This window comes from Streptomyces sp. NPDC090119 (assembly GCF_044747085.1).
Taxonomy (GTDB): Bacteria; Actinomycetota; Actinomycetes; order Streptomycetales; family Streptomycetaceae; genus Streptomyces.
Genome location: NZ_JBIVDK010000001.1, coordinates 1,016,463 through 1,072,590, shown reverse-complemented (window position 1 = coordinate 1,072,590; position 56,128 = coordinate 1,016,463). Strand labels below are relative to the sequence as shown.

At 71.4% G+C, this 56,128-nt stretch carries 52 protein-coding genes (2 of these 52 only partly in view); 18 read left to right on the top strand and 34 right to left on the bottom strand.

Going from position 1 to position 56,128, the window contains the following annotated elements; translation table 11 throughout:
• The 5 genes from ACIPPM_RS04935 to ACIPPM_RS04915 all read right to left on the bottom strand — a co-directional run.
• A protein-coding gene (locus ACIPPM_RS04935) for a wax ester/triacylglycerol synthase family O-acyltransferase (RefSeq protein ID WP_401443034.1) crosses the window boundary here: on the bottom strand, positions 1-1,167 show its 5' portion. 165 nt of this gene lie to the left of the window's left edge; only the first 1,167 of its 1,332 coding nucleotides appear in the window; its start codon is at positions 1,165-1,167; its stop codon lies beyond the left edge, outside the window.
• A 148-nt stretch (positions 1,168-1,315) separates the two neighbouring features.
• Positions 1,316-3,634, bottom strand: coding sequence for a GH92 family glycosyl hydrolase (locus tag ACIPPM_RS04930; RefSeq protein WP_401443031.1), 2,319 nt, complete (start codon positions 3,632-3,634; stop codon positions 1,316-1,318).
• Between the two features lie 123 nt (positions 3,635-3,757).
• Positions 3,758-4,978, bottom strand: a complete 1,221-nt coding sequence (gene glgC / locus ACIPPM_RS04925; RefSeq protein ID WP_401443028.1) for a glucose-1-phosphate adenylyltransferase — start codon at positions 4,976-4,978, stop codon at positions 3,758-3,760.
• Between the two features lie 52 nt (positions 4,979-5,030).
• Positions 5,031-6,182, bottom strand: coding sequence for a glycogen synthase (glgA, locus tag ACIPPM_RS04920; protein ID WP_401443026.1), 1,152 nt, complete (start codon positions 6,180-6,182; stop codon positions 5,031-5,033).
• Between the two features lie 40 nt (positions 6,183-6,222).
• Positions 6,223-6,960, bottom strand: a complete 738-nt coding sequence (locus ACIPPM_RS04915) for a (2Fe-2S)-binding protein (protein WP_401443024.1) — start codon at positions 6,958-6,960, stop codon at positions 6,223-6,225.
• 203 nt (positions 6,961-7,163) lie between these two features.
• Here ACIPPM_RS04915 and ACIPPM_RS04910 point away from each other — a divergent pair, with 203 nt between their 5' ends.
• A complete protein-coding gene (locus ACIPPM_RS04910) occupies positions 7,164-8,243 on the top strand; it encodes a DMT family transporter (protein ID WP_401443022.1) in 1,080 nt (359 codons plus the stop codon).
• Positions 8,244-8,256: 13 nt separating this feature from the next.
• Here the strand turns inward: ACIPPM_RS04910 and ACIPPM_RS04905 are convergent, their stop codons facing one another.
• The gene (locus ACIPPM_RS04905; protein ID WP_401443019.1) at positions 8,257-9,450 is read right to left on the bottom strand and encodes a transglycosylase family protein; all 1,194 of its coding nucleotides are present in this window, start codon (positions 9,448-9,450) and stop codon (positions 8,257-8,259) included.
• Positions 9,451-9,734: 284 nt separating this feature from the next.
• Here ACIPPM_RS04905 and gndA point away from each other — a divergent pair, with 284 nt between their 5' ends.
• A complete protein-coding gene (gene gndA, locus ACIPPM_RS04900; protein WP_401443017.1) occupies positions 9,735-11,174 on the top strand; it encodes an NADP-dependent phosphogluconate dehydrogenase in 1,440 nt (479 codons plus the stop codon).
• Positions 11,175-11,302: 128 nt separating this feature from the next.
• On the opposite strand, the gene ACIPPM_RS04895 is transcribed toward gndA, so the two are convergent.
• The 5 genes from ACIPPM_RS04895 to ACIPPM_RS04875 all read right to left on the bottom strand — a co-directional run bounded on the left by ACIPPM_RS04895 (position 11,303) and on the right by ACIPPM_RS04875 (position 16,445).
• The gene (locus tag ACIPPM_RS04895) at positions 11,303-11,494 is read right to left on the bottom strand and encodes a hypothetical protein (protein WP_401443015.1); all 192 of its coding nucleotides are present in this window, start codon (positions 11,492-11,494) and stop codon (positions 11,303-11,305) included.
• A gap of 945 nt (positions 11,495-12,439) precedes the next feature.
• On the bottom strand, positions 12,440-12,775 hold the full coding sequence (locus ACIPPM_RS04890; RefSeq protein WP_401443013.1) for a GNAT family N-acetyltransferase: 336 nt from the start codon (positions 12,773-12,775) through the stop codon (positions 12,440-12,442).
• A 31-nt stretch (positions 12,776-12,806) separates the two neighbouring features.
• Positions 12,807-13,226: an aspartate 1-decarboxylase gene (gene panD / locus ACIPPM_RS04885; RefSeq protein ID WP_401443011.1), complete on the bottom strand. Its 420-nt coding sequence runs from the start codon at positions 13,224-13,226 to the stop codon at positions 12,807-12,809.
• A 113-nt stretch (positions 13,227-13,339) separates the two neighbouring features.
• Entirely contained in the window at positions 13,340-15,496 is a 2,157-nt protein-coding gene (locus ACIPPM_RS04880; RefSeq protein ID WP_401443009.1) for a serine/threonine protein kinase, read from the bottom strand.
• A 550-nt stretch (positions 15,497-16,046) separates the two neighbouring features.
• Positions 16,047-16,445, bottom strand: a complete 399-nt coding sequence (locus ACIPPM_RS04875) for a hypothetical protein (protein ID WP_401443007.1) — start codon at positions 16,443-16,445, stop codon at positions 16,047-16,049.
• A gap of 207 nt (positions 16,446-16,652) precedes the next feature.
• Between ACIPPM_RS04875 and ACIPPM_RS04870 the strand changes: the two genes are divergently transcribed.
• Positions 16,653-17,030, top strand: a complete 378-nt coding sequence (locus ACIPPM_RS04870) for a hypothetical protein (RefSeq protein ID WP_401443005.1) — start codon at positions 16,653-16,655, stop codon at positions 17,028-17,030.
• Between the two features lie 29 nt (positions 17,031-17,059).
• On the opposite strand, the gene ACIPPM_RS04865 is transcribed toward ACIPPM_RS04870, so the two are convergent.
• The gene (locus tag ACIPPM_RS04865; protein ID WP_401443003.1) at positions 17,060-19,369 is read right to left on the bottom strand and encodes a DUF2786 domain-containing protein; all 2,310 of its coding nucleotides are present in this window, start codon (positions 19,367-19,369) and stop codon (positions 17,060-17,062) included.
• A 173-nt stretch (positions 19,370-19,542) separates the two neighbouring features.
• On the opposite strand from ACIPPM_RS04865, the gene ACIPPM_RS04860 reads away from it, so the two are divergent.
• Together ACIPPM_RS04860 and ACIPPM_RS04855 are read left to right on the top strand one after the other, a co-directional pair.
• Entirely contained in the window at positions 19,543-21,303 is a 1,761-nt protein-coding gene (locus ACIPPM_RS04860; RefSeq protein ID WP_401444195.1) for a DUF4357 domain-containing protein, read from the top strand.
• Entirely contained in the window at positions 21,300-22,502 is a 1,203-nt protein-coding gene (locus ACIPPM_RS04855; RefSeq protein WP_401443000.1) for an McrC family protein, read from the top strand. Before ACIPPM_RS04860 ends, ACIPPM_RS04855 begins: the two co-directional genes overlap by 4 nt.
• Before the next feature lie 245 nt (positions 22,503-22,747).
• Here the strand turns inward: ACIPPM_RS04855 and ACIPPM_RS04850 are convergent, their stop codons facing one another.
• Complete coding sequence (locus ACIPPM_RS04850; RefSeq protein ID WP_401442998.1) at positions 22,748-23,596, bottom strand: alpha/beta fold hydrolase; 849 nt, start codon at positions 23,594-23,596, stop codon at positions 22,748-22,750.
• A 214-nt stretch (positions 23,597-23,810) separates the two neighbouring features.
• Between ACIPPM_RS04850 and ACIPPM_RS04845 the strand changes: the two genes are divergently transcribed.
• A complete protein-coding gene (locus tag ACIPPM_RS04845; RefSeq protein ID WP_401442995.1) occupies positions 23,811-25,001 on the top strand; it encodes an FAD-dependent monooxygenase in 1,191 nt (396 codons plus the stop codon).
• Between the two features lies 1 nt (position 25,002).
• On the opposite strand, the gene ACIPPM_RS04840 is transcribed toward ACIPPM_RS04845, so the two are convergent.
• The 6 genes from ACIPPM_RS04840 to ACIPPM_RS04815 form a co-directional block, all read right to left on the bottom strand.
• On the bottom strand, positions 25,003-25,833 hold the full coding sequence (locus tag ACIPPM_RS04840; protein WP_401442993.1) for a sterol desaturase family protein: 831 nt from the start codon (positions 25,831-25,833) through the stop codon (positions 25,003-25,005).
• A gap of 1 nt (position 25,834) precedes the next feature.
• Positions 25,835-26,548: a FadR/GntR family transcriptional regulator gene (locus ACIPPM_RS04835; protein ID WP_401442990.1), complete on the bottom strand. Its 714-nt coding sequence runs from the start codon at positions 26,546-26,548 to the stop codon at positions 25,835-25,837.
• Positions 26,549-26,628: 80 nt separating this feature from the next.
• Entirely contained in the window at positions 26,629-27,780 is a 1,152-nt protein-coding gene (gene dgoD / locus ACIPPM_RS04830) for a galactonate dehydratase (RefSeq protein ID WP_401442987.1), read from the bottom strand.
• Between the two features lie 38 nt (positions 27,781-27,818).
• Complete coding sequence (locus ACIPPM_RS04825) at positions 27,819-28,430, bottom strand: bifunctional 4-hydroxy-2-oxoglutarate aldolase/2-dehydro-3-deoxy-phosphogluconate aldolase (RefSeq protein ID WP_401442985.1); 612 nt, start codon at positions 28,428-28,430, stop codon at positions 27,819-27,821.
• Positions 28,418-29,164, bottom strand: coding sequence for an IclR family transcriptional regulator (locus tag ACIPPM_RS04820; protein WP_401442982.1), 747 nt, complete (start codon positions 29,162-29,164; stop codon positions 28,418-28,420). The genes ACIPPM_RS04825 and ACIPPM_RS04820 overlap by 13 nt, the downstream gene beginning before the upstream one ends.
• 3 nt (positions 29,165-29,167) lie before the next feature.
• Complete coding sequence (locus ACIPPM_RS04815) at positions 29,168-30,076, bottom strand: sugar kinase (RefSeq protein WP_401442979.1); 909 nt, start codon at positions 30,074-30,076, stop codon at positions 29,168-29,170.
• 125 nt (positions 30,077-30,201) lie between these two features.
• On the opposite strand from ACIPPM_RS04815, the gene ACIPPM_RS04810 reads away from it, so the two are divergent.
• Positions 30,202-31,551: an MFS transporter gene (locus ACIPPM_RS04810; protein ID WP_401442976.1), complete on the top strand. Its 1,350-nt coding sequence runs from the start codon at positions 30,202-30,204 to the stop codon at positions 31,549-31,551.
• Here ACIPPM_RS04810 and ACIPPM_RS04805 read toward each other — a convergent pair.
• Entirely contained in the window at positions 31,535-31,900 is a 366-nt protein-coding gene (locus ACIPPM_RS04805) for an STAS domain-containing protein (RefSeq protein WP_401442973.1), read from the bottom strand. The two genes, ACIPPM_RS04810 and ACIPPM_RS04805, sit on opposite strands and share 17 nt — an antisense overlap.
• Positions 31,901-32,162: 262 nt before the next feature.
• Between ACIPPM_RS04805 and ACIPPM_RS04800 the strand changes: the two genes are divergently transcribed.
• A complete protein-coding gene (locus ACIPPM_RS04800; protein WP_401442971.1) occupies positions 32,163-33,545 on the top strand; it encodes a sugar porter family MFS transporter in 1,383 nt (460 codons plus the stop codon).
• A 60-nt stretch (positions 33,546-33,605) separates the two neighbouring features.
• Positions 33,606-34,607: a helix-turn-helix transcriptional regulator gene (locus ACIPPM_RS04795; protein WP_401442968.1), complete on the top strand. Its 1,002-nt coding sequence runs from the start codon at positions 33,606-33,608 to the stop codon at positions 34,605-34,607.
• Here the strand turns inward: ACIPPM_RS04795 and ACIPPM_RS04790 are convergent.
• From ACIPPM_RS04790 to ACIPPM_RS04760, 7 genes are all read right to left on the bottom strand, one after another.
• Positions 34,598-35,536, bottom strand: coding sequence for an SDR family oxidoreductase (locus tag ACIPPM_RS04790; RefSeq protein WP_401442965.1), 939 nt, complete (start codon positions 35,534-35,536; stop codon positions 34,598-34,600). The genes ACIPPM_RS04795 and ACIPPM_RS04790 overlap by 10 nt on opposite strands.
• 60 nt (positions 35,537-35,596) lie before the next feature.
• Positions 35,597-36,439: an SDR family oxidoreductase gene (locus ACIPPM_RS04785; RefSeq protein WP_401442963.1), complete on the bottom strand. Its 843-nt coding sequence runs from the start codon at positions 36,437-36,439 to the stop codon at positions 35,597-35,599.
• Positions 36,440-36,469: 30 nt separating this feature from the next.
• A complete protein-coding gene (locus tag ACIPPM_RS04780; RefSeq protein ID WP_401442961.1) occupies positions 36,470-37,366 on the bottom strand; it encodes a sucrase ferredoxin in 897 nt (298 codons plus the stop codon).
• A gap of 7 nt (positions 37,367-37,373) precedes the next feature.
• A complete protein-coding gene (locus tag ACIPPM_RS04775; protein ID WP_401442958.1) occupies positions 37,374-38,579 on the bottom strand; it encodes a cupin domain-containing protein in 1,206 nt (401 codons plus the stop codon).
• Entirely contained in the window at positions 38,576-38,938 is a 363-nt protein-coding gene (locus ACIPPM_RS04770; protein ID WP_393591147.1) for a BatC protein, read from the bottom strand. The genes ACIPPM_RS04775 and ACIPPM_RS04770 overlap by 4 nt, the downstream gene beginning before the upstream one ends.
• Positions 38,939-39,103: 165 nt before the next feature.
• Positions 39,104-39,691, bottom strand: a complete 588-nt coding sequence (locus tag ACIPPM_RS04765; protein WP_401442956.1) for a lytic transglycosylase domain-containing protein — start codon at positions 39,689-39,691, stop codon at positions 39,104-39,106.
• Positions 39,692-39,788: 97 nt separating this feature from the next.
• Positions 39,789-40,604, bottom strand: coding sequence for an SAM-dependent methyltransferase (locus ACIPPM_RS04760; RefSeq protein ID WP_401442954.1), 816 nt, complete (start codon positions 40,602-40,604; stop codon positions 39,789-39,791).
• Between the two features lie 26 nt (positions 40,605-40,630).
• Here ACIPPM_RS04760 and ACIPPM_RS04755 point away from each other — a divergent pair, with 26 nt between their 5' ends.
• A complete protein-coding gene (locus tag ACIPPM_RS04755) occupies positions 40,631-42,082 on the top strand; it encodes a PP2C family protein-serine/threonine phosphatase (protein ID WP_401442952.1) in 1,452 nt (483 codons plus the stop codon).
• Between the two features lie 23 nt (positions 42,083-42,105).
• Here the strand turns inward: ACIPPM_RS04755 and ACIPPM_RS04750 are convergent, their stop codons facing one another.
• Complete coding sequence (locus ACIPPM_RS04750; protein WP_401442950.1) at positions 42,106-42,546, bottom strand: ATP-binding protein; 441 nt, start codon at positions 42,544-42,546, stop codon at positions 42,106-42,108.
• Between the two features lie 162 nt (positions 42,547-42,708).
• Here ACIPPM_RS04750 and ACIPPM_RS04745 point away from each other — a divergent pair, with 162 nt between their 5' ends.
• The 3 genes from ACIPPM_RS04745 to ACIPPM_RS04735 are packed head-to-tail and all read left to right on the top strand — an operon-like array spanning position 42,709 to position 44,683.
• Positions 42,709-43,587 (top strand): helix-turn-helix domain-containing protein, encoded by an 879-nt coding sequence (locus tag ACIPPM_RS04745; protein WP_401442947.1) that lies wholly within the window; start codon positions 42,709-42,711, stop codon positions 43,585-43,587.
• The gene (locus ACIPPM_RS04740; protein ID WP_393912260.1) at positions 43,584-43,841 is read left to right on the top strand and encodes a DUF397 domain-containing protein; all 258 of its coding nucleotides are present in this window, start codon (positions 43,584-43,586) and stop codon (positions 43,839-43,841) included. Before ACIPPM_RS04745 ends, ACIPPM_RS04740 begins: the two co-directional genes overlap by 4 nt.
• A 35-nt stretch (positions 43,842-43,876) precedes the next feature.
• A complete protein-coding gene (locus ACIPPM_RS04735) occupies positions 43,877-44,683 on the top strand; it encodes an SAM-dependent methyltransferase (protein WP_401442944.1) in 807 nt (268 codons plus the stop codon).
• 78 nt (positions 44,684-44,761) lie between these two features.
• On the opposite strand, the gene proP is transcribed toward ACIPPM_RS04735, so the two are convergent.
• On the bottom strand, positions 44,762-46,258 hold the full coding sequence (proP, locus tag ACIPPM_RS04730; protein WP_401442941.1) for a glycine betaine/L-proline transporter ProP: 1,497 nt from the start codon (positions 46,256-46,258) through the stop codon (positions 44,762-44,764).
• A gap of 187 nt (positions 46,259-46,445) precedes the next feature.
• On the opposite strand from proP, the gene ACIPPM_RS04725 reads away from it, so the two are divergent.
• On the top strand, positions 46,446-47,954 hold the full coding sequence (locus tag ACIPPM_RS04725; protein WP_401442939.1) for an MFS transporter: 1,509 nt from the start codon (positions 46,446-46,448) through the stop codon (positions 47,952-47,954).
• A 13-nt stretch (positions 47,955-47,967) separates the two neighbouring features.
• Here the strand turns inward: ACIPPM_RS04725 and ACIPPM_RS04720 are convergent, their stop codons facing one another.
• From ACIPPM_RS04720 to ACIPPM_RS04710, 3 genes are all read right to left on the bottom strand, one after another.
• Complete coding sequence (locus ACIPPM_RS04720; protein ID WP_401442937.1) at positions 47,968-49,098, bottom strand: amidinotransferase; 1,131 nt, start codon at positions 49,096-49,098, stop codon at positions 47,968-47,970.
• A 117-nt stretch (positions 49,099-49,215) separates the two neighbouring features.
• Positions 49,216-50,307: an aromatic acid exporter family protein gene (locus ACIPPM_RS04715; RefSeq protein ID WP_401442934.1), complete on the bottom strand. Its 1,092-nt coding sequence runs from the start codon at positions 50,305-50,307 to the stop codon at positions 49,216-49,218.
• Positions 50,308-50,455: 148 nt separating this feature from the next.
• A complete protein-coding gene (locus tag ACIPPM_RS04710; protein ID WP_401442931.1) occupies positions 50,456-51,751 on the bottom strand; it encodes a PP2C family protein-serine/threonine phosphatase in 1,296 nt (431 codons plus the stop codon).
• Between the two features lie 114 nt (positions 51,752-51,865).
• On the opposite strand from ACIPPM_RS04710, the gene ACIPPM_RS04705 reads away from it, so the two are divergent.
• Positions 51,866-53,053: an epoxide hydrolase family protein gene (locus tag ACIPPM_RS04705; RefSeq protein WP_401442929.1), complete on the top strand. Its 1,188-nt coding sequence runs from the start codon at positions 51,866-51,868 to the stop codon at positions 53,051-53,053.
• Positions 53,054-53,115: 62 nt separating this feature from the next.
• On the opposite strand, the gene ACIPPM_RS04700 is transcribed toward ACIPPM_RS04705, so the two are convergent.
• The gene (locus ACIPPM_RS04700; RefSeq protein WP_401442926.1) at positions 53,116-54,159 is read right to left on the bottom strand and encodes an SRPBCC family protein; all 1,044 of its coding nucleotides are present in this window, start codon (positions 54,157-54,159) and stop codon (positions 53,116-53,118) included.
• Positions 54,160-54,162: 3 nt separating this feature from the next.
• The gene (locus ACIPPM_RS04695) at positions 54,163-54,978 is read right to left on the bottom strand and encodes a histone protein (protein WP_401442924.1); all 816 of its coding nucleotides are present in this window, start codon (positions 54,976-54,978) and stop codon (positions 54,163-54,165) included.
• A 270-nt stretch (positions 54,979-55,248) separates the two neighbouring features.
• Here ACIPPM_RS04695 and ACIPPM_RS04690 point away from each other — a divergent pair, with 270 nt between their 5' ends.
• The 3 genes in view from ACIPPM_RS04690 to ACIPPM_RS04680 are tightly spaced (at most 24 nt apart) and all read left to right on the top strand, a layout consistent with a single transcriptional unit that may run on beyond the window.
• Entirely contained in the window at positions 55,249-55,602 is a 354-nt protein-coding gene (locus ACIPPM_RS04690; RefSeq protein ID WP_401442921.1) for a gas vesicle protein, read from the top strand.
• Positions 55,603-55,626: 24 nt separating this feature from the next.
• A complete protein-coding gene (locus tag ACIPPM_RS04685; RefSeq protein WP_401442918.1) occupies positions 55,627-56,106 on the top strand; it encodes a gas vesicle structural protein GvpA in 480 nt (159 codons plus the stop codon).
• 3 nt (positions 56,107-56,109) lie between these two features.
• A protein-coding gene (locus ACIPPM_RS04680; protein ID WP_389005740.1) for a GvpL/GvpF family gas vesicle protein crosses the window boundary here: on the top strand, positions 56,110-56,128 show its beginning. 695 nt of this gene lie beyond the right edge of the window; 19 of the gene's 714 nt are visible here — the first part of the coding sequence; it begins with the start codon at positions 56,110-56,112; its stop codon lies beyond the right edge, outside the window.

The following is a 56,128-nucleotide window of genomic DNA, read 5'->3' as shown; positions in this document are numbered from 1 at the left end:
GAGCGGGAAGACCTCGGCCAGCTCGTGGCCGCCGAGCTTCAGGCCGATGCCGGGCAGCGGGACGCTGGTGACGAGGATGTCGAACCAGAGCCGCGCCGCCTGCCCGACCAGCGGGCCGCCGAGCCGGTGTCCGAGCGCCGGGACGTGGTCCGCGAGCAGGGCGACGGCACCCGCGCCTCGGTCGGCACCGGCGTCCTTGTTGCGGACCATCGCGGTGCGCACCGCCTCCAGCCGGGCCAGCGGGTCCGGGTCGGCGACCGGAAGCCGCATCAGGTACCCGGAGAGCCGGTTGCCCTGCGGCTGGGCGGTGCGCGGACGGCGCCGGGAGACGGGGATGAGGGCGCGCGGGGCGACACCCTCGCAGCCGTCGCCGCGCTCGTCCAGCCAGCGGCGCAGGGCGCCCGCGACGACCGCGATCAGTACGTCGTTGACGGTGCCGCCGACGCTCTTCCTGACCCGGTGCACGTCGTCGATGTCGAGCACGGCCCCGGCGGTGCGGCGGGTGCCGCTGGGGGCGGAGGTCAGGGCCGGGGCGGGGCTCATGCCGAGGGTGGAGCGGGTCAGCGAGGCGCCGATGTCCAGGGCCCGGCCCAGGTCGGAGACGGCACCCCGGACCAGGTCGGGGACGCGGCCGGGCAGCGCGCGCGCCTCGGAGAGCAGGCCGGGCCGCTGCTCGGCGGGGCGCGGGGCACGGTCGGGCAGGTCGACGGGGTCGAGCAGGGAGGCGGCGAGCTTCAGGGCGCGCAGGCCGTCGGCGAGGGCGTGGTGGAACTTGAACAGGACGGCGAAGGACACACCGTCCGCGCCGGGCAGTACGTGCGCCTCCCACGGCGGCCGCCCGCGCCGCAGCGGGCGCTGCATGAGCCGTCCCGCCATGCCGTGGAAGTCGTCGGTGGGGGCGTGCAGCCGTACGTGGTCCAGCGGGTCGAAGTCCGGTACGGGCTCGCGCGTGGCGCTGCCGAAGGCGAGGGGCCGCCAGACGTCGCGGATGCGCATGCGCAGGCCGGGGACGGCGGCGGCGCGGGAGGCGAGCAGGTCGGCCGCGTGCGCGGCGGCGGTCGGTGACTGGGTGGCGAAGACGCCGAGCGCGCCGAGGTGCATGGGGTGCCGGGCGGACTCCATGTTCCAGAAGGCGAGGTCGAGAGGGGCGAGCAGATCGGAAGTCAAGGGCGTGCCTCGCGTCGTCGACTTGGTGGGCTTTCCCCCGAGTCAATCCCCGAACCCCGATTACGGTCAAGTGCGATCGGGTTACGCTCAGTTAACAGCAGATAAAGTCCCGCCCTCGGAGAAGGGCGGGACTCGGCAGACCCTCAGGTCATCTGAGTGCCGGGGGTGCCGCCTGGGGCCCGGTGCCCCACTCGGACGGGCGCGGGCCGACCGTGAACGCGAGTGTCCTCAGCGAGCGCAGGGCGCGGGTCGTCAGGTAGGTGCGGTCGTGCGCGGCGCGGTCGGTGCGGACGCCCTGGATGTAGCGGTCGGCGGCCGAGGTGCCGGGGGCCGTGACGGTGAGGGCGCCGGTGGGCCAGTAGCGGCGGTCCAGGGCGAGGTCGACCCGGTCGAAGACGGGGGTGGACAGGCCCCAGGTGTCGTAGCCGGGCTGGACCGGGAAGACGCCGATGGACGACAGCACGTTCCAGGCGGACATGGTGCCCAGGTCGTCGTTGCCGGTCATCCCGGTCGGGGTGTCGGTGAACAGGGTCAGCGCCGCGTGCACCACGTCGGTGGTCTTCCAGGGCTGCCCGGTGGACAGATAGGTGTACGGCGCGATCAGGTCGGGCTCGTTCTGCGGGTTGTACTTGTCGGCGTCGTAGTAGTCGTACGCGTTGCCGTGCACCCACACCTGGCGGGCGGTCGCCTCGGGGTCGGCGAGCAGCCTGTCGTAGGCGAAGAAGGAGTCCAGGCGCCGTTCGGCCGCCTGCTTGCCGCCGATCAGGCCGATCATGCCGGGGAGGTCCTGCGGCACCAGCCACTGGTACTGCCAGGAGGTGCCCTCGTGGAAGCCCACGCTCCGCGCCGGGTCGGCCGGTCCGGTGAAGGCGCCGGAGGCGTCGCGGGCGCGGAAGAAGCCGGTCGCGGGGTCGAAGACGTTGCGGTAGTTCCGGGACCGGGCGGCGTAGCGGTCGGCGTCGGCCCGGTGGCCGAGGGCGCGGGCCATCTGGGCGAGCATGGCGTCGGAGAGGGCGTACTCCAGGGTGACGGAGCCGCCGAAGTGGTAGTCGGAGTCACCGTTCTTGGCGTAGGGGCGGCCCTTGACGTAGGGGGCGAAGCCGTGGGCCAGGTACTCGGCGTTGGATTCCCGGCCGACGCCCGGATTGGCGGTGGGCGGCACGCCGTCGGCGTTCTTCCTCAGGGCCTGGTAGGCGCGGTCCTCGAAGCCCTTGAGCAGGCCGAGGTGGAAGGCGGTGGTGAGGAAGGGGGTCACCGGGTCGCCGGTCATGATGTTGGTCTCGGCCGGGCCGTAGCCCCACTTCGGCAGCCAGCCGCCGTCCTCGTCGATCCGCACCACCGAGCGGGCCATGTCGCGGGCCTCGCGCGGGGCGAGCAGGGCGAGCAGCTGGGCCTGGGTGCGGTAGGTGTCCCACAGGGACCAGTTCTGGTAGTAGGTGAAGCCGCGCGCGTGGTGCGGTTTCTGGTCCCAGCCCAGGTAGCGGCCGTCGGCGTCGCCGCCGATGTTGGGCGCGAGGAACGAGCGGTACAGCGAGGAGTAGAAGGTGCGGCGCAGCGCCGGGTCGCCGCCCTGTGCCCGGACGGTGGAGAGCCGCTTCTCCCACGCCTCGCGGGCCCGCCGACGCACGGTGTCGAAGGATGTCCCGCCCTCGGCGCGCAGGTTGGCGGCGGCGCCGCGCGCGTCGACGTACGACAACGCGGTGGTCGCCTCGACCGTACGGTCCCCGGTGGTGTCGAACCGGACGTACGCCCCGCCCGTCCCGCTCCGCGCCCCCGCCGTGACCGCGCCGGAGTCCCAGGCGCCGTACGCGGTGAAGGGGCGGCTGAACCGGGTGACGGTGTACACGGAGTACGGGCCGGTGTCCCGGCAGAAGCCGTGGCCGGAGATCTTGGTGCGTACGGTGCGGTCGTCGAGGATCTCGACCTCGGCGCCGCCCGGCTTGTGCAGCGACTGGGCGGCGTTGAGCAGGACGTTGGCCTGCTTGGTGGCCGGGAAGGTGTAGCGCTGGACGCCGGTGCGGGCGGTGGCGGTGAGTTCGGCGCGGATGCCGGTGCCGAGGCCGACGCGGTAGTAGCCGGGGCTCGCCTCCTCGTCGTCGTGGGAGAACGCGGCGGCGTAGCGGGCGTTGTCGGTGGCGGTGACCTCGCCGGTGGTGGGCAGCACGGGCAGGTCGCCGCCGATGCGGCAGCCGACGCCGGAGACGTGGACCAGGGAGAAGCCGCGGATGTGGTCCTGGGTGTGGTCGTAGCCCGTCCGGTGCCCGGTGTCCGGGGAGAGCTGGACCATGCCGAACGGCACGGCGGCGCCGGGAAAGGTGTTGCCCTCGTTCTGGGTCCCGATGAACGGGTTGACCAGATCGGTGAGGTGGCCGTCGGACGGTTCGGCGGCGTGGGCGGGGGTGGCGGCCAGCGCGGACGCTGCCATCACCCCCGCCAGCCACAGCCGGGTGCGCCGGGTCCCTCTCATGTCGGATGACCTCCGCTGGTTCGACGTCGTTGCCTGCATCGTGCGGGGCGAACGGCGTGAACTCGGGCATCCGGGACGGTTCGAGGGCGGCGCGTCGCGGTGTCGGGGTCTCCTGGCGGTGGGTCAGGTGACGAGCTGGCCCTTGCCCAGGGCGATCACTCCGCCCTGGGAGACGGTGTACAGCTCGGCGTCGCGGTCGGGGTTGACGCCGATGGTCGCGCCGGGCGGGACCTCCACGTTCTTGTCCAGCACCGCGCCGCGCACCACCGCGCCCCGGCCGACCCGGACGTTGTCGTGCAGCACCGAGCCCTGGACCACCGCGCCGGGGTCGACGCGCACCCCGGGCGAGAGCACGGACCGGCTGACCTGGCCGCGGACCAGGCAGCCCGCGCTGATGATGGACTCGCTGGCGATGCCGCCCGCGCTGAACCGGGCCGGGGAGAGCTGGTTGGAGTGCGTGTAGATGGGCCACTGCCGGTTGTACAGGTTGAACGCGGGCCGCTCGGCGATCAGGTCCATGTGGGACTCGTAGTAGGCGTCCAGGGTGCCGACGTCCCGCCAGTAGCCCTGGTCTCGGGTGGTCTCGCCGGGGACGTGGTTGTCCTGGAAGTCGTACAGCTGGGCCTCGCCGCGGCCGGTGAGCTGGGGCAGGATCGAGCCGCCCATGTCGTGCGCCGACTGCTCGTCCTCGGCGTCCCGTTGGAGGGCCTCGATGAGGACCTTGGTGGTGAAGACGTAGTTGCCCATGGAGGCGAACACGCTGGCCGGGTCGTCGGGCAGGCCGGGCGGGTCGGTGGGCTTCTCCAGGAAGCGCTGGACCGTGCGGCCGTCCGAGCCCGGAGTGATCACGCCGAACGACGAGGACTCCGCGCGCGGCACCCGGATTCCGGCGACGGTGACGCCCGCGCCGCCCTCGATGTGGCGGCTCAGCATCTGCCGGGGGTCCATGCGGTAGACGTGGTCGGCGCCGAACACCGCGACGTACTCGGGCTGTTCGTCGTGGACCAGGTTCAGCGACTGGAGGATGGCGTCGGCGCTGCCCAGGTACCAGCGCGGGCCGAGGCGCTGCTGGGCGGGGACGGGGGTGACGTAGTTGCCGAGCAGGCTGGACATCCGCCAGGTGGTGGTGACGTGCCGGTCCAGCGAATGCGACTTGTACTGGGTGAGCACGCAGATCCGCAGCACGTCGGCGTTGACCAGGTTGGACAGGACGAAGTCGACCAGCCGGTAGGTGCCGCCGAAGGTGACCGCGGGTTTGGCCCGGTCCGTGGTGAGCGGCATCAGCCGCTTGCCCTCACCGCCGGCCAGCACGATCCCGAGAACCGAAGGACCTCCTCGGCGCATGGCGCCTCCCCTCCCCTTGGTTGAATCCACGAATGCCCTGGCATCCGCCGGATCAATCCTGCTTACGGATCTCCTCGTACAGTCCCGCGGTGCGCCGGGCCACCGCGTCCCAGCCGAACTCCCCCACCGCGCGGGCCCGTCCGGCCTCCCCCATCCGCCGCGCGGCGACCGGGTCGGCGAGGACGGTGTCCAGGGCGCGGGCGAGGTTCCCCTCGAAGTCGGCGTCCGCGTCGACGAGCAGTCCGGTGCGGCCGTGGTCGACGACCTCCGGGATGCCGCCGACGCGGGAGGCGACGACCGGGGTGCCGCAGGCCATCGCCTCCAGGTTGACGATGCCGAGCGGCTCGTAGACCGAGGGGCAGACGAACACAGCAGCGTGGGTGAGGAGTTGGACCACCTCGGCGCGCGGCAGCATCTGCGGAATCCAGAACACCCCGGCCCGGACCGCGCTGAGTTCCTGGTAGTGATCCCGGAACTCCCGGTCGATCTCCGGGGTGTCGGGGGCGCCCGCGCACAGCACGACCTGGGTGTCCGGGTCGATCTCCCGTACCGCGCGCAGCAGTTGGGGGACACCTTTCTGCCGGGTGATGCGGCCGACGAAGAGGACGTACGGCCGCTCGGGGTCGATGCCGTGCCTGCGCAGGGCGTCGGTGCCGGGGTCGGGGCGGTACAGGCGGGTGTCGATGCCGTTGTGGACGACGTGCACCCGGTCCGCGTCCAGCGCGGGGTAGCAGGCGAGGATGTCGTCGCGCATGGCGCCGGACACGGCGATCACGGCGTCCGCAGACTCGATGGCGGTGCGCTCGGCCCAGCTCGACAGGGCGTAGCCGCCGCCCAGTTGCTCGGCCTTCCAGGGGCGCAGCGGCTCCAGCGAGTGCGCGGTGGTGACGTGCGGGATGCCGTACAGCAGCTTGGCGAGGTGGCCCGCGAGGCCCGCGTACCAGGTGTGGGAGTGGACGAGGTCGCTGCCCTGGAGGGCGGCGGCCATGGAGAGGTCCACGGAGAAGGTGCGCAGGGCGTCGTTGGAGCCGTCGAGCACGGGCCATGGGCGGTGCCGTACGACGCCGACGCCCCGGCCCTCGCCCCAGCAGTGCACCTCCAGGTCCACGAGTTCGGCCAACTCACGGGCCAGGAACTCCACATGGACGCCCGCACCGCCGTACACGTCCGGAGGGTACTCACGCGTCAGCAGTCCCACTCGCACCCGGTGACTCCCAGCGTTTCGGCGGCAGTTCCCTTCATGGTCACCCAGAAGCGGCGCGCGGGGAAGAGCCCGGCGGGCGGGTGAAGCAACAGTCCCCGCAGACGCCTCCGCCGGGGACCCGGTAGTAGAGGCAGCAGCTGCGGCGGCGGAAGCGGGTGCCCGAGCGGACGCCGGTGTCGCGCAACAGGGGGTGTGCGAAGAGGGAGTCGGTGAGGGTCATGGCTTGGTGGACCACGTCGGCACGGGAGTTGGCGCGGGCCCACTGGTCCAGCTGCCGTGCTGCTCCGGCGAGTGCGGAGGCGGCGTTGCCCCACAGCAGTCCGGGCGCGACCCCGTATCGGCGGGTCAGGGCTTCCCCTAGGGGCTCCAGGTGGGCGTGCAGCACGGTGTCCGCGAGGGTGTGCGCGTCGCCGGGCAGCGACCGCACCTCGGTCAGCCACAGGTCGTCGGGGGCGGTGGCGGCGGGGTCCCAGCGCAGTAGGCGGGGGTCGAGGTCGGGCAGCCGGCCGTACAACGCGGCGGAGGCGAGCGCGGCCGACCAGAGCCGGGCGGCGAGCCCTTGCTGGGCCAGGGAGGCGCAGACCCGGTGTTCACGGACGCGCAGCCGGTCCGCGACGACACCGACCCGCTCCGCGAGGGCGTCGGGCTGAACACCCGTCAGCTGTCCCGCGTATGTCTGGTCGAGAGGAGAGGCCGTCGGGCCCGCGGGGCGGCCGGTGCGCAGGACGAAGAAGCCGCCGAGCGGGCGCAACGCGGTCAGGCCGGGATCGAGTTCCACGGTCAGCACTTCTACCAGTCCCCGAGGGTGCGGTCGCCGAGTCACCCGCCTTGGGGATGATCGGGGCGCCCTCGTACTCCATCGGCAGTAGGACGCATCGGGTGCTCAGGGACGACGATCTGGCGGCCGCGAGCGGGCAGAGTATCCGGCATGGAAGCCGACCGTGCCCCGAGCCGGGCCCGCCTGCCGCGAGGTGGCCACCGATGAGCGCCCTCGCGTTGTCCGTGCTGCTGTCCTTCGTGTCCGCCGTCGCGTACGCGGGTGGTGCCGTCGTGCAGGAGCGTGTCGCGGTGTCCTGTTCCGGTGAGCGGTTCGCGGCGACGCGCAGGCCGGGCTGGTGGGCGGCGCTGGGGCTGAACGGCCTCGGCGGGGTGCTGCACGTCGTGGCGCTGGCCTTCGGTCCGCTGAGCCTGGTCCAGCCGCTGGGCGCGCTGACCATCGTCTTCGCGCTGCCGATGGCGGCGCTGTTCGTCGGCCGGAAGGCCGGGGCGACGGCCTGGCGTGGGGCCGTCATGGCCACGGCCGGTCTCGCGGGCCTGCTCTCGCTGGTCGGCGCGTCCGGCGCGGGCTCCCTGGGCCCGGCGCAGCGTACGGGGCTGGCCGTGGTGACGGGCGGGGCGATCGTCGCGCTGATGGTGGCGGCGCGGGCCGCGCACCGGCATCCGGCGGTCCGCAGTGTGCTGCTGGCGACCGGCGCGGGGGTGGCGTTCGGCATGTCCTCGGTGTTCACCAAGACGGTCGCCGTCGATTGGAGCACGGGTGTCGCCCTCACCGCGCTGCCGTCGCTCGGGGTGATCGGCGTCCTGTCGGCGGCCGGGGTGTTCCTGTCCCAGTCGGCCTACCGGGACGGCGGGCTCGCCGCGCCGCTGGCCACGCTGACCGTGGTCAACCCGGTGCTGGCCGCCGTCGTCGGCATCGCCGTGTTCGGCGAGACCTTCCGCCATGGCACCACGGGCACGGTCCTGGCGCTGGGCTGCGCGGTGGTGACGGTCGGCGGGCTGATCCTGCTGACGACGGAGCGGCTGGGCGGCGCGGCGGAGGCGGAGGCGACTCCGGTAGACGGCGTGCGGGGCCCGGTGCCGGTCGCGCAGACCCCCGCAAGCGCCGTGACCCCTGCCGCGCGGCGGGAGCCGAGGTGGCCCGCGGACCCCGACGCGCCCGTGGTCGCGGTGCTCACTCCCGTGGCCGGTGAGGACGCCGGGCCGAGGCCGGGTGACGATGACGGGGAGATCCCCGCCAGCGCTCGCCCCCTGCCTCGGCCCGACGTCCCGTTGTGCGCCTGACTGGGCCTGACGGTCAGAGCTGGGCGCCGTGTGCCCGGAGGTAGGCGACCGGGTCGAGGTCGCTGCCGAAGCCGGGGCCGGTGCGCATCTCGAAGTGCAGGTGGGGACCGGTGACGTTGCCGGTCGAGCCGGAGCGGCCGATGCGCTGGCCGACGCTCACGCTCTGCCCGGACCGCACGGAGATCGCGGAGAGGTGCGCGTACTGCGAGTAGCGGCCGTCATGGTGCCGGACGACGACCTGGTAGCCGTAGGAACCGCCCCAGCCCGCCGAGACCACGACGCCGCCCGCGACGGAGTGGACCGAGGTGCCGGTGGGCACCAGGAAGTCGACGCCGGTGTGATAGCCCTTCGACCAATGCGATCCGGCGGTGCGGTAGCCGGTGCCGATGGAGGCGTGCACGGGGGCCACGACGGTGTTGCCGGAGTGGCTCGAAGACGTCTTGTGCTCGGTGGCCGCCTTGCGCTGCGGCTTCGGCGCGGCCTTCTTCGGCTCCGCCTTCGGGTGCGTCCGGTGCCTGGGGGCGGCCGTGGCGGGCGCCTTGGCGGCGCCGTGCAGGCTGAGCCGCTGGCCCGGCACGATCAGGTTCGGGTCGGCGCCGATGACGGTGCGGTTGTCCTCGTAGAGGCCGCGCCAGCCCTCCCGGACCCGGTGTTCACCGGCGATGCCGGACAGCGTGTCGCCGCTGACCACGGTGTACATCTGGGCGTGGCCCGCGCGGGACTGCGGGGTGGTCTGCGGCCGTACGTCCTGGGCGGCGACGGGTCTCGCGTGGCTCGGGGCCGACCTGGCCGGATGGCTCGGCGCGCTCTCGACGTGGGGCGCGTTCCCGCCCCGGGCGAGCCCGGCGCGCGGGCCGCAGGCGGGCCAGGCGCCGGGGCCCTGCCCGTCGAGGACCTTCTCGGCGACGGTGATCTGCTGCGCCCGGGTGGCCTGGTCGGCGCGGGGCGCGTACCGGGTGCCGCCGTACGCCTCCCAGGTGGAGCGGGTGAACTGGAGACCGCCGAAGTAGCCGTTGCCGGTGTTGATGCTCCAGTTGCCGCTGGACTCGCAGGCCGCGACCTTGTTCCAGGTGGAGGCGTCCGCCGCGTCCGCGGCGCCCGCCGCGACCAGCGGCATGGCGAGTCCGGCGCCTCCCGCCGTGACGGTGAGTGAGGCGCGGTTGATCCTGCTCGGCTGGTACCGGCGATGCCGGCCGCGTACGGCCATGGTCCGAAATCCCCTCGACATGCGTCAGGAGGGGCAAAAGTAAGCGCCGGGAACAGGCCAGGACAAGAGCGGAATCCGGCCTGCCATCGGTTCAAGTGGCCAGGAACCGGCATCGGTTGAGGTCGGAGGTTTTCGGGACCCGGCGAACTGAGCCGGGAGCGGTCCCCCGTCCGTACTGATGCCTGGCGAGCCGGATGTGCGCTCGCCGGGGCGGCACGACAGGATGGGCCGCGAGGCCCGGACCGACGGAGCCGCAGCAACGACGCAGCTAGGGAGCAGGCGGTATGAGCACACACGCGCAGATCGGCGTCACGGGCCTGGCGGTCATGGGCCGCAATCTCGCCCGGAACTTCGCGCGCAACGGCTACACGGTCGCCGTCCACAACCGCACGGCGTCGAAGACCCGCGAGCTGGTCGAGGAGTTCGGCGGCGAGGGCGACTTCGTCCCGGCCGAGACCGCCAAGGAGTTCGTGGAGGCGCTGGAGCGGCCGCGCCGACTGGTGATCATGGTGAAGGCCGGGGAGCCGACGGACGCGGTGATCGAGGAGTTCGCGCCGCTGCTGGAGCCCGGCGACATGATCATCGACGGGGGCAACGCGCACTTCGCGGACACCCGGCGCCGGGAGCGGGAGCTGCGCGAGCAGGGCATCCACTTCGTCGGCACCGGCATCTCGGGCGGCGAGGAGGGCGCGCTGCACGGGCCGAGCATCATGCCGGGCGGCTCGGTGGAGTCGTACGACTCGCTGGGCCCGATGCTGGAGAAGATCTCCGCCAAGGCGGACGACGGCGCCCCCTGCGTGACGCACGTGGGTCCCGACGGCGCCGGGCACTTCGTGAAGATGGTCCACAACGGCATCGAGTACGCCGACATGCAACTCATCGGCGAGGCCTACCAGTTGCTGCGTGATGTCGCCGGGTACTCGCCCGCCGAGATCGCGGACATCTTCCGCACCTGGAACCAGGGCCGCCTCGACTCCTACCTGATCGAGATCACCGCCGAGGTGCTGTCCCACGTGGACGCGGAGACCGGCGAGCCGTTCGTGGACGTGGTGGTCGACCAGGCGGAGCAGAAGGGCACCGGGCGCTGGACGGTGCAGATCGCGCTCGACCTGGGCGTGCCCGTCTCCGCCATCGCCGAGGCCGTCTTCGCCCGCTCCGTCTCCGGCCACGCGGACCTGCGCGACGCCTCCCGGCACCTCGCGGGGCCGAAGCCGACGCCGATGAGCAAGGAGGAGGCGGCGGCCTTCGCCGACCAGGTCGAGCAGGCGCTGTACGCCTCCAAGATCGTCTCCTACACCCAGGGCTTCCACCAGATCGCCGCCGGAAGCGCGGAGTACGACTGGGACATCGACCTCGGCAAGGTCGCGGCGATCTGGCGCGGCGGCTGCATCATCCGCGCCGCCTTCCTCGACCGCATCACCCAGGCCTACGAGGCCCGGCCCGACCTCCCCAGCCTCCTGGCCGACCAGGGCTTCGCCGACGAGATCGCCGCCGCCCAGGACGACTGGCGCGGTGTCATCACCACCGCCGTCACCCAGGGCGTCCCCACCCCCGCCTTCGCCGCCACCCTCGCCTACTACGACTCCCTGCGCGCCCCCCGCCTCCCCGCCGCCCTCACCCAGGGCCAGCGCGACTACTTCGGCGCCCACACCTACCACCGCACCGACCGCGACGGCACCTTCCACACCCTCTGGGGCGGCGACCGCACCGAGACCGGCGCCTGACGACGACACCCCCCGGGTGCGGCCCGCCGCACGGACCACACCCACCGAACAGCACGAAGGCTCGGGACGGACAACTCCGTCCCGAGCCTTCTTCGCGCCGAACAGGTCAGCGGTGTGCGAGTCGGGGTTCACCTGCCGCCCGACTTGATCCATGACCACCTGACGGTGCAGACCACGACGGGTGCGACAAGCATGGCCAGCAGCCACAGGCCCACGCTCGCCGGAGAGTAGATGTAGTAGCGCCAATGCTCCGGCAGGGGCGACGGCGCAAGCAGGAGCGCGATCAGCGCGGCCCATGTGATCAGCACTGCTGCTGCCATGCGTGCTGCGACCATCTCTATCGGCCCCCTCGATGGCGCTCGACTCTTCGGATCGGACAGTAAGGCGGCTGGGATGATCTCGCTGTGGCTGGTGTGACGCCCTGGACAGCCCCGTCCACCAGGCTGAGCCCACGCGCCTTCGGGAGGCCGGTGACGTTGCTGCGGCGCGAGGGTGCGCACGCGGTCCGCTGCAATCTGGACTACCCGGTCCTGGTTCACGAGGGCGGCTTCCGTTGGCTCGTCTTTGTCAGCGGCTCTGATAGCCCCCGGGGGGAATCCTCGGGGCGATCAGAGCATACGTGGACGTCCGTCCACACAGAGAGCGGCGGCTGAGCTGGTCGTACGCTCCGGTGACGGTGCTCCCGGAGGTGCCGCGGGAACAGCGGCGCCCAGGCCGCCGGTGACGTTGGCTGCCCGGCCCGCGTGGTCGTAGTCGGTCGTGGTCGGGCGGGGGTTCACCGGCGTATGGACAACGAAGGGTCGTTCCACAGCGGAACGAGGTCGAGGCGTGAGGAAGCCTCCGACGGCTCGGGGCAAGCGCCCTCTGACTGACTGACGCACATGTGGGCGCGACTCCGTGGAGGGAGTCGCGCCCACACGGGCACTCGGCCGGAACTCGCCCCTCAGTGGGTCAGCGGGGGACCCGGTTCCGGGCTGGGGACGGGCTCCGGGCCCGGCGGGATGGGCGACGGGGCGGGACCCGGAGGTACCGGACCCGGACCGGGCGGCGTCGGCTCGGGGGCCGGGGGTGTCGGCTCGGGGCCGGGCTGGGGCGGCGGTACCGGCGTCGGGTACGGGTCCGGCGGGGTGGGTCCGGGGCCAGGGCCGGGTGCCGGGGGTACGGGGTCGGGGTTCGGCTGGGTCATGACTGCCTCCGTGCGGTCGCCGTACTTCGTGGTGACCACCTTCCGGGTACCCGTCGGGCCCCGCCCCACTCCCCCGCGATCAGCGACCGGCGCGCAGCCGCTCCTTCGCGGCGGCGACCAGCGCGGGATCGGCGGCGGGCGCCTCGGCGGGATGCCGCTCGGCCCAGGAGACGACGTACGGACACAACGGCGCGACCGCCACGCCCTCCCGCCCGGCGAGCGCGTACAGCTCACGGGCGAGCGACCCCGCGATGCCCTTGCCTTCGTGAGCGGGCTCCACAATGGTGTGAACGGGGACCAGGGCGCGCGCGGGCGACTCCAGCACGAAGTACTCGATGTGCCCGACGACTTCACCTCCGGCGACGGCCTCCAGACGGCCGGCCGCCCGGTCGTCACGGATCTCGACATCACTCATGGGCATACACGCTCCTGGTCGTCGTCCATGGTCAGGCCGACACGGCCTGCGGGCTGCGCCGCTGGTCGGAACCGGGTACGGGCTCGGACGGGTCGGCGCCGAGGGACACGATGCGATTGTCCGCGTCGACATGCACGACCCGGGGCTTCAGCTCCCGCGCCTCGGCGTCGGAGACCTGGGCGTAGCTGATGAGGATCACCAGGTCACCGGGGTGCACGAGGTGCGCGGCGGCCCCGTTGATCCCGATCACCCCGGACCCCCGCTCCCCCTCGATGACGTACGTCTCCAGCCGGGCCCCGTTGGTGATGTCCACGATGTGCACCAGCTCACCGGGCAGCAGATCGGCGGCGTCGAGCAGATCGGCGTCGATGGTCACCGATCCCACGTAGTGCAGGTCGGCCTGGGTGACGGTGGCTCGGTGGATCTTGGACTTGAACATGGTGCGCAGCATGGAGGAACTCCCGATCGGTCTGCTCCCTGCCCGCGTGTCGCAGGTCAAGGGCCGTGTCCGCAGGGTACAACGACGTGAATGGACGGTCAGCGATCTCGGTCTTTCGCCAGGCGTCAGAGGGTCCGGTCCGGCAGGCGCGGATTGCTGACTTCTCCGGGGACGTCGCACCAGGGGCGCAGCTCCTTGTAGGCCTTCGCCTCGTCGTACGCAGGGTAGGAACCGTAACCACCGTAGGCTTCGACGAGGGCGACACACGCGGCCTCCGTCTTGGTGTGCACCGTCCCCGGATCAAGTTGTTCGGCGCCGTCCACCGCGGCATCGCGGCAATTGGCCAGGGCCCCGTGGTCGTCCGTCTGTTCACCCCCGGCGGCGGCCGCGTCGAGGGCCACGACGGCGTCGGCGCAGTCCCGCGGCATCTCCGTGGCCTCGAAGCCAATGCCCTCGATCAGTTCGTCCACCGCCGCCTCGGCGGCCTTGTCGTGCTTCCCGTAGGCGTACAACAGGTACTTGCTGTACGGCAGCCACCACACGCGGTGGCTGCTCTTGCGGGAGCCGTCGTAGTCGGGCAGCACATCCGTGTCGAATGTCCAGCTCATGGCCTTCTTGCCGCCGACATTCTTCAGAGGACCGTCCTTCACGGAAATCACCGACTCGTCCGTGACGGTGTCACTGTCCTCACTCTCGACGGACCACATGGAGCCGGATTCCGTCTGGCCCTCCTTGATCTGATCCAGCGTCAGGCCCGGAGAATACATGAGACGCACGCCGGTCTCGGAGTCCCCGCGCAGGGCGAAGCTGGCGCTGGTGACGGCGGTGGCTCCTGAAGGGTCGACGTTCTCGTCGTCCGGTCGGATGAACTCCAGTTCCGAGTCGGCGGAGAGCGTGACCCGCAGGCCCCCGAAGAGGGCCACCGGTTCCGGCTCCTGTTCGGCGGTCTTCTCGGCACTCGGAGACTCGGACACGGAGGGTGATGCGACGATCGGCTGTTGGCTCGCCGCTGTCCGCTTCGGCTCAGCCGTCGGGCCCGCTGCGGGATGCCGGGCAGCGTCTCCGGTCCCGCTGTTGCCGGCCGCCACGGCACCAGCCACGATGCCCAGCACCGCGGCGGCGGCCGCCGCGTAGAGGACGTTCCGGCGGCGCCGCGTACGGAGCCGGGGAGCTGTGACCCCCGAGGCGGCGGGGGGCGGTGCAGGAACCTGCGAAGAGGAAGGAACTGGGGGAACATCCCGTCGTGCGTTCTGCGCGGTCGCCGATGACGCCGACGCTCCGGGCGCCTGCCGGAGAGGGGGGTTTGGGGGTACCGGCGGGGCGGCGGTCTCCTCATCGTCCCCGAAGTCCTTGCCCACGGATTCCTCGTCGGAGGAGGGCCCGGCGGGCAGAGGGACGTTCCAGCGCATGCGATCCAGCGGCACGGTGACGGCGGAGTCGGCCCGTTCGAGGGACCGCGTGTAAGCCATGGTCGGGAAGACTGCGGTCCCCGTCGGTCCGTACACGGCAGCCGCCCGTTCGGCGATCTCTGCGGCGCTCGGTCGCTGGGCGGGGTCCTTGTGCAGGGCCTCACGGACGAGGGGCAGCAGAGCGTCGGGCACGCCCTGGAACGAGGGCGTGGCACTGATGATGCGGTGGTTGATACCGGTGGGGACACCGAAGGGGTGGGCCGCCGCCGCGGCGTAGGCGACGAGCAGCCCCCAGCAGAAGATGTCGCAGGCCGGAAGGGTAGTGCCGTCGGTGAGCTGCTCCGGAGCCATCCAGCCGGGGGTGCCGGTCGTCACCGATGTCGCTGTAATGGCGGTGGCGTCCAGGTGATGGGCGATACCGAAGTCCACGACGTGGGGCCCGTCGGCCGCCAGGAGGACATTCGTCGGCTTCAGGTCGCGGTGGGTTATCCCCGCTCCGTGGATGCAGGCCAGCGCGTGGGCGACGGCCGCCGCGAAGGTCAGCAGGTTGTCCTCTCGCAGAGGCCCGGTGTCCCGGACGTGCTGGTGCAAGGTGTTGCCCTGCACGTAGGCGGTGGCCAGCCAGGGCAGCGGGGCATCGGGGTCGGCGTCGATCAGCGGTACGACGTAAGGGCCGGTGACCCGGCGGAGCGTGATGGTCTCCCGGTGGAAGCGGGCCCGGTGTGCGGGGTCGTCGGCGAAGCCCTGGTGGAGGACCTTGACAGCGAGCGGACGTCCGCTGTCGGGGTCGATCGCGTAGTAGACCGTGCCCATGCCGCCGGTTCCGAGGTGCCGTATCGGCCAGTAGGGGCCGATACGTTCGGGCAGGCTCACCGGCACAGGGCACTCCTCGGTGCCGGGCACGGCCGTACGGCCGACACCGTCCGTCCGCAGAGATCACATCGCGGACCGTGCTGACGGGTCATGCATCCCCCTGGTGTTCTGCGCCTTCACGTACCGATCGGGACGGTGCGACGCGGCCGACTTCAGGCGTCGGCAAGCTTGTGACCGACCGGAGACTCGCCTTTGCGCGCAGTCGACGGCCGTGCGATGAAGCCCCCCTCATCAGCGGAGACACTCTAGTACCGGATCTTCGACCGGCGGCAGAGGGGTACTGGCGCCCCTCGCACAACAGTCCGTCGCACCCCGTCGACTCCCGACCGGCTCGCGCGCGCAGGCGGCCTTCGTCGGTGGCAAGGAGTTCACCGATAGCAAGGACGACCCCGAAGGCTCACTGAGGGCTTGACCTCGACCAGACGTGCGGGACGGGATCTGGTCGACCCACGACGAGATCCCGGAATTTTTGACCCTTCGGCTTACTGGCCGAGTTGGGCACCTCGGCCTGCTCCTCAAAGGCGGGACCCTGCCGCCCGGGACGATCGCGTCACAGACCGGCCCTCTCCAGCAGGACCTTCAACGCGCCCGGCTTGACCTTCTGCACGGACCGGACCTGGCCGAGCTCCAACTCGTCCCGGCTCACCGGATCGCCGTACAACAAGTCCGTGGGCTCGGGCAGCAGAGTCACATCGACCCGGTAGGCGAAGTCGGGATCGCCGGGGTCCTCGTGCGGCTCGTTGTCGACCTCGGCCACCGCCGCGACCGCCGCCTCCGGTTGGCTGAAGAAGAACCACAGGCGGTCGCCCGGGTACATGCGGTTGCGTCGGCTCAGCCAGAGTTCGAGTTCGGGATGCTCGTGAGCGAGGTGGCGCACGGTCTCCTTGTCCGAGAGCTCTCCGTCAAAGGTGTCCTTGTTCGGATTGAGGGTGTAGATCCAATCCTGCACGATCTCTCCCGCCGCCGTCGTGCCCGCTACGTAGGAACGATCTCGCCCTGCTGAGCATGGTGCCAGCCTCCCTGCCGCACACACAGGAAGTCGACCGACCTGGCCACATCCCGGAAACCGTCATGTGCGCACGGTGGCGGCGCCGACTGCTTTCCACACGCCCCCACCCCCGCCGCGGCACTCCGTGCGCTGGACCGCACCCACTCCATGCCCACGCTCTGGGAGGCCGTCGTCCGCCGTCTCGGTGCCGAGGCTGTCGGTCCCTACGGCGGCCACGCCGTACCCGGCGGAAGCGGCATCACCGTCCACGGAGACCTGGGAAACGTCTCGGCCTTCCGCTCCGACCTCCTGCTCAGGTGCCCCGGTCGCAACGGAACGCCTTCCACGCTTCTGCCGGTGGACGCCAAATACAAGCGCTACGAGCGCCATGGTGTGAGCGCGGCCGACGTCCACCAGTTGCTCGCCCGGCGGACTCTGCAAGTACGCGGGCTCCATGGCATGTTGGGCGTCATCCATGTCCTCGGTATCGGTACCTGCGTCACGCCCGCACAAGCGACAGCGTGGGTCGGCTCGGTGCTGCGCTGACCGCTGGACGCTGCGCGGTCAGCAACAGTTCAGCAGGGAAGCTTCGCAGCCTGGTCCTCCTCTTCGAAGGCCGCGCCGCCGATGTCGGCGTCCCGCCCGTCGGCGACCCCTTGCCAATAGCCGGTGCCTTTGAACTTCGTCGGGCGGGCCTTGTCCAGTGTCGGGTACTTGCCCGCGAGGCGCGCCTCGACCACCGCCGTCCGGTCGGCGAGGACCAGAGCAACACTGCGGCCGCTCGCCCCGCCCCCACCTGCTTCGGTTCCCTCCTCCGTGGTGACCTTCGCGGCCTGCTGGGCGGCACCGATCCGTGCGGTCACCTCACGGATGAACCCGAGCATCCAGGAACGCTTGTAGGCACGGGCGTCCTCTCGCTCCGGGCGGTGCAGGCAGTCCGCCCGGTCCGCGCCGTCCAGCATCTGCAGGCGCAGGCTCGCGAACAGCACCTCGGTGGCCTGCAGGTCGGTCTCGAAACCGAAGAGGTGGACACGGTGACGATTGTCCTTGCCACCGGGATATACGGAACGGCAGCGCATCTCGTGGCCGATCCTGGCGAGCAGCCGGCGCCCCTCCTTGACGTACGGCGGGTAGAGATCGACGATCCGGTCCACCGGCCGCTCCGGCTCGGCCACGTCGTCGAGCATGGCCTGCTCGATGCCGTACTTGGCCATCAGTTCGGTGGCCTTGTCGAGGTACGCGTGCGCCTCCACCTCGGTGGCGCCTGAGTTCTCCGCCTTCCGCAGCAGCCCCCTGACCTTGCCGAGCAGTGCCTCCGGCAGTCCGTCACGCGCGGACCGAGCAGCGGGCGCGGACGTACCGGAATCGGTCGCGACGCGGTCGTCAGAGCGGGTCCTGGCGTCCTCCGCATCGCTCTCGTCCTCGGGGCCGTCCTCGCCCTCGCGGGCGATCAAGTCCGCCAGGTCCTCCGGGTCCGGGACAAGCTCCGACAGCACCTCGAGCGCCCAGCGTCGCCAGGCGACGGTATCGTCCTCACGGACTCGCGCCCGGACCGAGCGGAGCCGCTGAAAACGCCCGTCGGCGCCTGCCACGATGAACTCAAGTCGTGCGTATCCGAGTTGGGCTACCGCCAGCAGACCGCACAGGTCGAAGGCGCTGTCGGAGGTGTAGTCGATCTCGATGCCTGGCTCGGGATACCATTCCTCGTTCTCGTCGCTCCGGCCCCCGAAGAGGTCGGACAGCAGGCTCCGGGTCGCCGCGCCGGTCCGGACCCGGAGGATAGACCTCGACGGCTTCCCGGAGTAGGCCAGCGCTGCTGCCCTCTCCTCCCGGGACATGACGATGCGGTACCAGACGGGGACCGTGCCGAGCATGCCGTGCCAGGTCGTCTCACCCAGCTCATGGTGTTCCCGCACCTGCCGTTCGACGTCCGCGCTCAGTCGCTCGTCCTGCCAGGCCTCCGCGCCCGGCTGCTCCTGCGCGTCGAGGAACGCGTCCAGGTAGTCGACGGCGGAACGCCGCGCACCGTGCCTGCTGTCGTCGAACAGGGCACGCTCACAAGCAGAGAGGGCGTCGATGACCGGCCGGAGCACGAGCGACATGTATCTCTTGCCCGCTTCGGACAGCTCCGCGAGGAATGCCCGGGTGGGCTCCGAACCTGCGGCGTGATGCCTGCGGCACCACGCTTCGAGCTGTTCGACGCGGGCCTCCTGTTCGACCAGCCATGCCAGGTGCCGCGCGCCCTGGAGATGCTCCTCCCGCACCAGCACCGCGTCCTGGACCGCGGCGGCCGTGCCCGGCTCGTCCAACACGGCCTGCGCCAGCAGTCTCAGCGGCTCAGGCTCGCCTGCGATGAACTCCGTGGGTGTGACAAGTTGCCTGCCGTGTCGACGTGGTGCCCACTCCGGACGATCGACGGCGCCCATCCCCGGGATGTCCGCCGACCAGCGCACCCGCCACTCCGCGAGGTCATGTGCCAGGTCGTCAGTGGCCTGCTGCGACCACCTCCACCGCCACAGCAGCATCTTCTCCCAGCCCTCGGTGTTCCAGGACCACAGGGCCGGTTCGCCGCTCACCGCGAGCCGGGACCGGAGTTCTCGTACCGCCCCCTCCAAATCATGAAGGTGTCCCCGGGGGATCAGCCGCTCCAGCCACCCGGCGGTCCCGGCCACGGACTGGGCCCGCGCCTCGTCCGCAGCCACCCGGGCGACCGTCACCGCCGCGACCAGTGTCAGGTCTCCGAGGTCAGTGGGAAGCAGCTTGTACAGCCGGGGTCCGGCGGTCTCCAGCACGGCGGCCAGGTCCCCGGCCCTGATCTCCAGCCAGTCCGCCCGCCCCTGCCGGAACTCCTTCTCCGCCGGCCCGTCCGTACCGCTCACTGCCATGTGATCCCCTCCCGGATGCGAAAGGACATTCTAGGAAAGCCGGGTGGTGGAAACGGGGGGGCGGGCTGTCAGTGGGGGCCAGTACGCTGCAGGCAAGATCGAACCAGTGGGCGTGAGGGGGGATTTCCGTGGCTGACGACCCGGAGTTCCGGCTGAGGTTGCCGAACGGCAGGATGGTGGCCCGGGGACGGCTGCTGACGGAGAGGGGCGCGAAGGGAAGCCGGAAGTTCGTCGTGCTGGCGGGATCTCCGGTCCGGGCCAACACCGTGCCCTCGTTCGCGACGCGGAAGCCGCCGTCGTACTACACGCGCCAGCAACTGATCGACACAGGGGTGATCCGCAGATCTGACCGTTGGCCCGGATGCCTGGAGACCATGTCGGACATCGAGTGCACCTCGCCGTCGTCCGCCGCCGAAATCCTCATGGGATGCAGTGTCAACGGCTGGGGAGTATGGAAGACCCCCGATGGCGTGTCGCTCATCGATTGGCTCGGACAATCACCGGCCGTACCCAACAGGCCATGGCTGGTGCGCGGTTCGAACGTCACCGGCCTCGACCTGGTCCAGCGCCTCTGGCTCCCGGAGGGACTCGTCACCCTCGCCGCCACCCGCCTGCGCCAAGGCGTCCGGCAAGGCATCGGCAAGGACGAGCTGCGCACCCTGATCCAGGAGGACTACGAGTCCACGGCCACCTACAGCCGACAGCAGACACTGGTCGAGGACCTGCACGCCTTCCTTTCCCGGATGAAGCCGGGCGACACCGTCTGTACCATCTCCGGCGGGCATTTGTACGTCGGTGAAGTCACCGGCGAGCCGGAGCAGCATCAGTCCGAGGACCGGCGGTCCAACCTGCGTCGACCGGTGGAGTGGCAGCCGAGCGGGCACCCGTACGACGAACTTCCCGAGGAGCTACAGCAGAAGCTGTCCAGCCAGCACGATGTCGTCGACCTCACCTCCGTCCAAGCCCACATCGAGGGTCTCGGCCTGACCGACCAGGAGTTGGTCGAGGAGGCGGAGGCGATAGAGCGTGACCCGAGCATGGAGATCCCGGCGCTCACCGCCCGCCGAGAGCTGGAGCTGCCCGAGCCGACGGACACTCTGGCTGCGGAACTCCTCGTCCACGACACCGAGTGGCTGCGTGAAGTTCGCGATCTGCTCTGGGACGAACGGCAGCTGGTGCTGTACGGGCCGCCCGGCACCGGTAAGACTTACCTGGCGCTGAAGCTCGCCGAGTTCTTCGGTGGCGGACCCGAGCAGGTGAAGCTCGTGCAGTTTCACCCCTCATACGCGTACGAGGACTTCTTCGAGGGCTTCCGGCCTCAGGAGGACCCACAGACCAGAGAGGTCGCGTTCAGGCTCACCGCGGGCCCGTTGCGCGAACTCGCCGACCTCGCCTCCCGCGAGGGAAACCGGCACATCCCGCACTTCCTGATCATCGACGAGATCAATCGTGCCAATTTGGCCAAGGTCTTCGGCGAGTTGTACTTCCTGCTGGAGTACCGCAACAAGTCGGTTCGGCTGACCTACTCCGGCGACGACTTCGCGCTGCCGCCGAACCTGTTCGTCATCGGCACGATGAACACCGCCGACCGGTCCATCGCCCTCGTGGACGCGGCGATGCGGCGTCGCTTCGCCTTCGTCGAACTGTCACCGCGTACGGAGCCGACACGCGGCCTGCTGCGCCGCTGGCTGGCCAAGGAGGGCAAGGACACGGAGGCCGCCGATCTGCTTGATGCGCTCAATTCCCGTATCGACGAACCCGATTTCCGGATCGGGCCGTCCTACCTGATGAAGAAGGGCGTGTACAAGGAGGACGGCTTGCAGCGGACCTGGCGGACCAAGATCCTTCCGCTGCTCGAGGAACACCACTACGGGGAGGGTATCGACATCGAGAAGCGGTACGGCCTGGCAGCACTGACAGAGTCCCTCGGGTGACGTCCACCGTCGCACTGGTCGAGCATGCGCCGGCCGTGAGCATCACCCTGCCGGAAGCCCTCGGCCGGGCACTGGCAGCCGGGGACATCGTGGACGCGGCCCCGGATCCGTACACCCCGGGTCGGTGGTCGCTGCGGGCGCGCAGCAAGGTGGGGGCGGTGTCCGTCACCGTGCCCGGAGTTGCCGAACCGGTCACTGTGCGGATCACCTCCAAGGTTCCCGTCGCCCGCCTCTTCTTCCTGATCGGCTACAGCCTCGACCCGAAAAAGGGCCAGCGGGACGGAATGGTCGATGTGGCGGAGCATCCGGAGTTGCTTCCGGCACTCGCCCACTCCGTGGAACGGCAGGTCGATCGGGCCCTGCGGCAAGGTCTGCTGCAGGGGTACCGGGAGACGGAGGAGTCGGCCCTCGTCGTCCGCGGTCGCGTTCGGGAGGCCGAACAGATCCGGCGGCGCTTCGGCGCGACCCTGCCCGTGGAAGTGGCGTACGACGAGTTCACCACCGACGTCGCGGAGAACCGCATCCTGCGCACCGCGGTCGAGCGTCTCCTGCGCCTGCCCGGCGTCCCCCGCGATGTCCGTCGAAGGCTCCTTCACCAGCGCGCCCGCCTCGCCGATGTCACCGCGATCGTGCGCGGTCGATGTGTCCCGGACTGGCACCCCACCCGTCTCAACTCCCGCTACCACCAAGCCCTGCACCTCGCCCGGCTCGTGCTGGACGGCTCCTCCGTCGAGCACGCCCCGGGTGGCCTCCGTATCGACGGATTCCTCTTCGACATGAACAAGCTCTTCGAGGACTTCGTGACGGTGGCCCTGCGGGACGCGTTCCGAGGCACCGGTCACACGGCCCGGCTTCAGGACCCGCACCACCTCGACCTGGCAGCCTCGATCCGCATGAGGCCCGACTTCGTGCTGTACGGCGCGGACGGGTCGCCGTGTGGCGTGGTGGACGCCAAGTACAAGGCGGAGAAGCGGCACGGTTTCCCGGACGCCGACCTCTATCAGATGCTCGCCTACTGCACGGCCCTCGGTCTGCCGGAAGGACATCTGGTGTACGCGAAGGGCAACGCCCCGCACGCCGCTCACCAGGTACGTCACGCGGGCATCGTCATCCATCAGCATGCCCTCGACCTCGACCAGGAACCGGCTGGGCTGCTCGCGGACATCGAGAAGGTCGCCGACCGGCTGGTGAACACCTAGCGCGTATGAAGGTCTCCGTCGCCGTGGTCAGGGTCTCCCGGTCGACGCGCTCACAGGTCGGCGGCCGAGGCGATGCCTCCCGGACAGCGGCACGCCGTGCCGCTCTTCCGCCCGTAGTGCGGCCGGCCGCTCCCCGAGGGAGCCGTTCTGCCCACCCAGCGGATCGGCCGCGTTCGTGGCGTCCGTCATGTCGACCTGCACGCACCGGTGCCTCGCGGCACCGGCCTTCGGTCGGCGCCGTGGAGTCAGGTGGTGGCCTTTCCCGTGAGCAGGAACGATCTGATGTGCTCGGCGAGGCGTTCCGGCTGGTCCTCGGGGATGAGGGTGTAGCTGTCGGCGATCTCCACCAGTTCGCTCTTGGGCAGCAGCTCGGCGAGCCTGCGCCCGTGGTCGACCGGCATTACCTTGTCCTCGGCGGCCCAGACCACCAGCGCGGGCCGGTCGAAGTCCCGCAGCTTCTCGGCCCAGTTGAGGAGTTCCTCCTTGGGCGGGACTCCCAGTACGTACTTGCGCAGGTCCCGGCGGATCTCCGCCGAGCCCCACAGAGGCGCGAACCAGGCGTCCATCACCTCGTGCGGGACGGGTCGCTTGGTCATCCAGCCCCAGGTCATGGGCAGCCGCCGCATCGGCTTCGCCTTGAGCAGCCTGAAGGCGAGGTTGATGCCTCCCGGCATCTTCGCCGACATGTACAGGTTCGCACCCGGCACACCTGGCGGGAAGTTGTCGAACGCCTCGCAGGACGTGATCACGAGTCGGCCGATCCGCTGGTCCAGGCCCAGCGCCACCAGGGCCTGCGCCCCTCCCCAGTCGCTCATCACCAAGGTGACGTCGGTGAGATCCAGGGCGTCCAGGAACTCCGCGACGAGCCGGGCCACGCCGGGGATCGACAGATCGGCGTCCGGCCGCATGGGAGTGCGGTGCCCCCCGAGGGGCAGTGTCGGGATCACACAGCGGAAGTCCGCGCTCAGGGACGACACCACGTTGCGCCACAGGGAACCGTCCATCGCGACGCCGTGCAGCAGGACCACCACCGGGCCAGTGCCGCCGGTGTCCTGGTACTCCACCGTCCCCGCCGCAAGGCGCACTTCCGCCATTCTCATCTCCTCGGTCCTCGTGCGAAATGGAGAGGTCGGGAGCGGATCAGCGGCAAGCGGCCACGCTATGCGACCGGCCTTCGGCACACCGCCCCCGCCAGGGTGAGCCGCGAGCCAGCAAAACACCTTCCCGGCCTATTTCAACAGCAGGAAATTCGCCGAAAATGATCAATTACCCGCATCCGGCCGCCCTCCTCGCGCCGAAGTGGTGTCCGTGAGCAACCACATCACGAGCACCCCGCACGCCGTCGTCTCCGGTGCCAGCATCGCCGGGCTTTCCACCGCCTACTGGCTGCGCCGCACCGGCTGGGACGTCACCGTGCTCGAACGGGCGCCGGGCTTCCGCGACGGCGGGCAGAACGTCGATGTCCGGGGTGTCGCGCGTGAGGTGCTGGGCCGGATGGGGCTCTTCGACGTGGTGAAGGGGCTCAATACCACCGAGACCGGCACCGTCCTGGTGGACGGGCGAGGTGAGGTGACCGCCGAACTGCCCGCCGGGCCGGACGGCGCCACCGCCGAACTCGAGATCCTGCGCGGCGACTTCGCCCGCGCCATCCTCGATCACCTGCCTCCGGGCGTCGAGATCGTCTACGGCGACCCGATCACCGACACCATCGAGGAGGACGAGTCGATCACCCTGACCACGGCATCCGGCCGGGTCCTCCGCGCCGACCTGCTCGTCGTCGCCGAGGGCGTGCGCTCGGCCACGCGGGACCGGCTGTTCGACGGGCTGGTGGACCGCCGTGCGCTCGGGGTCAACATGGTGTTCGGGACCATCCCGCGCACCGCCGGTGACGACGACCGCTGGCGCTGGTACAGCACGGTCGGCGGCCGACAGGTCCACCTACGGCCCGACAACCACGGCACCACCCGCGCCATCCTGTCCTACCCCCGCGACGAGGACCTCGCCTCGCTCGACCGCGACCAGGCGCTGGCGCGGGTCCGCGCCCGGTACGCCGACGCGGGCTGGGAGACGGCGCGTGTCCTGGACGGGTTCGACGCCTCCGAGGACGTGTACGTCGACCATCTCACCCAGATCCGCATGCCCACCTGGCACCGTGGCCGGGTCTGCCTCGCGGGCGACGCCGCCTGGTGCGTCACCCCGATGGGAGGCGGCGGCGCCTCGCTCGCGCTGACCAGCGGCTATGTCCTCGCCGCCTGCTTGTCGTCCCACGCATCCACCGAGTCCGCCCTCACCGCGTACGAGCGGTGGATGCGGCCCCTCGTGGACGACGTGCAGAAACTCCCGCCCGGAGTCGTACGGGCCGCCTACCCCCGGACCCGGCTCGGGCTGGCCCTGCGCACGCTGGTCGTCAGGTCCCTGACCTCGCCGCTCCTCGCACCGGTCGCCGCGCGGCTCACCCGTGTCGCCGACACGGACCGGCCGCTGCCGCCGATCGTCTGAGTCAGCGCGGCGCCGGCGCCCAGCCGGGCGGGCCCAGCAGGTAGCCGGCGCGGTCCCGCCAGGTGCGGGCCGTGCGGACGTCGCGCCAGGTGGCCGCGTACTCGTGGAAGGCGACGCGGAGCGGGTTGTGGGTCTCGATGTTCTTCGTCAGGCCGTAGACCACCCGCTCCCCCTCGGCCTCGAAGGAGCCGAACAGGCGATCCCAGACGATGAGGATGCCGCCGTAATTGCGGTCCAGGTAGACGTAGTTGGAGCCGTGGTGCGCGCGGTGGTGGGACGGGGTGTTGAACACCCACTCCACCGGGCGCCACAGCTTGTCCACCCGTTCGGTGTGCAGGAAGAACTGGTAGACCAGGCTGACCGACTGCTGGAGCAGGATCATCCACGGCGGTACGCCGAGCAGCGCCAGCGGCAGCCAGAACGGCAGCGTCGTCATCGGCGTCCAGCTCTGCCGCAGCGCGGTCGACAGGTTGAAGCGCAGGCTGGAGTGGTGGACCACATGGCTCGCCCACAGCACCCGCACCCGGTGATGGGCGCGGTGGAAGACGTAGTACGCCAGGTCGTCGGCGAAGAACAGCAGCAGCCAGGTCCACGGGGAGGACGGCGAGAGGTGCCAGGGGGCGACGGTGAAGGCGGCGGCGAACACCACGATCGTCACCGCCTTCCACGGCAGCCCGATGACCTGGCTGCCCGCTCCCATGGACATGCTGGTGACGGTGTCGCGCAGTTCGTAGCCGCGCTCGTCGTCGTCGGGGAGGAAACGGAACGACAGCGCCTCCACGACGACGAGGAGCACGAACGCGGGTATCGCGTAGACCACGGCCGGGATCATGTCAGTTCACCGCTTCCGGGGCTTCGGTGGGAACACTGCGGGAGAGCAGTTCACGGGCGAGGTGTTCGGCGGCGTGGGCCTCGCGGGCGGCGATCAGCGTGCCGAGCCGCACATGGGCCTCCACGTCCAGGAGTTCGTCGGCGCGCAGGGCGTCGGGTGCCTCGGCGACCGGGAGCGCCCCGGTGACCAGGCTGTTGAAGGCCAGCAGGTAGGCGATGTTCCCGGAGCCCTCCACGATCAGCCGCCACCAGGCGACGTCCGCCTCGCCCAACTCCGCGAGATCCGGGCCCTGTACGGCGTACCGGCCCGCGCTCTCCATGATTCTCGACGCGGCCTGGTCGGAGCAGCGCAGCGCGCACAGCCGGGCCGCGTCGGCCCCGACGCAGACTCGCATCTCCAGTGCGTCGCGGGTGAGTTCGGCGATGGTGGGGCCGGTGTCGGCCGCGGCGAGCCCCAGGGCGAGGTCGAGCCCAGCGGTGCGCCGCCAGTCCAGGACGAGGGTGCGGCCACCGTGGCTGACCTCGACCAGCCGGGCCTGCTGGAGTCGCTTCACGGCCTCGCGGACCGCGTGCCGGTTCACCCCGAACTCGGCCGCGAGGTCACGTTCGGCGGTGAGCGGGGAGCCGGGCGGGAGTGCCCCGCCGAGTATCCGGTCGCGCAGTACGGCGTGGAGCTGGTCGGAGACCGCCTCACGCCGTACGGGTAAGGGAGTCATGGCGAACAGAGTGGGTGACGGCCGGGCACTGGTCAACTGGTTGGACCAGATTGGCCGTCACTCTCCTCACCGTGTCGGGCTCACCACTCCGCGAAGGAGCCGTCCGCGTGCCGCCACACCGGGTTGCGCCAACGGTGGCCGTTCTCGGCGGCCTTGGCGACGGCATCCTCGTCGACCTCGATACCGAGGCCGGGCGCGGTCAGCCGGGCCATGTGGCCGTCGGTGGTGTCGAAGTCGAAGACGGAGGTGTCGACGAGGTAGTCACCGAGGTCGGAGCCGACGTTGTAGTGGATGCCGAGGCTGGTCTCCTGGATGAACGCGTTCGGGCTGGCGAAGTCCACCTGGAGGCAGGCCGCGAGGGCGATGGGGCCGAGCGGGCAGTGCGGGGCGAGTCCGACGCCGTGCACCTCGGCCTGGGCGGCGATCCGGCGCACCTCGGAGATGCCGCCCGCGTGGGAGAGGTCGGGCTGGGCGAGCGCGATGCCGGAGCGCAGTACCGGGTCGAAGTCCCAGCGGGAGTAGAGGCGTTCGCCGGTGGCCACCGGGATGCTGGTGGAGGCCGTGAAGTCGCGGTACTGGGCGGTGAGTTCGGGGAGCAGCGGTTCTTCGATGAACATGGGGCGCAGCGGTTCCAAGGCGCGGGCGAGCTGTTTGGCGAGGGCGGGCGAGGTGCGGCCGTGGAAGTCGATGGCGACGTCCCCGTCCTCGCCCATCACCTCGCGCACGGAGGCGACGCGGGCGAGCACGGAGTCGATCTCGCGGGAGGTCTCCAGGTGCCGCATGCGTCCGCCGACGTTCATCTTCACGGCCCGGTAGCCCTGTTCGAGGCGCTGGGCCGCGTGTTCGGCGGCCTCGCTGGGGTCGTCGCCGCCGATCCAGGAGTACATCCGCATCCGGTCCCGTACCGCGCCGCCGAGCAGATCGTGCACCGGGACGCCGTGGTGCTTGCCCTTGATGTCCCACAGCGCCTGGTCGATGCCGGACACGGCGGACGACAGGACGGGGCCGCCGCGGTAGAAGCCGCCCTTGGTCATGACCTGCCAGTGGTCCTCGATGCGCAGCGGGTCCTGGCCGGTGAGGTAGTCGGAGAGTTCGTCGACGGCGGCCGCCACGGTGTGCGCGCGGCCCTCCACCACGGGCTCGCCCCAGCCGGTGATCCCCTCGTCCGTCTCGATCTTGAGGAAGAGCCAGCGGGGGGCGACGAGGTAGGTCGTGAGAGCGGTGATCTTCATGGGTGCGGCGGCTCCTGTCTGCGTACGGGTGGTGCGGTTCAGGGCTTCAAGAGGTCGGCCAGTGCGTGGAGTTGCTCGGGGTCGTCCAGCGCCGAGCCGACGGCGACGACCTTGGCGCCCGCCACGAGGTACGCGGCCGCGTTGGACGCGTCGATGCCGCCGGTGGCCACGAACGGCACCTCGGGGAAGGGGCCGCGCATGGCGCGGAACCAGTCCGGTCCGAGCACGCTCGCCGGGAACGCCTTCAGCCAGTCCAGGCCCAGCGCCCGTGCCGCCTGGACGTCGGTGGCCGTCGCCACACCGGGCAGATGCGGCAGCCCGGCGGCGACGCTTGCCCGCGCCACCTCGGCGTCGAGCCCCGGCGCCACGGTGAAGGCCGCTCCGGCCGACACCGCCCACGCCAGCCGTTCCGCCGTGGTGACGGTGCCCGCCCCGACCGGCTTGCCGCGCTCGGCGCCCGCCGCCACCACGGCGGCGAGCACCTCCGCGGCCTCCTGGCTCTGCACCGGCACCTCGACGCACTCGATGCCCAAGTCCCATGCAATGGACGCCAGTTCGACGGATTTCTCCAGCGACATCCCGCGCAGGATCGCCATCACGGGCGCCTTGGCGAAGATCCGGTCGAAGGACAGGGGGTTCACGGTCGCCATCCCAGCTCCCTGGAGATCGTCTCTGCGGTGGTGGTCAGCTCGGGCAGCACGTCCCGTTCCAGCGCGGTGAGGTCCGCCTTCGCCCTGAGCGCGGTCACGGAGATCGCCGCGATCACCTCGCCGCCACTGTCCCGGACGGGTACGGCGACGCAGTTCACGTAGTCCTCGTACTCGCCGTCGTCCACGGCGAAGCCGCGGGCGCGGGTCTCGTCCAGCGCCTTCCGGTAGGCGGCCGGGTCGGTGATCGTGGTGCCGGTGTGCGGGGCGAAGTCGCAGGTGGCGAGAAGGGCTTCGGCCGTGGGGTGCGGCAGGTGGGCGAGGATCGCCTTGGCGACACCGGCGGTGTGCGGGGTCACGGGGCGGCCGATCTGGGAGTACAGGCGCACGCCGTCCACCGGGTCGACCTTGTCGACGTAGACGATCCGGTCGCCCTCCAGTGCGGCCAGGTGCACGGTGTGTCCGCAGTGTTCGCCGAGGGTGCGCAGGTGGCCGGCCGCGATCTCCTTGAGCCCGAACTGTTCCAGGGCCAGCTGGGCGAGCCCGGCGAGCCGGTGCCCGACCGCGTACCGCCCGTCGGGCAGCCGTCGCGCGAGTCCGCCGTCGGTCAGCGACTCCAGGATGCGCAGCGCGGTCGACCGGTGCACGCCGAGGTGGTCGCCGACCTCGGTCTGGGTGCGGGGTCCGCGGGCGATGAACTCCAGGATGTCGATGGCCCGTCTCACCGTCTGTGACATGGCTCAGTTCCCTTCCAAGGTGTCGGCGGGCACATAGTCCTCGATGCTGCGCAGGGTGCGCCCGGCGAGGCGGTGGCCGAGGGCGAGCCGTTCGGCGGAGCCGGACCCGTGCAGGAGTCCGCTCAGATAACCGGCGGCGAAGGCGTCCCCGGCGCCGACCGCCTCGATGACCTCGACGGCGGGTGCGGGGACGAACCCCCGTCCGGCGTGGCTGAATTCGGTGGCCCCCACCTCGCCGTCCTTCACCACCAGCGTGCCGCGCGGCGCGAGGTGGGCGTGGATCTCCTCCGCCGTGGCGGTGCCCCACAGCCGTTCGCCCTCGTCCCGGCCGACGAACACGAGGTCGGCTCGCCTGGCCAGGTCGCGGAGAGTCACGGCCGCGTGATCGAGCGAACTCCATAGCGCGGGGCGGTGGTTCACGTCGAACGACACCAACACCCCAGCCTGCGCGGCCCGTTCCATCAGCAGTGTCACCAGCTCCGAGCACCCTTGCGACAACGCGGGCGTGATCCCCGTCAGGTGCAGCAGCCGAGCCCCGGTCAGGTCGACGCGGTCGGCGTCGGAGGGTCCCATTCGTGAGGCCGCCGAGCCGCGCCGGTAGTAGTGCACCCGGGTGCCCTCGGGGCCAGGGTCCTTGAAGTAGACCCCGGTTGGCGCGTCCGGATCGACCCGGACCCCGCCGACGTCCACCCCGCGCCCCGCGACCGCCGTGACGATCCGCCGCCCGAGCGGGTCGTCCCCGACCCGGCTGACCCACGCGGCCCGATGCCCCAGGTCGGCGAGATACTGCGCGACCGTGGACTCGGCGCCCGCGACGGCGAGCCGCAACTCCCGGCTGTGTTCCAGCCCTTCGCCGTCGGCCGGGGTGACCTGCGCCATCGTCTCGCCGAGGCAGACCGTCGTACCGGTCATCGCCATCCCCTCCATTGACATGCGGCTGTGGCCGTGAAGAACATTAGCAGCCCTTGCGCAACAGGCGTGCATATGTTGCAACAAGCAGGGCGCACACGTCCCGACCGATGGTGAAAGGGAGTGCGATGAGCCCGACGACGAGCGCATCCGCCCGCCAGGAATCCGCCCCGCGCCCGCCGCTGACCGCCCGAGCGCGTCAGCGCAGAACGGCGGCCGCGAGCGTCGTCGGGTCGATCCTGGAGTGGTACGACTTCTTCCTCTTCGGCGCCTGTGCCGCGATCGTCTTCAACAAGATCTTCTTTCCGTCGATCTCGCCGTTCGCGGCCACCCTGGCGTCCTTCGCCACCTTCGGACTGGGCTTCGCGGTCCGCCCGGTCGGCGGACTGCTCCTCGCGCACCTCGGTGACCGGATAGGCCGCCGCCCGGTGCTGATCCTCACCGTCGTCCTGATGGGTGCGGGCACGCTCGCCATCGGCCTGCTGCCGACGTACCACCAGATCGGCATCTGGGCCCCGGTGCTGCTCGTGCTGTGCCGGATGATGCAGGGCTTCGGCGTCGGCGCCGAACTCGGCGGCGCGTACGTGATGTCGACCGAGGCGGCCCAGGAGCACAAGCGGGGTCTCTACGGATCTCTGCCCGGCGCGGGCGAATTCATCGGCGTCGTCATCGCCTCCGGCGCGATCGCCGCCGTCTCCACGCTGCCCGAGGACGACTTCCTCAGCTGGGGCTGGCGCATCCCGTTCCTGGCCAGTGCCCTGGTCGTGGTGATCGCGCTGCTGATCCGCAACGCGGCCCCGGAGACCGAGCAGTTCGAGGCCGCCCGCGACAGCGGCAGGCGCGAGAGGCTGCCCGTACTCGCCGCGATCAAGGCCCGCCCCAAGGCGATCGCGCTGCTGATCGGCTCCGGCTGCGCCACGGCCATCGCCTCGTACGCGATCCAGGGCTATCTGCCGAGCTACCTCACCCACCAGCTCGGACTGTCGTCCGGCACGGCCGTGCTCGGCATCACCATCGCCTCGGCCGTCTCGATCCTCACCATCCCGCTGGCGGGCGCGCTGTCCGACCGGGTCGGGCGCAAGCCGGTGATGATCGGCGGGGCGGTGGCCATCACGCTCTTCGCGTACCCGTTCTTCCTGATGGTGGACACGCGGGAGCCGTGGCTGATCTACACCGCGATCACCATCGCGTTCGCCCTCTTCCTCAACTCGATCTTCGCGGTCGCGGGCACCTTCTACGCCGAGTCGCTGCCCACCGAGGTCCGCTACAGCGGGCTGGTCTTCGTACGTGAGATCAACGGCGTGATCTTCGCCGGGACCTCACCCTTCATCGCCACCCTGCTGGTCGGCGCGGGCGGGGACCGGCCCTGGTACCTGGCCGGGTACATGGCGGCGGCCGGCCTCGCCAGCGCGCTGTGCACCTGGCGGCTGCCGGAGACCGCGCCGGTGCGCACCAAGGGCGCTACCCCGCGCGCGTGAGCCCGGCCTCGGCCGCCTCCGGGCTGGCGAAGGTGGGCAACACCTCGGCGGTGCCGGTGACTTCCAGCATGCGGTCGACGTACCGGTTGGTGCCTATCAGACCGACCGGGCGCTGCCGCCGGGTGGCGAGAAGGTGGTTGACGAGCAGGGAGTCGGCGAAGCTGAGGTGCCGGAGGTCGTACACGAGCGGGCCGGGGAAGAGCCGCAGGACGTCGGCGGTGGCGTGCTCGACGCGGTCGATGAAGGCGAGGTCGAGTTCGCCGCGCAGCTCCATCACCCACACCGCGCCTCGCTGTTCGGAGGCGGACACCCCCGTTCCGCCCCCGTCGTGCTGTTGCTGGGAGTACATGGACACGAGCATTCCGCATCGCTTGACCGATGACAACATTGCGTGTCCATGCGAACACGATGCGTCGATGGCTGGTATGGTCCGCCCCTTCTGTGCGCATCACCCGCTCTCATCAGGGCAGACGTTCCCAGTCCGGGCGCCGAGAGACCCGGATTCGAAGGAATGGATCACGGTGTCAGTGCAGAGCGTGGAGGACCGCCGCCCCGGCGAGTCACACGAACGAGGGACAACCAGCAAGCCCCGCCGTACGGATCGCGCCAAAGTGGGCGGTCTGAACGGGCACATGCTGATGGCGGCCGTGGTGTCCGCGATCAGCGGTCTGCTGTACGGCTATGACACCGGCATCATCTCCGGCGCGCTGCTCCAGATCTCCGACGAGTTCCACATCGGCGGCACCATGAAGGAGACCATCGCGGCGGGCATCCTGCTCGGTGCCGTGATCGGCTCCCTGGTGTGCAGTCGGCTGTCCGAGCGCCTCGGGCGGCACCGCACCATCCTGCTGATCTGCGGGGTGTTCATCTTGGGCAGCCTGACCTGCGCCTTCGCCCCCAACGCGGTCGGTCTGGCGCTCGCCCGCGTGCTGCTCGGCTTCGCGGTCGGCGGCGCCACCCAGACGGTGCCGATGTACGTCGCCGAGCTGGCCCCCATGGCGATCCGGGGACGGCTGGTGCTCTGCTTCCAGCTGGCCATCGGCGTCGGCATCGTCATCGCCACGGTCGTCGGTGCGACCGAGGCCGTGTCCTGGCGGGTGGCGATCGGCGCGGCCGCCGTACCCGCCCTGCTGATGCTGCTGGGCCAGTTGCGACTGCCCGAGAGCCCCCGTTGGCTGATCCTGCGCCATGGGCGGACGGACCGGGCGCGCGAGGTCCTGGAGGAGCTGCGGCCCGAGGGCTACGACGTGGACGCCGAGCTGGACGAGATCACCGGTCTGGCGAAGCAGCAGGAGGACACCGACCGCGCGGAGCGGGGCTGGCGCGGGCTGCGGCAGCCGTGGGTGCGCCCGGCGCTGATCGTGGGCTGCGGCATCGCGGCCTTCACCCAGCTCTCCGGCATCGAGATGATCATCTACTACGCGCCGACCATCCTCACCGACAACGGCTTCCCGCAGACCGACGCCCTGCGGATCAGCGTGGCGCTCGGCGTGGTCTACCTGCTGATGATGATCGTCGGCCTGTGGATCGTGGACAAGGTCGGCCGCCGCAGGCTCACCCTGATCATGGTGCCCGGCGCCGCGCTCGCCCTCTTCGCCCTGGGCGCCCTCTATGTCACCGGCCACGGCACCCGTGCCTACGTCCCGGCGATCGTGGGCTGCCTGCTGGCCTTCATGTTCTTCAACGCGGGCGGTCTCCAGCTCATGGGCTGGCTCACCGGCTCGGAGATCCACCCGCTGTCGGTACGGTCGGCGGCCACCAGCGTCCAGTCGGCCACGCTGTGGAGCACCAACCTGCTGATCACCCTGACCCTGCTCACCATGATCAGCGCCTTCGGGGTGGGCCAGGTCTTCTGGATCTACGCCCTGTTCAACGTCGCCGCGTGGGTGTTCGTCTGGCGGAAAATGCCGGAACTCACCGGACGCAGCCTGGAGGACATCGAACAGCACCTCAAGGAGCGGAAGTTCCGGCCGCGGGACTTCGCCCGGTCGTAGCCGTCGTCGGCCGGGGAGGTGCGGGGCGCCCGCGCCTCCCCGGTACGTGATGCTTGAGCCATGCGTGCCGCCCGTCTGATCCGCATGGCCCTGCTCGTCCAGTCCAGCCCCGGCCTGACCGCCGACGCCCTCGCCCGTGAACTGGACGTCTCCCGGCGTACGGTGATCCGCGACGCCCAGGCCCTCCAGGAGGCGGGCGTCCCCATCCGCGCCGAGCGCGGCCGTGCGGGCGGCTACCACCTGGCGCCGGGTCACCGCACCCGGCTCACCACCCTGCACCCCACCGAGGCCGAGACGCTCTACCTCTCCGGCCTGCCCACCGCCCTGCGCGACCTCGGCCTCTCCGACGCGGCGGACACCGCCCGGCTGAAGCTCTCCGCCACCCTGCTCCCGTCGCTCCGCGCGGCGGCCGAGTCGTCGGTGCGCCGCTTCCACCTGGACGCCCCGGCCTGGTTCCGCGAGCCGTCGACACCCGAGCTGCTGCCCGAGCTGGCCCGTGCCGTGTGGTCCGACCGCATCGTCCGGATCAGCTACGCGCGGCCGGGACGGGACGACACGGTGACCCGCCTGCTGGAGCCGTACGGGCTCGTACTGAAGGCGGGCGTCTGGTACGTCGTGGGCCGGGTACCGGCCGGGCGGGACGGCGCCTGGCGCACGTACCGCGTCGACCGGGTCACCGCCCTCTCCCCCACCGAGGACGAGCCCTTCGTCCGCGACCCCGGCTTCGACCTGACCGCGTACTGGCAGGAGAACGCGGCGCGGTTCGCGCGGACGCTGCTGCGGACGACGGCCACCCTGCGCCTGACCGAGCGCGGCCTGCACCGCCTCGCCGCCATCGCGGACCCGGCCGGGGTCACCGAGGCGCTGGCGTCGGCGAGCGCGCCGGACGCCGACGGCCGGAGCACGCTGGAACTGCCGGTGGAGTCGGAGGAGGTCGCGTTCGCCCAGCTCAGCGAGTTGGGCGCGGACGTGGAGGTACTGGCCCCGGAGGGCCTGCGCGCCCGCTTCCGCGCGCACGCGCGGGCCCTCGCCGCGCTGTACGGCGTGGACGGTCAGCGGTAGTCGTCGGGGGTGCCCTGCTTGCGGCCGGACTTGACCTCCTCGAAGTACGCCCAGACGTCCGGACGGCTGCCGTCGACGTCGGTGATGTCGTAGGTGCGGGCGAGTTCGGCGCTGGAGGTGGACCTGCCGTTCCAGCGGGCGGCGCGCTCCGGGTCGGCGGCGAGGGCGGCGATGCCGCGGGCGAGGTAGGCGGGCGACTCGGCGGTGGCGAAGTCGGGTTCCTGGGCGGCCGCGTCCCGCCAGTTCTCCTCGGTCACACCGAAGTGGCCGAGCATCTGCTCCGAGCGGAGGAAGCCGGGCGTGACGGCGACGGCCGTGCCGCCGTACTCCTTGAGTTCCTCGCCCAGGCCGAAGGCGATGCGGATGGGGGCGTTCTTGGCGAGGTCGTAGTAGAGGTTCTCCCGGTAGCGGCGGTTGAAGACCGCCGTGCCGTCGGTGACCTCCACGTGCAGCGGGGCTTCGGAGCGGATCAGGAGCGGGAGGGCGAGCGCGGCGGTGATCACGTGCGAGCGCACGCCGAGTTCGAGGATGCGCAGGCCGTCGTCGAGGGGGGTCTCCCAGCTCTTCTTGCCGAAGACCGCGTTGACGAGGAGGTGTTCGCCGCCCCAGAGGTCGTTGACGAGGATGTCGAGCCGCCCCCGCTCGCGGTCGATCCGCTCGACGAGGGCGCGCACCTGGTCGGGCTCCAGATGGTCGGTGGGTACGGCGATCCCGGTGCCTCCGGCCGCCGTGACCAGCTCCGCCGTCTCCTCGATGGTCTCCGTGTCCCGCCCGACCTCACTGGTCCGCTCACGAGTGGTGCGTCCGGTGACGTAGACGGTGGCTCCGGCCCGGCCGAGTTCGACGGCCATCGCCCGCCCGGCGCCACGGGTGGCCCCGGCGACGAGTGCGATCCGGTCGGTGAGCTGTGTGCTGAGGTCTTGGGTCATGCTTCTACGGTGCACGCCAATGGTGACAGTTCACGTCACCTTTCTTTTCGCGTGGCATTTTCACGAGGACTCCGTCTCGTCGCTGACCACCGAGAAGGCCGCGTCCCGCTGTCCGTCGTGTTCCGTCAGGCGGGCCATCAGATCGGCGCGGACGTCGTGGTACGTGTCCGAGCCGAGGGGCAGCCGGAGCGGAGCGGCGCCGCTGTCGATCAGGTCGATCATGGCCTGGGCGATCTTCTCCGGGGCGTTGGGGAGGACGAAGGTGCCGTCGGTGAGGGCCTGGCGGATCTCACCGACCGGGGTGGCGGCGTACTCCGGCATGGGCGGGGCGGTGTCCAGAGCGGTGCCGAACCCGGTCGGGGTGGCGCCGGGCTCGACGATGGTGAGGGCGATGCCGAAGGGGGCGATCTCCTCGGCGGCCGTCTCGCAGAAGCCCTCGATGCCCCATTTGGAGGCGTGGTAGTAGGCGAAGCCGGGGTAGGTCGTCTGTCCGCCCGCGGTGGAGACCTGGAGGATGCGGCCGTGGCCCTGGGCGCGCAGATGGGGCAGCGCGGCACGGATGACGTGGATGGAACCGAGCAGGTTGGTGTCGATCACCCGCCGGATCTGTTCCTCGGTGGCCTCCTCGACGGACGCGAAGACTCCGTACCCCGCGTTGTTGACGACGACGTCGATCTCGCCCAGGTCCGCGAAGGCGTCGGTGACGACCTGAGCGACCTGCGCGCTGTCGGTGACGTCGAGCCGGGCGGCCCGGAGCCGGTCGCCGTGTTCGGCGCGCAGGTCGTCCAGGGCCTCGGGGCGGCGCAGGGTGGCCGCCACCCGGTCGCCGCGCGCGAGCAGCCGCTCGGTGAGGATGCGGCCGAACCCGGACGAGGTGCCGGTGATGAACCAGGTGCTGGTCATGGTGTCCTGCCTTTCACGATCCTTCCGGGATCAGACCGACTCGATGGACCGCACCTCGTAGGCGACCGCGGGGCTCGGCACCGGGCCCCGGCAGGTCAGCCGGTAGGGGGCGGTGCGGTGGGCGTGCACCTCGATGTCGAAGGCGGTCGGGCGGGGGGCGTGGAGTTCGACGCGGATGCGCCAGTCGTCGCCGTCGCGGGCGGTCCCGGTGACCGTGTAGTCGTAGCGGCCGGCCGGGCCGAAGCGGGCGAGCAGGGCGGCGACGGCGACCTGCTGCGGCGGGGCGAGGTCGGTGTACCCGCGCAGGTGGTCGGGGTGGATGCGCCCGGCCAGGTGCTCCTCGACCACCGCCACGGCCGACGTGGGGTCGAGACTGCCGTAGTACACCCCGTCGGGCACGACGACGACGTTGGCGGCGAACCGGTCCCCGCCCACGTGGGTGCACTCCCAGACGAGGTTGGGCCACCGCTCGCTGAGGGCGCGGGCCACGGGGCGCCCGCGCACGGCGCAGCAGATGTCGTGCTGCCCGTGGACGCAGACCAGGACGACGGGCGGCTGGTCGAGCCGCCCCGGCGACCGGAGCGCCTCGGCGATCTCCACGAGGTCCTGGTCGCCGGTCCAGGTGCCCCAGCGCTGGCGGCAGGCGCCCGACCGCTCGTAGTGCAGTACCGCCCACCGGCCGGGCCCCTCGGGTCTGGGACGGGCGAGCCGCCTGACCAGGAAGATACGGGCGCGGACCGCGTGGGCGGCCGCCCAGACGTGGGCCTTGACCACCGGGTCGAGGTCGATGCCGTCGTAGCCGTCGGGCGGCCACGCGCCCCGGTACTCGATCAGCACCCAGACCGTGCCGCGGGGCGCGGTGCCCGCGATGGAGTCGCCGCGTATCCGGGCGGCGTCGGCGCAGAAGAACCGGTCTGTGGTGGTCACCGGGCCGCTACTGTCCGGCCGGTACCAGTACGCCCGCGCGCAGCAGCCGTCCGGCGAGTGGGAGCCCGAGGTCACCGGCGCTACGGACCTCGCCGTCGAGCAGGCGGGCGACCGGGGGCAGGTCGGCCTCCGGGAAGTCGAGCCAGCCGACCCGTGTCGTCAGGCGGGCGCCCTCCAGCCGTGCTTCCAGCGCGTCGCGCAGCCGTACGGGCGACTCGGGTCCGAGGGCGTCGACGGCGGCGAGCTGGGCCAGCGGGCCGAGCGGCGCCGGGCGGCCCTGGCCACGCCGGGTGCGGTGGAACAGCGGCGTCGGGTCGGCCAGGGCGACGGCCTCGGTGAGGCGTTCGCGGACGCCGTCGACCATCTGGGCCGTGGCGTCGGCGCCGAGCGGCAGGGAGGCGCGGGCCCAGGGGTCGTCGCGCAGCGCGGCGAGCGCGGCCTCGGCGAGCTGTTCGGCCAGCGCGTAGCGGGTCCGGACGTGGACGCCCAGGGTCAGGTGGATGGAGACCTCGCCCTTCGCCCGGGCGGCGTGCAGCCAGCCGCGCGGCAGGTAGAGGACGTCGCCGGGCTCCAGCACGGTGTCGATGTACGCGGGCCCCTCGGCGGCCTCGGCGACGGCGGCCCGGCGGTCGGTCCAGGGCTGGTCCCTGAGCGGGTCCGGGTGGACGGGTTCGCGCACCAGCCAGCGCTTGCTGCCCTGGATCTGGACCACGAAGACGTCGTGGACGTCGTAGTGGTCGTCGAAGCCCTGGCTCTGCGGCGGGGTGATGTAGGCGTTGGCCTGCACCGGGTGCCCCAGTTCGGCGCTCAGCCCGGCGCACAGCTCCCCCACGGGTTGCCAGGTGCGCTGGAGCGCCTGGAGGACGAGCGTGGCGCCGTCCGCGAACAGCCGCCACAGGGCGGTGTCGTCGAGCTGGTCGGAGATGGTGGCGCCGACCCCGCCGGGCGACGTGTACGACGACTCCGGGAGCACGGTGCCGTTCTTGGCGACCCGGAGGAAGGGCGTGCGCAGGCCCCGGCGCGAGAGGAGTTCGTCCACCGCGTCGGCGTCGAAGACGTCGGAGAAGTCGCTCGCGCGGCGGGTGAGCAGCGCGGTGCGCGACCAGACGTCGCGTGCGAAGGCTTCGAGGCCGAGGTCGGTCAGACGGCGCTCCAGTGTCCCGGCACCCGCGAGGGCGCCGGGATCACGGGAGCGGTCGGCCGGGCTGGTCAAGCCCCGCCGTCCGCGCCGCCGTCGGCTCCGCCGTCGTGGACGCCGGGGACACCGGCCGCGCCGCCGTCCGCGGGGCCCTCGGCGCCCTCGTCGGCACCGTGGTCGGCGCCATGGTCCGCGCCGTGGTCCGCGCTGCCGTCGGCTCCGCCGTCGTGGACACCGGGGACACCGGCCGCGCCGCCGTCTCCGGGACCCTCGGCGCCGCCGTCGGCTCCGCCGTCGTGGACGCCGGGAACGCCCGCCGCCCCGCCGTCCGCCGGACCCTCGGCGCTGCCGTCCGCACCGCCGTCGTGGACGCCGGGCTCGCCCGCCGCTCCGCCGTCCGCGGGGCCCTCGTGCTGGTGATCGGAAGTAGCCACAGTTCCTCCTCGCCGTCGCCGTGGTGGACCCCGCCGCCCGGTCGAGAAGGCCGGGCGGACCCTCCGGCCGTGCGTGGGCACGTCGGCTGGGCCTCTCCGACTACCGTCACCCAGAAACCGGCCGCCTGCATCCGGTGGGCCGCGGCGGGCGGCCGGACCCGCGGTTCAGCCCGCCACGGCGTCCGGGTCGCGCGGCCTGCCGCCCTCCGCCAGCGCGTCGGCGGCGCGGCCGCGGCAGTCGCGGTAGCGGCGCAGGTACGACCGCGCCATGGGACCCGGCGGGACGCCCCGCGCGAAGGCCCGCATGTTCCGTTCGCCCGCGTTGTAGCCGAGGGCGAGGAGTTCGTCGCGGGTGTAGCGGTGCCAGTGGCGCGCCGGAAGCACCCGGTCGAGGTCACGCAGGTGCAGGGCGGCGACGCGGACGGCGAACGCGGGGTCGTCGCGCAGGTCCTGGAAGCGCCCCGACAGCCCGTACGCGCGCCGGACCGACTCGAAGGCAGCGCGGTGCATGTTGGCCACCCCGAAGGAAGCGCCGGGCTTCCACCACTGCCAGAGCCGTTCGAGGAGCGGATGGTGCGGTTTGTACGCCTCGTTGTGCAGCACGGTCATCAGCAGCACCGGCGACACCCCGGCCGCCTCGGCGGCACGGGCCACGGTCCCGGCGTAGTCGGCCGGGTCGTAGCCGCCGGGCAGCAGCGGCGGTGTCGGGGCGTGGCCGGTCCCGTCCGGCGCCGGAGTCGGTCTTCTGTCCATGAGCACGGCCTCTCCCTGCCACCAGCCGGACGGCGGAACGCCCGCCGTCCTCTGGCCCCAGGTGCCCGTGTGCCCCGGCCTCAATCCTGCTGGTCCGCTACTTGGCGGAGGCGCGGCCCACCCCGGCGTACACCCAGTACTCCGTCGGGTTGTCCGGCAGGGGTTCGGCCGGGTCCGGGCGCCACAGCGGGACGTGGACCAGGCCGGGCTCCACGAGGTCGAAGCCGGAGAACAGGCCGAGGATCTCGTCGTACGAACGGGCGGTCACCGGGGAGGTGGCGCGGGACCGGTAGAGCTGCCCCACGGCGGCGGCGGTGTCGGGGCGGTCCTGGTTGGTCGCGTGGGACATCGCCAGCCAGCTGCCCTCGGGCAGGGCGTCCCGGAAGGTGCCCACGATGCCGTCCGGGTCCTCCTCGGGCGTGATGAAGTGCAGGATCGCGTTCATCAGTACGGCGACGGGCCGCTCGAAGTCGATCAGCTTGCGCAGCTGGGGGGAGTCGAGGATGTCGGCCGGCCTGCGGATGTCGCCGTCGACGATGTCGGCGTGCGGGTTGCCCGCGAGCAGGGACGCGCTGTGCGCCACGGCGACGGGGTCGTTGTCGACGTAGACCACGCGGGCGTCCGGGTCGGCCGCCTGGGCCACCTCGTGGACGTTGCCCTGGGTGGGGATGCCCGAGCCGAGGTCGATGAACTGCCGCACCCCGGAGTCGACCAGGAAGCGCACCGCCCGGCCGAGGAAGTCCCGGTTGGCGCGGGCCAGGGTGCGCACCTGGGGGTCGATGGCGGTGAAGGCGGCCACCGCCTCCCGGTCGATGGCGAAGTTGTGCTGTCCGCCCAGCATGGCGTCGTACATCCGGGCGACGCTCGCCTTGTCAGGCTCTGTCCCGGAACCTGCAACCACGCTGTCCGACATGGCAACTTCCTTTCCATACATGCGACTTGACGACGCATCATATAGTTGCCCCGAACGACGAGCGAGCGCTCCGCCCTGTTGGCCGCGCGGCCGCCGTCCTCGCCCCCCGGAAAGGCACGACTCTGCGGAACGACCCGTGCGGCCGTATCGACGAACCGCCCGCCGCCCGGCCCTCGCCGCGCCGGCCGCTCCTCTCCCCTGCCACCGACGCGATCGGCTCGGCGCTCGATCTGCCGCTGACCGGAGCCCAGTTCACCCACGCGCTGACGCCCGCCTTCGCCGACGCGGCGTCGGTGTATCTGCTGGAGCGGTGGCGCCGGGGGGAGAACGCGGGCGCGGCTCCGGACCCGCCGCGCATCGAGGCGCACCGGCTGGCGCTGCGGGTGGGGGCGGACGCGCGGGAGGACTGGGAGAAGCTGCTGCCGGTCGGCGAGGTGATCGTCTTCCCGCGCGGGACTCCGTACGCCCGCGCGATGTCCTCCGGGCAGGCGCAGCTGCTGGACGCGGTGGACCCGCACACCTCCGCGCGGCTGCTCGCCTCCGGCAACGGGGACGCGCGGATGGACGAGCTGCTGCGGACGGCGTCCTTCCTCGTCGTGCCGCTGCGGCTGCGGGACGTCACGATCGGCTTCGTCGCGTGCACGCGGGGGCCGGACCGGGAACCGTTCACCTCCGCCGAGGTGGCGGCGGTGGAGGGGCTGGCGGCACGCGCCTCGGTCGCCCTGGACAACGCCCGGCGCTACGAGCACGAGCGGCGCACCACGCTGGCCATCCGGGGCAGCCTGCCGTCCGGCGCGCTCCAGCTCTTCGAGGGCTGCCGGGTCAGCCACGGCTCGCTCCCGGCCGGGCCGGACACGGTCATCGGCGGCGACTGGTTCGACGTGCTGCGGCGGCCGGACGGCCGGGTCAGCCTGATCGTGGGCGACGCCATGGGCCACGGCCCGGAGTCCGCCGTCGCCATGCTGCAACTACGGACCGCTGTACGGGCGTTCGCCGGTTTCGACATCCCGGCGGTCGATCTCGTACGGCGGCTCGACGCGCTCGCCTGTGACACGCCCGGCGCCTCCTTCGCCACCTGCGTCTACGCCGAGTGGTCGCCCGGGGAGCGCACCTGCACCGTGGTGAGCGCCGGTCATCCGCCGCCGTTGCTGCGCGGCGCGGACGGGAAGACCGCCCCGGTCCCGCTGACCGAGCCCGGACTGCCCCTGGGGCTGGGCACGGGCCACTACGAGGCGACCGTGTTCGCGGTGCCGGAGCCCGCGCTGCTGGTGCTCTACAGCGACGGTCTGGTCGAGTCCCGCGACGCCGACATAGACCACCAGATAGCCCGCCTGGCCGACGCCCTGGACACGGCCCTCGCCGAGCCGGGCACCGATGTGCCCGCACTGTGCGAGCACCTGCTGACCGCGCCCTCGGGCACGGGCGGCGCGGACGACCGGACCCTGCTGCTGGCCGAACTGACGCCCGCGGCGGACTGACGCCTGCCACGGACCGAGGCGGGTCAGAAGGCCAGCGTCGCCCACACCGCGTTGCCGCTGGTGAGCCGGGACCGGTCCACGCCCCAGCGGTCGGCGAGCTGTTCGACGAGCAGGAGTCCCCGCCCGCCCTCGTCGTCCGGTCCGGGTTCGCGCCGGGAGAGGCCCCGGCCGGAGTAGTCGTGGTCGTGCACCTCGATGCGCAGACGGCCGTGGGCGACGAGGCCGATGCCGCACAGGATGCGCACGCTGGAGGTGTGCAGGACGGCGTTGGTGGCGAGTTCGGACACGAGGAGCACGGCGTCCGCGCATAAGTCACCGGGCAGCGGCCAGCCGGCCAGCCGGTCCCGCATGGAGCGGCGGGCGATCCGGACGCTGGAGTGGTGCGATCGCAAAGTGATCCAGTGGGTCTGGTCCGGGTCGGCGACGTCCAACAGGTCCGGTGACGAGGTCGTGGTGGGGGTCACGATGATTGCCTTCCGTGAGGCGGTCACTCAAGTAACTATGCTCGCAACCGAGTTCAGGCTGCAACCAACTCCCTGATAATTACAGAGAGCCGCTATCCGTCTGGTTACTTCACCAACTCCCTGTCACACTCTTACGAGTGACAGCCCATCAGGAGGTAGGGCGTGAACGAAGGCCGTTCGAGCGCGGGCAGCACCACGAGTGCGCCCACCGTGCTCCGCATGGTCCTGGGCCGCAGGCTCCAGGAGCGGCGCCAGGAGGCGGGCGTCTCGCTGGAGGACGCGGCGCGGGCGCTCAGGGTCACGGCCCTGACCATCCGCCGCCTGGAGAAGGCGGAGGTGGCGCTCAAGCCCCTCTACGTGGAGAAGCTGCTCGAGACCTACGGCGCCGACCGGCAGGAGCGGGACGAGTTCGTCGCCTTCGCCGAGCGGGCCAACGAACCCGGCTGGTGGCACGCCTACCGCGACGTGGTGCCGGGCTGGTTCAGCGCGTACGTGAGTCTGGAGACCGGCGCGAAGACCCTGCGCACCTACGAGCCGCACTACGTGACCGGCCTGCTCCAGACCCACGCGTACGCGCGCGCCGTGCTCGCGGGCGGCTTCCCGAACGACGGTGACGAGGACCTGGCGCGCCGGGTGGACCTGCGGCTGCGCCGCAGCGTCCTGCTGGAGCGTGCCGACTCGCCGACGCTGTGGGTCGTGATGGAGGAGGCCGTCCTGCACCGGGTGGTGGGCGGTCCCGAGGTGATGCGGGAGCAGATCGACCGGCTGCTGGAGCTCTCGGAGCTGGAGCACGTCAGCGTCGACGTGGTGCCGTTCGCCGCCGGTGCGCATGTGGGGGCGTGCGCGCCGTTCACGTACTTCCGGTTCGAGGAGCCGGAGCTGCCGGACATCGTCTACAGCGAGATCCTCTCCGGCGCGATGTACCTGGACCAGCGCTCCGACGTGGTCGCCCATCTGGAGGCGCACAACCGCATGTCCCTGCTGTCCTCCGACGCGCAGAGCAGGGCGCTGCTGAACCGCATGCGCAAGGAGTACTCATGACCACCATCGACGACCGTGGCCACGCCTACAACGGGATGCCCGCCTCCGACCTCGGCGAGCAGGGCTGGGAGTCCCCCTGGAGCGGCCCGAACGGCGGCCAGTGCGTGCAGACCAAGCAGCTCGCCGACGGCCGGGTGGCGCTGCGCCAGTCGACCGACCCCGCCGGACCCGCGCTGATCTACACCCCGGAGGAGATCACCGCGTTCGTCGCGGGGGTCAAGCGGGGCCTCGCCGACCATCTGACCAGCGGCTGACCTCTCCCCCCACGCACACACCGAAAAGGGACAGCATGACCAACTCACACGCGGCGCGGGACATCGACACCAGCAGGCCCCACTCCGCCCGGATGTACGACTACTACATGGGCGGGAAGGACCACTTCGAGATAGACAGGCAGGCGGGGGAGGCGGCGGCGTCGGTCTACCCCGGCATCTTCTTGTGCGCCCGCGAGAACCGCGCCTTCATGCACCGCGCCACCCGGGTCCTGGCCCAGGAGCACGGCATCCGGCAGTGGCTGGACATCGGCACCGGCATCCCCACCGAGCCCAACCTGCACCAGGTGGCCCAGTCCGTGGTCGCCGACGCCCGGGTGGTGTACGCGGACAACGACCCGCTCGTCCTGAAGTACGCCGAGCGCCTGATGCGGAGCACCGCCGAGGGCCGCACCGCGTACATCGAGGCGGACGTCAACGACCCGCAGTCGCTGCTGGACTCCCCCGAGCTGGGCGAGGTCCTGGACATGGGGCAGCCGGTGGCGCTGTCCCTGAACGCCCTGATGCACTTCGTGCCGGACGACCGGGACCCGTACGGCATCGTGGCACGGCTGCTGGACGTGCTCCCCTCGGGCAGCGCGCTCGCCCTGAGCCACTGCACGCCCGACTTCGACGCGCCGACCTGGGAGAAGCTCGCCGACCTCTACAACGGTGCCGGGACGCCGGTGCAGTTCCGCTCCCGCGCGGAGGTGGCACGTTTCTTCGACGGGCTGGAGCTGCTCGATCCCGGTGTCTCTCTGGGCCACCGCTGGCGCCCGGACACCGAACCGACCGCCACCGACGCGGAGATCAGCCTGTGGACCGGAGTGGGCATCAAGCCGTAGCGACCACGGCCGCACGGACGGAACGCCCCCGCGCCGCGATGGCTGGGGGCGTTCCGTCGTACGACGACCCGTGGCGGGTCAGAACCTGGGTGCCGGGGCCTGGGCCTGGACGATCTCCGCGGCCTCCTGCTCCGTCTCCACGGCGGGCGGTGAGCCCGCGAGCGGCTTGTTGGCCGTCTCCTTCATGCACAGCACCGCGATGACACCGACGACCGCGGCCGCGGTGGCGTAGTAGGCGGGCATGAGGTTGGTGTGGAAGACGCTGATCAGGTAGGTGATCACCAGCGGGGTCGTGCCGCCGAAGATCGAGGTGGCGAGGTTGTAGGCCACCGAGAGGGAGCCGTAGCGCACCTGGGTCGGGAAGATCGCCGGGAGCGCCGCCGACATCGTGCCGAGCATCGCCACCAGGGAGAGCCCCATCATCAGCAGGCCCAGGGTGATGAGGACGACGCTGCCCTGCCGGATGAGCAGGAAGGCGGGCACCGACAGGAAGAGGAACCCGAGCATCCCCGCCATCAGCAGCGGCTTGCGCCCGAAGCGGTCGGAGAGCCGTCCGACCTGGCTGATGACGCCCATCTGGAGCACCATCACCAGCAGCAGGATCAGCAGCCCGTGGTTGGTGGGGTAGCCCAGCTCGTCCGACAGATAGGTCGGCATGTACGACAGCAGCATGTAGTCGGTGATGTTGTACGCCGCGACGAGCGCGAGGCACAGCACCAGCGGCCGCCAGTACCGGGTGAAGATCTTGCCCAGGTCGGCGGCGGCCGAGGTCTCCACCGTGTCGGCGGCCTCGGTCGCGTGGACATGGCCGCCCTCCAGCTTCTGGAAGGCGGGCGTCTCGTCGAGCTTGAGCCGCAGATAGAGGCCGATGAAGCCGAGCGGCGCCGCGACCAGGAACGGGATGCGCCAGCCCCAGTGCAGCATCTGGTCGTCGCCGAGGACGGTGCTCAGGATGACGACCAGGCCGGAGGCGCCGACGTATCCGGCGAGTGTGCCGAACTCCAGGAAGCTGCCGAAGAACCCGCGCCGCTTGTCCGGGGCGTACTCCGCGATGAAGGTGGAGGCGCCGCCGTACTCGCCGCCCGTGGAGAAGCCCTGGATCAGCCGGAAGAGGATCAGCAGGGCCGGTGCCCACAGGCCGATGGCGGCGTGCGAGGGGATCAGCCCGATGGCGAAGGTGCCCACCGCCATCATGATCATGGTCATGGACAGGACGCGCTTGCGGCCGATCTTGTCACCGAGCGGCCCGAAGACCATGCCGCCCAGCGGCCGCACCAGGAACGCGACGGCGAAGGTGGCGAAGGAACTGAGCAGCTGCACCGTGTCGTTCCCCGAGGGGAAGAACACCTTGCCGAGGGTGGCGGCGAGATAGCTGTAGATGCCGAAGTCGTACCACTCCATGGCGTTGCCCAGCGCGGCCGCCTTGGTGGCGCGCTTCACGGCGGCCTGGTCCGTGACCGTGATGTCGCTACGGCGCAGCTTGGGGTTGCGGCGCCGCTCGATCGCCCGGAACAGCACCCGGTGCCGTCTGACCGCACCGGGGTCCACCGGATCTTCGTTGTCGAGGGCCGCCATGGGTGTTCCTTTCGCCGTACACGTTTTCAAGCAGAACACCTGCACCGTCAGCGCGTGCTCAAACGATCCTCTTCACTGCGCGCCTGAGCTGCTACCGAGGGTGATCAAAAAGGGGCCGTACGAGTGCCCGGGTGCCTGCCGGGGAACTCGACTGCCCTGTGCCGCTTTCCATGCGAGAGGAGTCCTGGTGACTCGGTCGGCATCGACGACGGGCGGCGGGCGCCCGGCCGCCCCGGCGGACGGCTACGAACCGGACCCGCGCCGGTGGCGGGCGCTGTGGGTGACCCTGGTCGCCGGTTTCATGAGCCTGCTGGACGTGACGATCGTCGCGGTGGCGCTGCCCACCATCCAGCGGGATCTGCACGCCACCCCGGCCGAGGTGCAGTGGGTGGTGTCCGGGTACGCCCTGACCTTCGCGCTCGCCCTGGTCACCGCCGGACGGCTGGGTGACGCGCTGGACCGGCGCCGTATCTTCCTGCTGGCGCTCAGCGGGTTCGTGATCTTCAGCGCGGCGTGCGGCGCGGCGCCGGACATCACGCTGCTGGTGCTGGCCCGGCTCTGCCAGGGGCTCGCGGCGGGGTGCATGGCGCCGCAGAACTCGGCGCTGATCCAGCAGATGTTCCGGGGCGCGGAACGCGGGAGGGCCTTCGGCTTCTTCGGCGCGACCGTGGGCATCTCCTCCGCGATCGGCCCGATCACCGGCGGCGCCATCCTCGCCCTGGCCTCCGGCGAACAGGGCTGGCGGTGGATCTTCTACGTCAACGTGCCCATCGGACTGCTCGCCGTCCTGCTGGGCCGTCGGCTGCTGCCCCGCGTCCGGCGGTCGGGGCGGGGGCGCGTGGACGTGGTGGGCGTGGCGCTGCTGGGGGCCGGGGTGCTGGCGCTGATGTATCCGCTGGTCCAGGCGGATTCCGGTGGCATCGGGCGGCTGTGGTGGCTGTTCCCGGCCGCGGCCGTGCTGCTGGTCGGCTTCGTGCTGTGGCAGCGGCGCCTGGTCGCCCGGGACGCGCAGCCGCTGCTCGATCCCCGGCTGTTCACCTCGGTGCGCGGCTACGCGGTCGGCGCGGGGGTGGGCACGCTGTACTTCATCGGCTTCAGCGGGGTCTGGCTGGTGTTCGCGCTGTTCTACCAGCACGGTCTCGGCTACTCGCCGCTGATGTCGGGCCTCGCCGTGACCGCCTTCGCCCTCGGTTCGGCGAGCGCGGCCGTGCTGGCGGGGCGGCTGGTGGAGCGGTTCGGCCGGGTGCTGACGGTGTGCGGTCTGGCGGGCGTGATCGCGGGGCTCGGCGGTACCGCCCTGCTGCTGCGGTTCGCGCCGCTCGGGATCGCGCCCTGGGTGGCCGCGCCGGTGCTGTTCCTCGGCGGGATCGGCAGCGGCTTCGTGGTCTCGCCCAACATCACCATGACCCTGCGCGATGTGCCGGTGCGCATGGCGGGCGCGGCCGGGGGTGCGCTGCAGACCGGGCAGCGCCTGGGTGCCGCGGTGGGCACCGCGGCGCTGCCCGGCCTGTTCTACGTGGTGCTCGGCAGGAGCGGCGACTACCGCACCGCGCTAGTCGCCGCGCTGGCCGCCGCGCTGCTCGGCATGGCCGCCTCGCTGGCGCTCGCCGCGTTCGACTGGCGGCGCGACCGGCGCTCCCGGCACGGCTGTCCGGACGAGGTGGCCAACAGCCCGGTGCACGCCCGGCACACCTGACCGCCGCCCGGCCTCAGGGGAAGTAGGACCGCGCCACGCCCCGGCGCCGGACGTCGAGCGTGGCGCAGTGGAAGGAGCCGCCGAAGGGCGCGTAGTGCAGCAGGTCGCACGGGACGGGCTCGAATCCCCAGCGTTCCAGGGCGCGCACCATGCCGGTGTGATGGCGTTCCACGATCACGCGCCGCTCGTCGAGCATCAGTACGTTCATGCTGAGCCACTTGCCGCACATCGAGGTGACCTTGAGCAGGGGGTCGTGGATCGGGTCGGGTTCCGGGGCGGTCAGCACGTCCCAGGAGTCCAGGACGCCGGGCAGCCGGTCGACGTCGACGTACTCCGGGTTGATCATCACCTTGCCGGGCGCGAGCAGCACGAACGTGGTGTCGATGTGCATGGGCGTACGGCAGCGGCTCTCGATCTCGTGGACGCGGTACCGGGGCCCGAGGTGGCGGCGCAGCCACTCGATCCCCATGCCGTTGGTGACGTTGCTGCGGGTCACGAACAGGTCGCGTCCGGCGCGTACGAAGTCCGCCGCGTCGAAGACCGGCTCGAACTCGGTGAGGAGGTACCGCATGGGCTCGCCGGGCCCCGGCACCCGGAAGTCCCGCTCGTACAGCTCGTCGGTGAGCTGGGGCTTCGGGGCCGCCGTCCAGCGGGCGCCGCGCCGGAAGTAGTCCTTGAGCAGGCTCCGGTAGGAGTGGGTCTCGAAGTACCGGCAGGGCCAGGCCATCGGCGTCTCGATGATCTCGTCCCCGACGACGAGCAGGCTGTCCCGGGGGCAGGTGTTGCAGAACCCCCTGGACGACCAGTCGGGGGTGGCGAAGGGGCGCCGGTGCGCGACGGCTTCCGGGCGGGTGACGGTGACGCCGAGGGAGCGCAGCAGGTCGATGAACCGGTCGAGTTCGCGCTGCGCCCGCCGGATCAGCGTGCGCGGGTATCTCCGCCCGGCGGCCAGCCCCTGGAGCCCGGCGCCCCAGCGGGGCACGTTGCAGGACACCACGGGGTGCTTCGAGGGGATCGTGGCGCCTTCGAGACGCCCGACGATGATCTCCTCCAGCGGGTCCCACTCGTTGTGCGAGTTCACCGGGGAGACGGGGGATTCGGCGGCGGCGGTCGGGGGCGTGGTCGTGCTCGTGGAGGTCAGCATGACGGGCGGTCCCTTCGATCACCGAAGGTAATCCGTTGGTAAAAATCCCTTACGTCCTTCTCGTACCACGTTCGGTGCCCCGCGACTCCTCCGGCGGGCACCGGGCTGGGTACCGGTTCAGTTGGCCGAGAGGACCATCTGCCGGGCCAGGCGGTGGGCCTGGGCGAGCAGGGCGCCGTAGACGGCGACTCCGGCGGGGTCGTCTCCGCTGGTGCGGACCAGGTCCTGGCGGAGGGTCTGGAGGGTCTCGCGCATGTCGTGCACCGCCTCGCGCAGTCCGTCCTCGGTCGCGGGTCCGAAGCGGCTGTTGCTGTACAGGCGCAGGGCGTGCGCGGTCAGGCTGAGGTAGCGGGCGTAGTGCCGGGCCAGGCCCGGCTCCAGCCGGGTGGCCTCGTCCTCGTCGGAGACGGTCTCCAGCACCGTGCGGGTCACGCCCGTGGTGTGCACCGCCGCGTACTCCAGCACGGTGACCGCGTCGTCGTAGCCGCGGCCGGGCTGGGGCACGGCCTTGGGACGGTGGCGGAGGTTGATGCGCAGGCTCTCCCGGTTCCAGCCGACGGCCGCCTTGGCCTGCTCGACCAGCGGGTAGAGCCGTACCGCGCGGTCGTGCCAGCCGGTCACCTCGTCGGGGTCCAGGTCGCCGTGGGCGAGCCCCTCGGCGACCTGCTGGAGGATGTCGTGGGTCTCGTCGGCCGCGTCCTGGAGCAGGGCGCGGGCGTCGCGGAGGTAGAGGGGCGGCCGGATCAGGGCGTTGACGGCGAGGCCGACCACCGCGCCGAACAGCGCCTCGCCGAGCCGGGCGGCGGAGGTGACGACGGAGACGGGTCCGGCGGTCAGGGTGAACAGGGCGCCGGTGGCGGCGTAGATGCCCTGGCTGCCGAGCCTGCGCCACTGGCCGAGCAGCAGCACCACGGGCAGGACGACGGCCATCGCGGCCTCGGTGTGCGGGAGCAGCAGCCCGACGGCGGTGGCCACGATCGTGCCCACCGCGATCGCCGCGAGCTGCTGGAGGCCATGGGTGAGGGAGCGGTAGACGGTGGACTCCACCAGCACCACCGCCACCCAGGGCGCGACGAACGCCACCGGCGCCTCGAGCCACCAGCCCGCCACCGCCCAGGCCACCCAGGCGGCCAGCGCCGCCTTCAGCGCCTGCACCACGAGGTCGCGTTCCCGGCTGGGTCCCGCCCAGGCCCGTCGTGCGGCGGCCACCGCCCCGGACACATCCGTCGTCAGCCCGTGCCATGTCGCTCGTATCCCTCGCACTCAGGGCGGGTGCCACGCGGACGCGCCCGTCATGCCTCGGCGCGGCGCCCGGTTGAACGGTGGAGACGGTGCCGGACGGCCGGGTTCGTCGAGGTCAGGGGGCTGAGGTGGGCAGTCGCAGGGCGATCATGGCGACGTCGTCCTCGGCGTCCGGGGCGAGGCCGGTGAGCAGTTCCTCGCACATGACGTCCAGGTTCCGGTCGACCAGGGCGGCCGCGTGCTGGCGCAGCCGGGTGAGGCTGTGGTCGAGGGGTTCGCCCCGGCGTTCGACCAGGCCGTCGGTGTAGAGGAGCAGGGTGCCGCCGGGCGGCAGCACGGCGCTGGCGCCGACCCGCTGGGCCTCGGGGTCGACGCCGAGGACCATGCCGCGGGCGGCGTCGAGATAGGTGGTGTCCCCGGCGGGGGTGACCAGCAGCGGCGGCAGATGCCCGGCGGACGCCCAGTCCAGCTGGTACCGGCCGTTCTCGGGGCCCTTGAGCAGGGCGTAGACGCAGGTGGCGGTCTGGTGCGGGTACAGCACGGCCATCGCCAGGTCCAGACGGCGCAGGATGCGGCCCGGCGGCTCCTGGCGGTCGCAGGCGATCCCGCGCAGCATGTTGCGGATCTGGCTCATGGTCACGGCCGCCTGGAGGTCGTGGCCGGTGACATCGCCGATGATCAGCGTGGTGTCGCCCTGCGGCAGTACGAAGCTGTCGTACCAGTCCCCGCCGACCTGCGCGGCGGAGGCGGCGGGGGTGTAGCGGGCGGCGATGCGCAGGCCGCCCACGACCGGCAGGCTGGGCAGCAGGGAGCGCTGCAGGCGCTCGGCGATGGTCTGCACCTCGGTGTGCAGCCGGGCGTTGTCCACCGCGAGACCCGCCCGGTGGGCGAGCCCCTCCGCCAGCGCCAGGTCCCGTTCCCCGAACGGCTCCCGCTCCGGTCCGCGCACCAGGGTGAGCGCGCCGAGCACCCGGCGCCGGGCCCGCAGCGGGGCGACGATGCCCGAACCGCCGCCCAGCCGCCGGAACAGCTCGCTGTTCAGCGCGTGCAACGGGTCGGTGGTCTCCGCGTCCGGCTCCAGCCGCTCGGCCGACAGCAGCAGCGCCCCGGCGCCGCGCAGCACCCGTGACCAGGGGTCCTCGGAGTCCCCCACCCCGGGCAGCGCGCCGATCAGGCCGGCCGGCGGGGTGCCCGGCTCGCCGTGCGTGACGCAGACCCGCTCCAGGTGGCCGGCCTCGTCCATGAGGTCGCCCACGCTCCAGTCCGCCAGCGCCGGGACGAGCACCCGGCACACCCGGCTCATCCCCTCCACCGCGTCGAGCGTGCTCGCCAGTACGGCCGCGGTCTGGTCCAGCAGGGTGAGCCGGTCCAGTGCCTCCCGCAATGCCGAATCCACGTCGAAGCTGTCCATGCAGGGCAGGTACCCGGCGCGTGCGGGGCCGCACCGGGCGAGAGCCGTTCGGCCGATGGGCCCCGCCGAAAATGATCCGGCGCACCGGACGACAGGCCCCTAGGCTGCGCCGCTATGACGACTTCACCGGACGCCGGTATCCGCCCGTTCCGCATCGACGTCCCGGAGAGCGAGCTGGCGGATCTGCGCGACCGTCTCGACCGCACCCGCTGGCCCGACGAGCTGCCCGGCGTCGGATGGGACTACGGCGTTCCGCTCGGCTATCTGCGCGAGCTGGCGCACTACTGGCGGCACACGTACGACTGGCGGGCGGCGGAGGCAAGGCTGAACGAGTGGCCGCAGTACACGACCACGATCGACGGCGCGAACATCCACTTCGCGCACCTGCGTTCCCCGGAGCCGGACGCCACCCCGCTGATCATCACGCACGGCTGGCCCGGTTCGTTCGCCGAGTTCGAGCGGATCGCGGGCCCGCTGACCGACCCCCGCGCACACGGCGGCGACCCGGCCGACGCCTTCCATCTGGTGCTGCCGACCATTCCCGGCTTCGGCTTCTCCGGACCGACCCGCGAGACCGGCTGGGAGTACCGCAGGACCGCCGCCGCGTTCGCGGAGCTGATGGACCGCCTGGGCTACGAGCGGTACGGCGCCCAGGGCGGCGACTGGGGCGCGGCCGTCAGCCGCGAGCTGGGCCGTATCCGCCCCGAACGGGTCATCGGCGTCCATCTGAACATGATCCCCGGCGCCGGTGCGACGGCCGAGCCGACCGGGGAGGAACTCGCCGTGCTGAGCCCCGCCGAACGCGAACGCACCCTCGCCTCCTGGGAGCGGATGAAGGAGTGGAGCCGGGAGAAGCAGGGCTACGCCGACATCCAGTCCACCCGCCCGCAGACGCTGTCCTACGCCCTGACCGACTCCCCCGTGGGACAACTGGCCTGGATCGCGGAGAAGTTCAAGGAGTGGACGGACTCGGCGGACCGGCCGGAGGACGCCGTGGACCGTGACCAGCTGCTCACCGACGTCACGCTGTACTGGCTGACCGGGACAGCAGGTTCCTCCGCGCGCATCTACTACGAGCGGGCCCACGCCGACTACGGGGGCGTGCCGATGGAGCCCTCCAGGACCCCGACCGCGTTCGCCTCGTTCCCCCGGGAGAACTTCATCGTGCTGCGGCATCTCGCGGAACGGACGAACAACATCGTCCGCTGGACGGAGTTCGAGCGGGGCGGGCACTTCGCGGCGATGGAGCAGCCGGAGTCGCTCGTCGGTGACATCCGGGCGTTCTTCCGGCAGTTGGGCTGATCACACTCGCCGGGCGCGGCCGCCGTGGCGGGGGCGGGCGCGCCCGGTGAGCGGTGCGGATGTCACCTCGCTTCCTCTACCTCCTCGTCCTCCTCTTCCTCTTCGTCCTCGAAGTCGTCCTCCCCGTCGGGGGCTTCGTCGTCGTACTCCTCGTCGTCGCCCTCTTCCTCGTCGCCGTCCTCCTCGTCGTACTCGTCCTCGTACTCCTCTTCGCCCTCTTCCCCCTCGGTGCCCTCTTCGCCTTCCTCTTCTTCGCGCTGCTCCTCCTCCACGACCTCCTCGTGGGAGCGGACGACCTCGCCGTCGCGGATCTCGCCGCGCCAGCCCTCGACGTCCGGGTCGGCGAAGCTGACGTAACGCTGGAAGTTCTTGAAGTCCAGGCGCAGTCGGCGCCCCTGGGCGCGCCAGATGTTGCCGGTCTTCTCGAAGAAGCCGGACGGGGAGTACTCGACGACGAGGACGATGCGGGTCAGCGCGGGGGCGAGTTCGTGGAAGGTCACGCAGCCGCGGGTGGTGCCCTTGGCGCCCTCGGAGGTCCAGACGATCCGGTCGTCCGGGATCTGCGTCTGGGTGGTCGCCTTGTAACTGCGCTTGGAGGGGCCGACCTTGAGTTTCCAGTCGCTGGTGACCTCGTCACCCTGGGACACGCTCTGCACGCCCTTGGTGAAGCCGCTGAACTCGTCGTACTGGGTCCAGTGGTTGTAGGCGTCGCGGAGCGGCACGCCGATGTCCAGCACCTCGACGATGTTCATCACCTTGGCGCGGCCGGACTTGCCCTTGCTCTTGCCGAACAGGCTCTTGGCTCCCTCGACCACCTTGTCCTTGACGTCCCCGGCCTTCTGGGCCACGAGTGCCTTCAGCGGGGACTCGCCCTTGAGGATGCGGCTGCCGACGCCGGTGAGGAAGCCGCCGCCGTTCTCGGCCGAGTCGAGGAGCTGCTGGGTGAGGTCGGAGAGTCTGTCCCCGGTCTTCTCCACCAGGTGTTCCGCCTGGGCGCCGAGGTAGTCGACGAGTTCGTCGCGCAGCGCGTCGAGACCGGAGCCGGCCTGCTCCTTGGCGTCGTCCTGACCGGTGTCGGTGTCGGTGTCGGTCTTCGTGTCTGCCATGGCCTACCTCCGGCGCCCGGTGGTCTTCTTGGCGGCCGACTTCTTCGCCGGGGCCTTCTTGGCGGGGGCCTTCTTCGCGGCCTGCTTCTTCGCGGGCGCGGACTTCTTCGCCGGGGCCTTCTTCGCGGCCGACTTCTTGGCGGGCGCGGACTTCTTCGCCGGAGCCTTCTTGGCGGGGGCCTTCTTCGCGGCCTGCTTCTTCGCGGGCGCGGACTTCTTCGCCGGCGCCTTCTTCGCGGCGGGCCGACGGCGGGCGGGCTTCTCGGGCTCCTCGACCTCTTCCTCGGGCTCCTCTTCCTCCGGCTCCTCCTCCACTTCTTCCTCGAAGTCCTCTTCCTCTTCCTCCTCGGGCTCTTCCTCCTCCTCGGGCTCCTCGACCTCTTCCTCGGCCTCGAAGTCCTCTTCCTCCTCCTCCGGTTCCTCCTCGGGCTCCTCCGCCTCGTCCACGTACTCCTCGCCGTTCTCCTCCTCTTCCTCCTCGGGCTCCTCCGGCTCCTCTGACTTCTTCTGACCGATGCGCTGGGTGCGCTCGCGGAGGGAGTCCGCGAGGTCGCCGAGGCGGCGGTCGGCGGTGGCGGTCAGCGCCTTGCGGCCCGCGTTCAGCAGTTCGCCGCGCACCTGCTCGTTGAGTTCCTGGACACCCGGCACCTCGCCGAGCTTGCCGAGGCCCTCGGTCAGGAGCGCCTGGGGGTTGAGTCCGGTCCGGCGTCCGGCGAGATAGGTCGCCAGGGCGAAGGCGAGGCGGCCCTTCTTCGTACGTCCGAGCACATAGCCACCGGCGACGGCGGCGGCGAGAGCGACCTTGGTCGTGTCATTCATGAACCGGTTCCCTTCGGAAAGGGTCAGGGGAGAAACCGGGTTCCGGCCGGCACCCCGACCCGGCCCGCGATCGAGGAAGAAGGGATCGCACACACCGGGTGCCGCGCCGAGGCTCCTGCTGAGCCGCGCACGTGGTCCGGGCGCGGCTCTCCGGGAGCCGGCCGACGCCGATGCGACTTATAACCCTATATGCTGAAATTGTATGTTCATGCGTGGAATCTGGCGCCCGCTCCGACCATCGGAGAGACCGCTTCGACCACCGGAGAGACCATGGCCGCAGCAGAAGAGCCCGCACGGCGGCACTCGAGCGGCACTCGCGGCACCGGCCGGCGTCCGGCCGGTGCCGCGAGCCGCCGCCCCGCGAAGAAGGGGCCCGCCTGGGCGATGCGGATCGCCGCCGAGCAGCTGACGGAGCTGATCGGCAGGCCCCCGGAATCGGTCTCGGCGCTGAAACCGACGAACGACGGTTGGGAGGCCGACGTAGAGGTGCTCGAACTGGAGCGAGTGCCCGACACGACCAGCGTGATGGCGACCTACCGCGTCACCCTCGACAAGGAGGGCGACCTCGTGTCCTACGAGCGCACGCGCCGCTACACCAAAGGACAGATCGACCGGCGCGGCTGAGGCCCGCCGGTGAAGGGAGGCACCATGACCGTGGTGCCGCAAGGCGGAGGCAATGTCACCCGCGGCGGTGGCGGCGGCAGCCTCTACGACGTCCTGGAACTCATCCTGGACCGCGGACTGGTGATCGACATCTTCGTCCGGGTGTCCCTGGTGGGCATCGAGATACTGAAGATCGACGCCCGTGTCGTCGTGGCCAGTGTCGACACGTATCTGCGCTTCGCGGAGGCGTGCAACCGGCTTGACCTGGAGGCCGGGCGCAAGGCGCCCGCCCAGCTCACCGACATCGTCGGCGACACCATGGAGAGCGGGGCCAAGGGCAAGTCCAAGGGCGCGCTGAGCGGGGCCGCCGAGGCGGTCACCGACTCCCTCAAGGCCGTCACCGGCGGTGACAGCGATGAGGAGGCCGAAGAGGAGGCAGAGGAAGAGGAGGAGCGGGAGCCCGTGCGGAAGCGGCGGCCCGCCAAGCGGACCTCCAAGCGCACCGCGAGCCGCGAGAGGGAATGAGCCATGGGCGTGTACGTCTACT

What these genes read in the sequence shown, in the direction of transcription:
- ACIPPM_RS04905 (WP_401443019.1), bottom strand. Translation starts at nt 9,450, where the DNA reads ATGGCCGTACGCGGCCGGCATCGCCGGTACCAGCCGAGCAGGATCAAC.
- ACIPPM_RS04785 (WP_401442963.1), bottom strand. Translation starts at nt 36,439, where the DNA reads ATGACCAGCACCTGGTTCATCACCGGCACCTCGTCCGGGTTCGGCCGC.
- ACIPPM_RS04740 (WP_393912260.1), top strand. Translation starts at nt 43,584, where the DNA reads ATGACCACCATCGACGACCGTGGCCACGCCTACAACGGGATGCCCGCC.
- dgoD (WP_401442987.1), bottom strand. Translation starts at nt 27,780, where the DNA reads ATGAAGATCACCGCTCTCACGACCTACCTCGTCGCCCCCCGCTGGCTC.
- ACIPPM_RS04710 (WP_401442931.1), bottom strand. Translation starts at nt 51,751, where the DNA reads ATGGACAGCTTCGACGTGGATTCGGCATTGCGGGAGGCACTGGACCGG.
- ACIPPM_RS04790 (WP_401442965.1), bottom strand. Translation starts at nt 35,536, where the DNA reads ATGACCCAAGACCTCAGCACACAGCTCACCGACCGGATCGCACTCGTC.
- ACIPPM_RS04930 (WP_401443031.1), bottom strand. Translation starts at nt 3,634, where the DNA reads ATGAGAGGGACCCGGCGCACCCGGCTGTGGCTGGCGGGGGTGATGGCA.
- ACIPPM_RS04825 (WP_401442985.1), bottom strand. Translation starts at nt 28,430, where the DNA reads ATGGCGACCGTGAACCCCCTGTCCTTCGACCGGATCTTCGCCAAGGCG.
- ACIPPM_RS04870 (WP_401443005.1), top strand. Translation starts at nt 16,653, where the DNA reads ATGCCCACGCTCTGGGAGGCCGTCGTCCGCCGTCTCGGTGCCGAGGCT.
- ACIPPM_RS04835 (WP_401442990.1), bottom strand. Translation starts at nt 26,548, where the DNA reads ATGACTCCCTTACCCGTACGGCGTGAGGCGGTCTCCGACCAGCTCCAC.
- ACIPPM_RS04860 (WP_401444195.1), top strand. Translation starts at nt 19,543, where the DNA reads ATGGTGGCCCGGGGACGGCTGCTGACGGAGAGGGGCGCGAAGGGAAGC.
- panD (WP_401443011.1), bottom strand. Translation starts at nt 13,226, where the DNA reads ATGCTGCGCACCATGTTCAAGTCCAAGATCCACCGAGCCACCGTCACC.
- ACIPPM_RS04890 (WP_401443013.1), bottom strand. Translation starts at nt 12,775, where the DNA reads ATGAGTGATGTCGAGATCCGTGACGACCGGGCGGCCGGCCGTCTGGAG.
- ACIPPM_RS04695 (WP_401442924.1), bottom strand. Translation starts at nt 54,978, where the DNA reads ATGAATGACACGACCAAGGTCGCTCTCGCCGCCGCCGTCGCCGGTGGC.
- ACIPPM_RS04850 (WP_401442998.1), bottom strand. Translation starts at nt 23,596, where the DNA reads ATGGCGGAAGTGCGCCTTGCGGCGGGGACGGTGGAGTACCAGGACACC.
- proP (WP_401442941.1), bottom strand. Translation starts at nt 46,258, where the DNA reads ATGGCGGCCCTCGACAACGAAGATCCGGTGGACCCCGGTGCGGTCAGA.
- ACIPPM_RS04865 (WP_401443003.1), bottom strand. Translation starts at nt 19,369, where the DNA reads ATGGCAGTGAGCGGTACGGACGGGCCGGCGGAGAAGGAGTTCCGGCAG.
- ACIPPM_RS04910 (WP_401443022.1), top strand. Translation starts at nt 7,164, where the DNA reads ATGAGCGCCCTCGCGTTGTCCGTGCTGCTGTCCTTCGTGTCCGCCGTC.
- ACIPPM_RS04760 (WP_401442954.1), bottom strand. Translation starts at nt 40,604, where the DNA reads ATGTCGGACAGCGTGGTTGCAGGTTCCGGGACAGAGCCTGACAAGGCG.
- ACIPPM_RS04720 (WP_401442937.1), bottom strand. Translation starts at nt 49,098, where the DNA reads ATGCTGACCTCCACGAGCACGACCACGCCCCCGACCGCCGCCGCCGAA.
- ACIPPM_RS04895 (WP_401443015.1), bottom strand. Translation starts at nt 11,494, where the DNA reads ATGGCAGCAGCAGTGCTGATCACATGGGCCGCGCTGATCGCGCTCCTG.
- glgC (WP_401443028.1), bottom strand. Translation starts at nt 4,978, where the DNA reads ATGCGCCGAGGAGGTCCTTCGGTTCTCGGGATCGTGCTGGCCGGCGGT.
- ACIPPM_RS04735 (WP_401442944.1), top strand. Translation starts at nt 43,877, where the DNA reads ATGACCAACTCACACGCGGCGCGGGACATCGACACCAGCAGGCCCCAC.
- gndA (WP_401443017.1), top strand. Translation starts at nt 9,735, where the DNA reads ATGAGCACACACGCGCAGATCGGCGTCACGGGCCTGGCGGTCATGGGC.
- ACIPPM_RS04820 (WP_401442982.1), bottom strand. Translation starts at nt 29,164, where the DNA reads ATGTCACAGACGGTGAGACGGGCCATCGACATCCTGGAGTTCATCGCC.
- ACIPPM_RS04685 (WP_401442918.1), top strand. Translation starts at nt 55,627, where the DNA reads ATGACCGTGGTGCCGCAAGGCGGAGGCAATGTCACCCGCGGCGGTGGC.
- ACIPPM_RS04795 (WP_401442968.1), top strand. Translation starts at nt 33,606, where the DNA reads ATGCGTGCCGCCCGTCTGATCCGCATGGCCCTGCTCGTCCAGTCCAGC.
- ACIPPM_RS04705 (WP_401442929.1), top strand. Translation starts at nt 51,866, where the DNA reads ATGACGACTTCACCGGACGCCGGTATCCGCCCGTTCCGCATCGACGTC.
- ACIPPM_RS04815 (WP_401442979.1), bottom strand. Translation starts at nt 30,076, where the DNA reads ATGACCGGTACGACGGTCTGCCTCGGCGAGACGATGGCGCAGGTCACC.
- ACIPPM_RS04700 (WP_401442926.1), bottom strand. Translation starts at nt 54,159, where the DNA reads ATGGCAGACACGAAGACCGACACCGACACCGACACCGGTCAGGACGAC.
- ACIPPM_RS04690 (WP_401442921.1), top strand. Translation starts at nt 55,249, where the DNA reads ATGGCCGCAGCAGAAGAGCCCGCACGGCGGCACTCGAGCGGCACTCGC.
- ACIPPM_RS04840 (WP_401442993.1), bottom strand. Translation starts at nt 25,833, where the DNA reads ATGATCCCGGCCGTGGTCTACGCGATACCCGCGTTCGTGCTCCTCGTC.
- ACIPPM_RS04805 (WP_401442973.1), bottom strand. Translation starts at nt 31,900, where the DNA reads ATGTACTCCCAGCAACAGCACGACGGGGGCGGAACGGGGGTGTCCGCC.
- ACIPPM_RS04810 (WP_401442976.1), top strand. Translation starts at nt 30,202, where the DNA reads ATGAGCCCGACGACGAGCGCATCCGCCCGCCAGGAATCCGCCCCGCGC.
- ACIPPM_RS04765 (WP_401442956.1), bottom strand. Translation starts at nt 39,691, where the DNA reads ATGGACAGAAGACCGACTCCGGCGCCGGACGGGACCGGCCACGCCCCG.